Source organism: Bariatricus sp. TF06-38A (assembly GCF_027690675.1).
Lineage (GTDB): Bacteria > Bacillota > Clostridia > Lachnospirales > Lachnospiraceae > Allocoprococcus > Allocoprococcus comes.
In genome coordinates, this window is the sequence record NZ_JAQFCE010000024.1 from 1 (window position 1) to 52,646 (window position 52,646).

General features: G+C 38.2%; 62 protein-coding genes and 5 pseudogenes. 17 read left to right on the plus strand and 50 right to left on the minus strand.

What is annotated here, in order from left to right:
* Positions 1–115: 115 nt before the first annotated feature.
* The 12 genes and pseudogenes from PG418_RS14995 to PG418_RS15050 all read right to left on the minus strand — a co-directional run.
* Positions 116–1,309: an MFS transporter gene (locus PG418_RS14995; protein ID WP_342999229.1), complete on the minus strand. Its 1,194-nt coding sequence runs from the start codon at positions 1,307–1,309 to the stop codon at positions 116–118.
* A gap of 62 nt (positions 1,310–1,371) precedes the next feature.
* Positions 1,372–2,025: a TetR/AcrR family transcriptional regulator gene (locus PG418_RS15000; RefSeq protein WP_055158537.1), complete on the minus strand. Its 654-nt coding sequence runs from the start codon at positions 2,023–2,025 to the stop codon at positions 1,372–1,374.
* A 138-nt stretch (positions 2,026–2,163) separates the two neighbouring features.
* Positions 2,164–2,412: pseudogene (locus PG418_RS15005) on the minus strand (CHAP domain-containing protein); the annotation flags it as partial.
* A 14-nt stretch (positions 2,413–2,426) separates the two neighbouring features.
* Positions 2,427–2,975, minus strand: a pseudogene (locus tag PG418_RS15010) (zinc-ribbon domain-containing protein); the annotation flags it as partial.
* 154 nt (positions 2,976–3,129) lie between these two features.
* Positions 3,130–3,654, minus strand: coding sequence for a flavodoxin family protein (locus tag PG418_RS15015; protein ID WP_008119059.1), 525 nt, complete (start codon positions 3,652–3,654; stop codon positions 3,130–3,132).
* Between the two features lie 123 nt (positions 3,655–3,777).
* The gene (locus PG418_RS15020) at positions 3,778–3,921 is read right to left on the minus strand and encodes a hypothetical protein (protein WP_173690791.1); all 144 of its coding nucleotides are present in this window, start codon (positions 3,919–3,921) and stop codon (positions 3,778–3,780) included.
* A gap of 218 nt (positions 3,922–4,139) precedes the next feature.
* Positions 4,140–5,516: a sensor histidine kinase gene (locus tag PG418_RS15025; protein WP_498837630.1), complete on the minus strand. Its 1,377-nt coding sequence runs from the start codon at positions 5,514–5,516 to the stop codon at positions 4,140–4,142.
* The gene (locus PG418_RS15030) at positions 5,504–6,166 is read right to left on the minus strand and encodes a response regulator transcription factor (protein ID WP_008370149.1); all 663 of its coding nucleotides are present in this window, start codon (positions 6,164–6,166) and stop codon (positions 5,504–5,506) included. The genes PG418_RS15025 and PG418_RS15030 overlap by 13 nt, the downstream gene beginning before the upstream one ends.
* Before the next feature lie 14 nt (positions 6,167–6,180).
* The gene (locus tag PG418_RS15035) at positions 6,181–6,921 is read right to left on the minus strand and encodes a lantibiotic immunity ABC transporter MutG family permease subunit (protein WP_005330844.1); all 741 of its coding nucleotides are present in this window, start codon (positions 6,919–6,921) and stop codon (positions 6,181–6,183) included.
* 1 nt (position 6,922) lies between these two features.
* Positions 6,923–7,654, minus strand: a complete 732-nt coding sequence (locus PG418_RS15040; RefSeq protein ID WP_211134008.1) for a lantibiotic immunity ABC transporter MutE/EpiE family permease subunit — start codon at positions 7,652–7,654, stop codon at positions 6,923–6,925.
* A complete protein-coding gene (locus PG418_RS15045) occupies positions 7,647–8,360 on the minus strand; it encodes a lantibiotic protection ABC transporter ATP-binding protein (RefSeq protein ID WP_005609481.1) in 714 nt (237 codons plus the stop codon). The genes PG418_RS15040 and PG418_RS15045 overlap by 8 nt, the downstream gene beginning before the upstream one ends.
* Before the next feature lie 165 nt (positions 8,361–8,525).
* Positions 8,526–8,714, minus strand: a pseudogene (locus tag PG418_RS15050) (ParA family protein); the annotation flags it as partial.
* A 544-nt stretch (positions 8,715–9,258) separates the two neighbouring features.
* Between PG418_RS15050 and PG418_RS15055 the strand changes: the two are divergent.
* The 15 genes and pseudogenes from PG418_RS15055 to PG418_RS15125 form a co-directional block, all read left to right on the plus strand.
* Positions 9,259–9,390: pseudogene (locus PG418_RS15055) on the plus strand (class I SAM-dependent methyltransferase); the annotation flags it as partial.
* Positions 9,391–9,453: 63 nt separating this feature from the next.
* Positions 9,454–9,639, plus strand: a complete 186-nt coding sequence (locus PG418_RS15060) for a DUF6440 family protein (RefSeq protein ID WP_005342831.1) — start codon at positions 9,454–9,456, stop codon at positions 9,637–9,639.
* A gap of 24 nt (positions 9,640–9,663) precedes the next feature.
* On the plus strand, positions 9,664–10,059 hold the full coding sequence (locus tag PG418_RS15065; RefSeq protein WP_498837631.1) for a DUF6483 family protein: 396 nt from the start codon (positions 9,664–9,666) through the stop codon (positions 10,057–10,059).
* Between the two features lie 54 nt (positions 10,060–10,113).
* Positions 10,114–10,428 carry a DUF3784 domain-containing protein gene (locus PG418_RS15070; RefSeq protein WP_005342838.1) on the plus strand — a complete coding sequence of 105 codons (315 nt, stop codon included), beginning with the start codon at positions 10,114–10,116 and terminating at the stop codon, positions 10,426–10,428.
* A gap of 149 nt (positions 10,429–10,577) precedes the next feature.
* A pseudogene (locus PG418_RS15075) lies at positions 10,578–10,694 on the plus strand (helix-turn-helix transcriptional regulator); the annotation flags it as partial.
* Positions 10,695–10,904: 210 nt separating this feature from the next.
* Positions 10,905–11,276 carry a GntR family transcriptional regulator gene (locus tag PG418_RS15080; RefSeq protein WP_004611555.1) on the plus strand — a complete coding sequence of 124 codons (372 nt, stop codon included), beginning with the start codon at positions 10,905–10,907 and terminating at the stop codon, positions 11,274–11,276.
* A gap of 3 nt (positions 11,277–11,279) precedes the next feature.
* Entirely contained in the window at positions 11,280–12,131 is an 852-nt protein-coding gene (locus PG418_RS15085) for an ATP-binding cassette domain-containing protein (protein WP_004611556.1), read from the plus strand.
* Positions 12,128–12,784 carry an ABC-2 transporter permease gene (locus PG418_RS15090; protein ID WP_118427722.1) on the plus strand — a complete coding sequence of 219 codons (657 nt, stop codon included), beginning with the start codon at positions 12,128–12,130 and terminating at the stop codon, positions 12,782–12,784. Before PG418_RS15085 ends, PG418_RS15090 begins: the two co-directional genes overlap by 4 nt.
* Positions 12,785–13,023: 239 nt before the next feature.
* The gene (locus tag PG418_RS15095) at positions 13,024–13,245 is read left to right on the plus strand and encodes a hypothetical protein (protein WP_009320125.1); all 222 of its coding nucleotides are present in this window, start codon (positions 13,024–13,026) and stop codon (positions 13,243–13,245) included.
* Between the two features lie 22 nt (positions 13,246–13,267).
* Positions 13,268–13,453 carry a DUF4177 domain-containing protein gene (locus PG418_RS15100; RefSeq protein WP_044929481.1) on the plus strand — a complete coding sequence of 62 codons (186 nt, stop codon included), beginning with the start codon at positions 13,268–13,270 and terminating at the stop codon, positions 13,451–13,453.
* Between the two features lie 196 nt (positions 13,454–13,649).
* On the plus strand, positions 13,650–13,919 hold the full coding sequence (locus PG418_RS15105; protein ID WP_270636073.1) for a winged helix-turn-helix domain-containing protein: 270 nt from the start codon (positions 13,650–13,652) through the stop codon (positions 13,917–13,919).
* A gap of 362 nt (positions 13,920–14,281) precedes the next feature.
* Positions 14,282–15,496 (plus strand): XRE family transcriptional regulator, encoded by a 1,215-nt coding sequence (locus PG418_RS15110; RefSeq protein ID WP_009243662.1) that lies wholly within the window; start codon positions 14,282–14,284, stop codon positions 15,494–15,496.
* Between the two features lie 986 nt (positions 15,497–16,482).
* Positions 16,483–16,692, plus strand: coding sequence for a hypothetical protein (locus PG418_RS15115; RefSeq protein ID WP_002303258.1), 210 nt, complete (start codon positions 16,483–16,485; stop codon positions 16,690–16,692).
* A 111-nt stretch (positions 16,693–16,803) separates the two neighbouring features.
* A complete protein-coding gene (locus tag PG418_RS15120) occupies positions 16,804–18,417 on the plus strand; it encodes a recombinase family protein (RefSeq protein WP_009243663.1) in 1,614 nt (537 codons plus the stop codon).
* Between the two features lie 37 nt (positions 18,418–18,454).
* Entirely contained in the window at positions 18,455–18,853 is a 399-nt protein-coding gene (locus tag PG418_RS15125; RefSeq protein WP_498837632.1) for a helix-turn-helix domain-containing protein, read from the plus strand.
* Positions 18,854–18,939: 86 nt separating this feature from the next.
* Here the strand turns inward: PG418_RS15125 and PG418_RS15130 are convergent, their stop codons facing one another.
* From PG418_RS15130 to PG418_RS15240, 23 genes are all read right to left on the minus strand, one after another.
* Complete coding sequence (locus tag PG418_RS15130) at positions 18,940–19,113, minus strand: hypothetical protein (protein WP_023920558.1); 174 nt, start codon at positions 19,111–19,113, stop codon at positions 18,940–18,942.
* Entirely contained in the window at positions 19,110–20,498 is a 1,389-nt protein-coding gene (locus tag PG418_RS15135; protein ID WP_498837633.1) for a zinc-ribbon domain-containing protein, read from the minus strand. Before PG418_RS15135 ends, PG418_RS15130 begins: the two co-directional genes overlap by 4 nt.
* Before the next feature lie 137 nt (positions 20,499–20,635).
* Positions 20,636–20,806, minus strand: a complete 171-nt coding sequence (locus tag PG418_RS15140; RefSeq protein ID WP_154477473.1) for a hypothetical protein — start codon at positions 20,804–20,806, stop codon at positions 20,636–20,638.
* A gap of 276 nt (positions 20,807–21,082) precedes the next feature.
* Entirely contained in the window at positions 21,083–21,547 is a 465-nt protein-coding gene (locus tag PG418_RS15145) for a hypothetical protein (protein ID WP_055215903.1), read from the minus strand.
* Positions 21,548–21,875: 328 nt separating this feature from the next.
* Positions 21,876–23,105 (minus strand): site-specific integrase, encoded by a 1,230-nt coding sequence (locus PG418_RS15150; protein ID WP_173776408.1) that lies wholly within the window; start codon positions 23,103–23,105, stop codon positions 21,876–21,878.
* A gap of 9 nt (positions 23,106–23,114) precedes the next feature.
* Entirely contained in the window at positions 23,115–23,396 is a 282-nt protein-coding gene (locus PG418_RS15155) for an excisionase (RefSeq protein WP_023920548.1), read from the minus strand.
* Positions 23,362–23,589 carry an excisionase gene (locus PG418_RS15160; RefSeq protein ID WP_002594705.1) on the minus strand — a complete coding sequence of 76 codons (228 nt, stop codon included), beginning with the start codon at positions 23,587–23,589 and terminating at the stop codon, positions 23,362–23,364. The genes PG418_RS15155 and PG418_RS15160 overlap by 35 nt, the downstream gene beginning before the upstream one ends.
* A 99-nt stretch (positions 23,590–23,688) precedes the next feature.
* Positions 23,689–23,895 carry an excisionase gene (locus PG418_RS15165; protein ID WP_002594704.1) on the minus strand — a complete coding sequence of 69 codons (207 nt, stop codon included), beginning with the start codon at positions 23,893–23,895 and terminating at the stop codon, positions 23,689–23,691.
* The gene (locus PG418_RS15170) at positions 23,882–24,448 is read right to left on the minus strand and encodes a type II toxin-antitoxin system PemK/MazF family toxin (protein ID WP_015530049.1); all 567 of its coding nucleotides are present in this window, start codon (positions 24,446–24,448) and stop codon (positions 23,882–23,884) included. The genes PG418_RS15165 and PG418_RS15170 overlap by 14 nt, the downstream gene beginning before the upstream one ends.
* Positions 24,449–24,553: 105 nt before the next feature.
* On the minus strand, positions 24,554–25,141 hold the full coding sequence (locus tag PG418_RS15175) for a hypothetical protein (RefSeq protein WP_055291085.1): 588 nt from the start codon (positions 25,139–25,141) through the stop codon (positions 24,554–24,556).
* A gap of 310 nt (positions 25,142–25,451) precedes the next feature.
* Positions 25,452–25,700: a hypothetical protein gene (locus PG418_RS15180; protein ID WP_498837634.1), complete on the minus strand. Its 249-nt coding sequence runs from the start codon at positions 25,698–25,700 to the stop codon at positions 25,452–25,454.
* A complete protein-coding gene (locus PG418_RS15185) occupies positions 25,697–26,422 on the minus strand; it encodes an ImmA/IrrE family metallo-endopeptidase (RefSeq protein WP_055196061.1) in 726 nt (241 codons plus the stop codon). Before PG418_RS15185 ends, PG418_RS15180 begins: the two co-directional genes overlap by 4 nt.
* A 130-nt stretch (positions 26,423–26,552) precedes the next feature.
* Positions 26,553–27,128 carry a transcriptional repressor LexA gene (gene lexA / locus PG418_RS15190; RefSeq protein ID WP_242407313.1) on the minus strand — a complete coding sequence of 192 codons (576 nt, stop codon included), beginning with the start codon at positions 27,126–27,128 and terminating at the stop codon, positions 26,553–26,555.
* Between the two features lie 537 nt (positions 27,129–27,665).
* A complete protein-coding gene (locus PG418_RS15195) occupies positions 27,666–28,679 on the minus strand; it encodes a PDDEXK nuclease domain-containing protein (protein WP_118724673.1) in 1,014 nt (337 codons plus the stop codon).
* Positions 28,680–28,787: 108 nt separating this feature from the next.
* Positions 28,788–29,771 carry a helix-turn-helix transcriptional regulator gene (locus PG418_RS15200; protein ID WP_349126369.1) on the minus strand — a complete coding sequence of 328 codons (984 nt, stop codon included), beginning with the start codon at positions 29,769–29,771 and terminating at the stop codon, positions 28,788–28,790.
* 20 nt (positions 29,772–29,791) lie between these two features.
* On the minus strand, positions 29,792–30,220 hold the full coding sequence (locus tag PG418_RS15205; RefSeq protein ID WP_008118560.1) for a hypothetical protein: 429 nt from the start codon (positions 30,218–30,220) through the stop codon (positions 29,792–29,794).
* 47 nt (positions 30,221–30,267) lie between these two features.
* Positions 30,268–30,687 carry a nuclear transport factor 2 family protein gene (locus PG418_RS15210; RefSeq protein ID WP_003864537.1) on the minus strand — a complete coding sequence of 140 codons (420 nt, stop codon included), beginning with the start codon at positions 30,685–30,687 and terminating at the stop codon, positions 30,268–30,270.
* Between the two features lie 62 nt (positions 30,688–30,749).
* Positions 30,750–31,028 carry a hypothetical protein gene (locus PG418_RS15215; RefSeq protein ID WP_005342358.1) on the minus strand — a complete coding sequence of 93 codons (279 nt, stop codon included), beginning with the start codon at positions 31,026–31,028 and terminating at the stop codon, positions 30,750–30,752.
* A 37-nt stretch (positions 31,029–31,065) separates the two neighbouring features.
* A complete protein-coding gene (locus PG418_RS15220) occupies positions 31,066–31,536 on the minus strand; it encodes a hypothetical protein (RefSeq protein WP_015530037.1) in 471 nt (156 codons plus the stop codon).
* 26 nt (positions 31,537–31,562) lie between these two features.
* Positions 31,563–33,089, minus strand: coding sequence for a Y-family DNA polymerase (locus PG418_RS15225; RefSeq protein ID WP_498837644.1), 1,527 nt, complete (start codon positions 33,087–33,089; stop codon positions 31,563–31,565).
* A 53-nt stretch (positions 33,090–33,142) separates the two neighbouring features.
* Positions 33,143–34,078, minus strand: coding sequence for a restriction endonuclease (locus tag PG418_RS15230; RefSeq protein WP_015530035.1), 936 nt, complete (start codon positions 34,076–34,078; stop codon positions 33,143–33,145).
* Complete coding sequence (locus PG418_RS15235) at positions 34,079–37,219, minus strand: type I restriction endonuclease subunit R (protein ID WP_498837635.1); 3,141 nt, start codon at positions 37,217–37,219, stop codon at positions 34,079–34,081. It abuts the gene before it with no gap.
* Between the two features lie 19 nt (positions 37,220–37,238).
* Complete coding sequence (locus PG418_RS15240) at positions 37,239–38,132, minus strand: hypothetical protein (protein ID WP_498837636.1); 894 nt, start codon at positions 38,130–38,132, stop codon at positions 37,239–37,241.
* Between the two features lie 47 nt (positions 38,133–38,179).
* Here PG418_RS15240 and PG418_RS15245 point away from each other — a divergent pair, with 47 nt between their 5' ends.
* The gene (locus tag PG418_RS15245) at positions 38,180–38,842 is read left to right on the plus strand and encodes a restriction endonuclease subunit S (protein WP_498837637.1); all 663 of its coding nucleotides are present in this window, start codon (positions 38,180–38,182) and stop codon (positions 38,840–38,842) included.
* On the opposite strand, the gene PG418_RS15250 is transcribed toward PG418_RS15245, so the two are convergent.
* The 7 genes from PG418_RS15250 to PG418_RS15280 all read right to left on the minus strand — a co-directional run bounded on the left by PG418_RS15250 (position 38,831) and on the right by PG418_RS15280 (position 44,228).
* Complete coding sequence (locus PG418_RS15250) at positions 38,831–39,346, minus strand: restriction endonuclease subunit S (RefSeq protein WP_196376405.1); 516 nt, start codon at positions 39,344–39,346, stop codon at positions 38,831–38,833. The two genes, PG418_RS15245 and PG418_RS15250, sit on opposite strands and share 12 nt — an antisense overlap.
* A 12-nt stretch (positions 39,347–39,358) precedes the next feature.
* Positions 39,359–40,342 (minus strand): site-specific tyrosine recombinase/integron integrase, encoded by a 984-nt coding sequence (xerA, locus tag PG418_RS15255; RefSeq protein WP_196376406.1) that lies wholly within the window; start codon positions 40,340–40,342, stop codon positions 39,359–39,361.
* Positions 40,343–40,439: 97 nt separating this feature from the next.
* Positions 40,440–41,555, minus strand: a complete 1,116-nt coding sequence (locus tag PG418_RS15260) for a restriction endonuclease subunit S (RefSeq protein ID WP_498837638.1) — start codon at positions 41,553–41,555, stop codon at positions 40,440–40,442.
* Positions 41,539–43,110 carry a type I restriction-modification system subunit M gene (locus PG418_RS15265; protein WP_498837639.1) on the minus strand — a complete coding sequence of 524 codons (1,572 nt, stop codon included), beginning with the start codon at positions 43,108–43,110 and terminating at the stop codon, positions 41,539–41,541. The genes PG418_RS15260 and PG418_RS15265 overlap by 17 nt, the downstream gene beginning before the upstream one ends.
* Positions 43,111–43,129: 19 nt before the next feature.
* Positions 43,130–43,339, minus strand: coding sequence for a helix-turn-helix domain-containing protein (locus tag PG418_RS15270; protein WP_002594688.1), 210 nt, complete (start codon positions 43,337–43,339; stop codon positions 43,130–43,132).
* A gap of 184 nt (positions 43,340–43,523) precedes the next feature.
* Positions 43,524–43,739 carry a hypothetical protein gene (locus tag PG418_RS15275; protein WP_002594687.1) on the minus strand — a complete coding sequence of 72 codons (216 nt, stop codon included), beginning with the start codon at positions 43,737–43,739 and terminating at the stop codon, positions 43,524–43,526.
* Between the two features lie 153 nt (positions 43,740–43,892).
* Entirely contained in the window at positions 43,893–44,228 is a 336-nt protein-coding gene (locus PG418_RS15280; protein ID WP_002594686.1) for a helix-turn-helix domain-containing protein, read from the minus strand.
* 226 nt (positions 44,229–44,454) lie between these two features.
* On the opposite strand from PG418_RS15280, the gene PG418_RS15285 reads away from it, so the two are divergent.
* Positions 44,455–44,907: a hypothetical protein gene (locus PG418_RS15285; protein WP_002594685.1), complete on the plus strand. Its 453-nt coding sequence runs from the start codon at positions 44,455–44,457 to the stop codon at positions 44,905–44,907.
* A 64-nt stretch (positions 44,908–44,971) separates the two neighbouring features.
* Here PG418_RS15285 and PG418_RS15290 read toward each other — a convergent pair whose 3' ends face one another.
* From PG418_RS15290 to PG418_RS15325, 8 genes are all read right to left on the minus strand, one after another.
* A complete protein-coding gene (locus PG418_RS15290; RefSeq protein ID WP_498837640.1) occupies positions 44,972–46,675 on the minus strand; it encodes a lysozyme family protein in 1,704 nt (567 codons plus the stop codon).
* 39 nt (positions 46,676–46,714) lie between these two features.
* Positions 46,715–47,482, minus strand: a complete 768-nt coding sequence (gene srtB / locus PG418_RS15295) for a class B sortase (RefSeq protein ID WP_498837641.1) — start codon at positions 47,480–47,482, stop codon at positions 46,715–46,717.
* Between the two features lie 6 nt (positions 47,483–47,488).
* Positions 47,489–47,890 (minus strand): DUF6075 family protein, encoded by a 402-nt coding sequence (locus PG418_RS15300; RefSeq protein ID WP_002594682.1) that lies wholly within the window; start codon positions 47,888–47,890, stop codon positions 47,489–47,491.
* Positions 47,891–47,903: 13 nt separating this feature from the next.
* Positions 47,904–50,234 carry a VirB4-like conjugal transfer ATPase, CD1110 family gene (locus tag PG418_RS15305; RefSeq protein ID WP_498837642.1) on the minus strand — a complete coding sequence of 777 codons (2,331 nt, stop codon included), beginning with the start codon at positions 50,232–50,234 and terminating at the stop codon, positions 47,904–47,906.
* A complete protein-coding gene (locus PG418_RS15310) occupies positions 50,227–50,592 on the minus strand; it encodes a PrgI family protein (protein WP_023920514.1) in 366 nt (121 codons plus the stop codon). The genes PG418_RS15305 and PG418_RS15310 overlap by 8 nt, the downstream gene beginning before the upstream one ends.
* A gap of 135 nt (positions 50,593–50,727) precedes the next feature.
* Positions 50,728–51,564: a VirB6/TrbL-like conjugal transfer protein, CD1112 family gene (locus PG418_RS15315; RefSeq protein ID WP_002594677.1), complete on the minus strand. Its 837-nt coding sequence runs from the start codon at positions 51,562–51,564 to the stop codon at positions 50,728–50,730.
* Positions 51,565–51,637: 73 nt separating this feature from the next.
* Positions 51,638–52,000 carry a glutamyl-tRNA amidotransferase gene (locus tag PG418_RS15320; protein WP_270750861.1) on the minus strand — a complete coding sequence of 121 codons (363 nt, stop codon included), beginning with the start codon at positions 51,998–52,000 and terminating at the stop codon, positions 51,638–51,640.
* A gap of 19 nt (positions 52,001–52,019) precedes the next feature.
* Positions 52,020–52,646: type IV secretory system conjugative DNA transfer family protein (locus tag PG418_RS15325; RefSeq protein ID WP_498837643.1), on the minus strand; the 627-nt coding region annotated here is incomplete at its 5' end.

Consider the following 52,646-nt stretch of genomic DNA (forward strand, 5'->3'; position numbering starts at 1 on the left):
AAAGTCAATCTCAATTTAACCTCAACAAGGTTTGTTTTTTTCATCCATGCAAAATCTTCTTTGTACAACAGACTGTTAGATATAGCAAAAACGGCCTTTCAAAAACAGTTAACTTCTAAATCAACTGTTTTTTGTCTCTCTTTATTACATTTTTTCTATATAAAGAAATTCCCAGAATACTTACTGCTATCACAATAAGAAATTTTCCGAACCCTGATATTGTATATTCTAACCCTCTCCCATAAATAATCTGGCTTATCGGTTGAAACAGATTGGTTATCATCGATACAAATCCCATAATTCTTCCCATATATTCTTCTTTTGTTTTTCTCATAATATCAGATAAACATACTATTGAAAAAATATTAATATTAAACTGAATTATGCTACATAGCACTAAAATAGTAATAAATATTACATTCCTTGTTTGACACATCCACAAAATAATTCCCGTTATCATAACGCACCCGCCTATTCCAATAACAAGATTATTTGTTTTATTACTATCCCACTTTCTTCTTGTAAAAGAATAATAAAAAGTTGCACCGATTGCAACTATTCCCAGGCTTCCTTCTGCATATCCATAGACTGTTGTACTATACTGTAACGTATTTCTTATGATATATGGAAATGCAATTGTAAGCAGCCCTGTTATTTCACAGGAAATTACGCCTGCATACAACACTAATTTAAGAATTTCTTTTTCTTCCACAAACAAATACTTTATTCCCTGTTTTATTCCCAATATTGCACTATCCCTTATGCATTGTTCATTTTTCATTTTTATTAAACTTTCCAAAAAAGCGGTAATCCCAAAACCAATTATAGAAAAAATAATAATCTTATTTATGGAAAATGTATTATATATAACTCCACCTAGAATTGGTGCTAATATTGCTGAAATAGACGATATCTGTGCTATTTCTGTATTAGTTTTATTTAAATCATCTGTAATTAGTGGTACTGCCGTCTGAGTAGCTGGTGTTTCTAACGTCCCTAATATCCCTAATATAAATAAAATGATGCAAATTGCTATTACTTTATTAGATAAAAGGAAAAACAAGCTAAGTATTATGCCTGATGTAAAGTCTAACATAACTATTAATTTTTTCTTTTTCACATAATCACAGATCCAGCCAGCAATTGGACTAAAGAAAATTATTGGTAGCATAGAAAATGCTATGATATTCGAATATATAACTGATGAACCTGTATTATCTAAAATGTACATATATAACGCAAATTTTAGCATTTGATTAATTACCAGCGAGTTTGTCTGTCCTATTAAATATAAATAATATGTATTCATTTTTCTCCTTTACATACCGATGGTATGTTATGTTCAAAAAATAAAATGGGGAAATTCCCATTTTATTCACAATATTCCATAAAGACGTGTTTCAATTTCTCTTTTAATTCTTTATCTAAAAAATCTACTCCCATATTTTTTGTCCATTCTGAAATAAATTCTATTTTTCCTGTTAATTCTTTCTCTGTAATATCAGAAATCGCGAGTAACAAACCTATATTTATTTGTAATAATATTTGTTCCGAAATCTCCATCGGATATTTTGTATCTACAGATCCATCCTTAATACCCTTTTCTACTATTTTGCATAAATCAGGTGCCAAAATATTTTTATTAATTTCAATCATTTTTGCAATCATCTTAGGACTTTGAATCTTTTCACTTTGGCGCCAAATTTTCATACTTATTTTGTTATAATATTGCTGCTCTTGATCTTCTATTCCTAACAAAAAAGCCTTTTTTATCAACTCAATACCTGTTAATTCAGAATATACTAATACCTTTTTAAACGGATTATTCTCTACTAATAGTTTATCCTCTATAGCATCCAATATATCATCTTTTGATGAAAAGTGATGATACACCGCTCCCTTAGTTAATCCATCCAAATTATTTACAATATCCTGCAAAGATGTGTTTTCATATCCTTTTTCAAAAAATAACTTACTTGAAACTTCTAATATTTTTTCATATGTTTTTTCTGGATCTCTTCTCATATTTTCCATCCTTTCTTACATACCTTTGGTATGTTCATTATACTTGTTATATTTGAAAAAAGCAATCTCTTTAATGTACCCGATGGCTACTCAACTGAGCAGCCATCTTTTCGATTTTCCAGACACCGTCTGGAATTTTTAATATGCCGGAATACCGTATCCATAAATATTGCTACTTCCGACTGTGTACTGTCTTTGCTTGCAGGCATCGCTTGAGTTACCCTCTACGGTATAAACTGTGCCATTCTCGCATTTCTCTACGATACCAACGTGGTCTGTTGTACCGTCGCCCTCCCAATCGAAGAAGATAATATCTCCCGTCTTTGGTTCATAAGTGCGGCTTTGCCATTTCCCGTTTGACTTAAACCAGTTTGCACCGTCCACGCAAGGGTGTTCCATTCTCTGCCACAATCCTTACACTTCCACCAAGCCTTTCGATTGGCAAAGACCGTAACCTGAGTTGGAAGTAACGGATAATTTCTGTCCGACCACTCGGTAGCTATATCCGGCAGAAGCATTGCAAGGTCATTAAATCCTGCCAACACTTTATTATGAGAGCAATACGGGCAACCCGTTTTATTTATTGTCCTGCTCTTAACGGCAGCTTCCCACTCGTGTCCTTTCTCACATCTCCAAATCACTTTCTTATGAGAACCAATAGAAACTTCTGTCGGTTTTATCTTATTCTTTTCCGACCACTGCTTTTCCAGTAGCGGCTCTAATGTTGCCAAATCGTTAATCCCTGCAATCACTCTCGCACCGGAACATATCGGGCATTTCTCTCCATTGGAACGAGCCTTAACGCTTGTCTTCCATTCGTGACCACAAGCACCTTTCCACCATACTTTTTTATTTGAACCGAAAGTAATGTCATCAGGTGTAAGCGGTAAGTTCTTCTCCGACCACTCCGAAACAAGCTCCGGGTGTACTTCTGCTAAACTGTTACTCATATCAAAACCTCCACTTCCTCTGTGATTAGAGTATATGAAGTTTTAGCTTTATCTTGTAGTTTGCGAATATCTGTATAAATAGAAAAAGCCCTTTGAGAAAAGGATTTCTCCTCTCTCAAAGGGCAAGTTGGCAAACTGGAATTTGGAACGTGCTTTATAAATTTTTTCCGATCCCCTCAAGTTCGTTCATGGAATCCTTGTTTTTTTCAAGTTCATCTCTGGCTGTTGCGTAATATGATTTTTTGAAAAGCATATCCCATGAAAGATATTTTGCCATACAGTCAAACTGCTTATCAATCAGCTCATACTGGATACTGTCTACGGGAGAACCGCCTACAACAATCGTGCCAACTTTTTTATTTTTTAACTGCAATCCACGGCAGTAGCACTTATCAATGATAAGTTTCAATTGTGCTGACATTCCCCACCAATAAACTGGTGTAGCAAAAAGAATCATATCTGCGGCAGCAATTTTATCAATTGTAGGATTTGTATCATCCTTATCGACGCATCCCTTAGAGCATTGACAGACACCACATCCCTTGCATGGTGCAATGTTGAGTTTGTCAGGTTCAATGATTTCAATTTCATTCTTTTCTGATGCTCCTTTTATAAATGCATTGATTGCTGTCAGCGTGTTTCCTTTTCTGGCACTTCCATTAATGATTACAATTTTCATGCTTATATCCTCCAACTTCCGATTTTTATATTAAATCCATTTATCTGCTTATTTTTCTTCACATATTTTATCAATATCTCAAAAGCACTTAATAATAAATCCGCACCCGTTTCTTTCCCGTGATCAGTGTGTCCGTAACAACTGTACTGTGTGTTCTTCTTTTGCATTGACTGCCGACAGAATCCTGTCCCGGTACATGAGCCCTCTCTGGATACTGTAAAATCCAAATCTTCTGCGTATATCATCCACCGCTGAATCCATCTTCATCTGCTTTTCACGCTTCTCCACACTTGAGAACAACTATAATGATAGTTATGTAATAAAGAATAGTACGAGCATTTTTAATTTTATCAGCTATCATAATTCTGTATGCCTCCTTCTTCCATGAGATTACAGCAAACGTAGTAGTAATGTCTATCAAAAGGCTTTTACATATTAGATAAAAGCATGTAAAATTTCTTTTACATAGCTTAATTGCGGTGTATTTAGCTTGTTTCTTGACTACTCAGGAAAAATATTTCTACCCTCGCCCCACCTGTATTTTCAGAATTTGAAAGTTTAATACCTCCACCATATTTTTCAGCCACAGTTTTTGCAAAAAATAGTCCCATCCCATAATGGGCTTCGCCATTTCTACTTGTGTCATCCATAAAAAACTGCTCTGTGCCATGCAATAATGCTTCTTTTGTAAATCCTGATCCGCTATCCTCCACAATGAATGTCAGCCGGCCATCCTGCTCCTTTGCGTCAATATAAATGATTCCATTTTCTTTTGTATGCTCCACTGCATTCTGAATCATATTCATTACGGCCCGGAACATTGGATCATAAGCAATCGTTACCTTTTTATCACTTTGTCCCGCCTTCCAATCTATTTTCTGGTGATAGATTTCTACCAGTCCGAGTGCCTGTTCCTTTATATCTGTAAAAAAATCTTCTAACATCACCGTTGTATAGGTAACATCACTGCAATTCCATGATTTTGTGACATCTATCAACTGCTGGACATAACTTTGTATCTGTGTTGTACCGTTTAAAACATAGGTAATATTATTTTTCTGTTCCGTGGTCAGTTCAGTCTCTGAAAGTAGTTCTGCATTTCCCCTTACAATCGTAAGAGGTGTTTTAATATCATGCGCCAAAGCAGACATCTGCTGGTTCTTTTCCTGCTCTGTTTTCCATTGCTTTTCTAAGGATTCCCGCAATGCATCTCGCATATCATCGATTGCCGATAAACAATCATCAAACTCTTTGATACCGGAACCAGATGTCTCATACTCCAGGTTCTGATTCTTTATTTGATCGATGGCATCTAACACAGGCTGCATCTGCTTTTTGATTCTTTTTCCAAAACGTATGGACGGAATGATGATAATCGCTACCGCTCCAATCACTGACATAATACTCATCACATTCTGTGGTCCTATAAAATGCTCCCTCAAAAAAGCTGAATGATATTGAGGTGTCAGGCGATATTGCAATACAACATATTCATTTTCCCTTACAATTACTTTATAAAAATATTTCCCGGATGCGTTTCCGTACTTTGCAACATTCCATGCTATCTGTTCGTATTGTTCTGACAGATCTCCACCTATTTTCTCTCCATTCTCTGAAAAGATTACATAATCACAAAGTGCAGGAATCATCTCAGCAGTTACTTTATCCGCACGTAAAATCGTATCATATGCTTCATTAATCTTTTGCTCTGCATAATTCGCCGGATAGATACAGCCCACACTAATCAAAAGGTACAGCAGCAGCCAAGCAACAATCACCAAACCTACTAATGATCCAAGCATGACCAGTACATATCTCATAAAAATCCAGCTAAGTGCATTGCTTCTCTTTACTCTTCCCATTTATATCCAATCCCCCAGACTGTTTTTATCGGTGTATAATCATAATCCGCAAATTTTGCTCTTATATTTTTGATATGCGTGATAATGGTACTGTCATTACTCTCACTGTCAAAACCAAAGACCTCTTCTAAAATCTGTTCCTTCGAGAAAACCTGTCCTCTGTTTTTAGCCAGAAATTCACAGATTTCGTACTCCGCTTTCGTAAGAGGAAGTTCCTTATCATCAACCAATAGTTTCTTTTGAGATATTTGAATACAGACCCTCCCCAAAACCATCCGGACAGAATGTTCCCTGTGCTCTCTTCTAAGATGTGCATTGATCCTTGCCCGAAGTTCCATCACTCCAAATGGCTTTGAAATATAATCATCTGCTCCTAAAGAAAGTCCGTTTACCAGACTGTTTTCCTCCGTTTTTGCCGTAAGAAACAAAATCGGACAATCCACAAGTGCCCTGATTCTTTTGCATAATTCGAAGCCATCAATTCCAGGCATCATAATGTCCAGTAAAATCAGGTCATAACGATGTAATTCTTCCATATTAAGTTTCAGTGGATTACTTACTTTGGTAACCAGATGTCCATCCTTATTCAAAATGCTTTCTATCATTTCCAGAATTGCCGGTTCATCATCAACTGCCAGTATTTTTGCCATAGTTTCCCTCGATTCTATTCCGATATTCTATTTCCTTCCCAGTGGTTTACCCACCAAAAATAGTATACCATACTAATCCCTGTAAATATTAAGCAACCTGGTATGAATGACAACCATTCACCTACACTAGTTTCTCCCAATACAGATTGCAGATAAGTATATGGTACTCTACCCGTCCAGCAGACAAATACATATTTCCACACATAATCTCCAAGTCCGGTAAGCATCAATGCACTAATTAGTCCTGATATAATCCCTGCTCCAATGGATACCCCTTTTCCAAACTGAAAAGCCAGAATCAGCTGCCACAGATAAAGTGGAACACTGCTTCCCCACAGCAGCAATGCTGCAAATATACATCCTTTCATGATTTCGATATCGCTTGATGCGATTCTTCCAAATCCAATTCCGAATATGATTGCTGTCAATAGGATAGAGCACAGACACAAAACCAGTAGCATCAACAGTTTCGATAAAAATGCTGCAGGTTTATCCGGTAAAGACAACAGATTTTGAAAATCACCTGCATTTTGTTCCTGTTCCATCACACTTGCTGTAAAAATTCCAATAAGTACCGGAAGTCCTGCTCCTATTGCCTGATAAAATGCAATCACTTTCATATTTTCATTCCATGGTGAAAAAAAGTAATATATTAAAAATATAACGCTGGTTATAATCGGAATCAGTAAGTGTGCCAGAATCACAGATGTTCCTTTCATCTTTCGCAAGTCTGCATTAAGAGATCTTCCAATCATCTTATTTCACCTCTCTTCTCTCAAACCATTTCAAAAACAGAACCGTTACAAAAACAAACCAGATGATTGAGAGACACATTCCCGGAACAATGACTCCCTTATCCAAAAGAGGATTCCCTGCTTCTGCGGCAAGTCCATTTGGTAAAACATGAAGCAACGGGCACATCATCCGCATAGGGATTGCAGAAACAAGTACATACCAGATTCTGGTTTGTGATATTACCACACCGCTGACGGTAATAAATAGGCAGACGAACAGGTTTACAATCATTCCAAATCGTTCACTTAAAAATAAAGCTACCGGAATCTCCCATAACTCAGAAACCGTCAGAAACAATACTGCAATCAACGCTCCTCCAACTGGAACATGTGTCGTTAGAAGAAAGCCTCCAAGCGTTGCTCCTGCAAACACAATCACATTAGAAAACAAAATCATGTACCCAATATAAATAATTTTCCCCAGCAACAATTTTCTTCTGTCTGTGGGAATAGTCATTAAATGATAGTATTTTATCTTTTTCTCCTGCGCCACAGAAAGATAACAAAATAGAGCAATCATCCCCGGCAGCAAAAGTGTATACCACCAGTTCCAAACACTTTCTGCATAAGCATTTGTCATCCCAAGAGTAAATATAAATGCCATGACAAATGTAAGAAGAGGAAATCCCCAGATAAACTTTTTTCGCATGGTTCTTTTGGCTTTTTGATGTTCTGCTTTTATAATATTAACCATGGATTTCACCTGCTTTCTGGTTTTTTCTTACCACATTCATAAACAAATCTTCAAGATTATCTCCCTGCTTTAATGCTCCTTCGTATCCTAAGATTCCACCTGAAATAATCCCGACTTTATCTGCAAGTAACTGTACCTCTGAGAGAATATGACTGGAGAGAATTACAGTGATTCCCTGTTCCGGAAAAGACCGGATCAGCTCTCGTAATTCCTCGATGCCTATTGGATCTAATCCATTCGTAGGTTCATCCAATATCAAAAGTTCCGGTTCTCCAAGCAATGCCATTGCAATGCCTAGTCTTTGCTTCATCCCCAAAGAAAACTGTCCTGCTTTCTTCTTTCCGGTGTTTGTAAGTGATACAATCTGCAAGACCTCATCAATTCTGTTTTCATCTGTACCAAGCAATAATTGTCTTACCTTCAAATTCTCTCTGGCGGAAAGATTTTCATAAATAGGCGGATTTTCAATTAACGCTCCTATTTTTGATAAATCTTTCCTATCCAAAAGTTTTCCATCAAAGTAAATCTTTCCTGCAGTTGGTTTCATCATACCGGTCAGCATTTTCAATGTGGTAGATTTACCAGCGCCATTCGGTCCAAGCAGTCCATAAATCTGTCCCTTTTCGATATTAAGTGAAACATTATTTACCGCTTTCTGTTTTCTAAAATATTTACATAGATTTTGTGTCTGTAACATCATTTCCATCTTTACTATCCTTCCTTCTATATTTCATTTCTTACTGAAATATAACCTAACAGAAAAAAATAAAGATTTGATGAAGATTTATTCCCGTATGAAATAAACCATCAATTGAATATCATTATCAGAACTCGGCTTTCCACTGAAATCAGCAAAGCTGTTACAAATACGAAGCGTGATACCCAGACTGTCCGTATACTGCCACCCCAGACAAGTGGTTAAATCTCCCTGTGGGTCTGCATCAACAAGTAATACTTTCTTTCCCTGCATTGCAAGACCGATTCCGAGATTGACCGAAGTGGTGGTCTTTCCTACTCCGCCTTTCTGATTGCAGATGGCAATCGTTTTGCAGTTTGACACTTCTTGCGTCCTCCTTTCCTGAATATTCATAGCCATTGTAGAATGACTATGTACCTGACCATTTCATTTCCTAAACGGTCGTGGCAACATTTGTTCTCAACACCCCTTGCCGAGCGTATCGCTCATGGGAAGCCACTAAGGAACAGACTGCTGATCTGTATCATAGGATTCTAACCTCTGCCGGGTACTCCGCCAGCTCCTTAGAGAAGTATCATTATCTTTCTGACTGTCATCGCCATGTCAGGAGCAACCTGACACTCATACCGGGAGTTCTCGCTGTTCTGCATCCACAAAAGTTATGGCGTACCCGATAAGGTGGCTATCATCAGAATTAACGTCTTAGTGACCTGTATATTCAGTTTTAAATTTCAAAGGAAGGCGTTCCATTTTTGTTGATTGGAATTGCTCAGGCTTTTGACACCCTATTTTTTATAAATTTTTTTTATTATTTTTTTGAGAGAGATTTTAGAACAATAGATAAGTAGAAAAAGCTTCAAATCCCGTGTATAATTAAGAAATAAAGATAGAAACAAATTAGAATTTAAAGTTGATTGATGGTATGAAGATTTACACCTCTGATCAACTCATTGCTGCTTTGAAAGAAGCAGGTTTTACAGAGATAAAAACGTATTCAAATACAAAAAATCATTGGATAAGTATTGTTGCAACGAAATAGCCAATTTCTAGTTTGTATAACAGGAAAATTTAAATTTAACGCTTGAAAAAAGGAGAAATAAACATGGCAAAGAAAGAAGAAAGATTTGAAGTTACATTTAGAGACGGAAGTCAGCTTAAGGATGAAGGAGTTCGCCAAATCCTTGTAGATAAGGAGACTGGGGTTAACTATCTTTGTTGGAAATCTGGATATGGAGCGGCTATTACACCTCTTCTGGATTCAGAAGGAAAAGTCATAGTTACAAAGTAAAATCGGTAGTTATGGAGGTGAAAAATGTATTTCACAGACGAAAAAGACTATATTATGCGAATGATAAAAGAAATGGTAAGAGTATTATTTTCTTTAATGTTTGGGAAAAAGTATGTTTCTGTTGAACTTGAAAAAGAAAATAAATATGAAGTATCAGGGAAAAATTTGAAAAATTTTCTTGATATGATTGATTCTGGGGAAATTAACGAAGCAGAGAATATACTTTTAGATAGCATTGATTATACAGACAGAAATGAGGTAATGGCAACAGCTCTTTTCTACCAATACCTTAGTGAGAAGGATAGTGAGTTTTTGAAAAATAATAATTATACAAAAGAAGAAGTGATGTCTGGTTTTAAGCAATTACTTATGCAGTCAGGATATACTGATTTGCTATGTTTTGTCAAAGCTGAAGAGTAATGTAGAAAATTCAAAGAGATAAGAGTGATTGGCTGAAAGGAGAAATTGTATTATATGTTCTATATTGTTTTTGACTTTATGATGGCAGTGATTATGTTTTTGTTTGGAATGTGGTTTTATAAATCAGAAGGAAAAGCTACTAAATTCTTGTCGGGTTATAATATGAAATCAGCGGATGAACGAAAGAAATACGATGAGAATGCTATGTGTAAGGCATATGGAAAAAGAATGATGTTTATGTCAGTTCCTTTTATTATTGGAATAATCATAGATATCCAATATCAAGGAATAGGCTGTTGGATCGCATGGGGGATATGGCTTATTATGTTTGTTTTGTTGCTTATTGATAGACATAAAAGAGAACGTTAAATTCCCATTTATTGGGAAGTCGCAGAGAACGAAAAATCGAGATTTGTCTGTGAAAAGCCCGTGAATAAGCGGATGTTAATATGTATTGCTTGTGGCAACGGCTCTATTGAATATAGAATTGAGCTATCAAAAACAAGGAGGCAGAGATTATGCTAAATGAAAATATCAAAAGAATTAGAAAGTCAAAAGGGCTGTCGCAAGAAGAACTGGCAATTAAACTGAACGTAGTAAGACAGACAGTATCAAAATGGGAGAATGGAGTTTCCCCAACAAAAGGATATTAGAAACAATCCATGAAACACCTGCTTGCGTTAAAGGAATTACAATAGAATACTATATTTTTTAACATGCATTTCTATATTGATTTGCATGTTTTTAATTTCAAAAGAAAATTTAAAATAAACACTATATAACACTTGACAACAGTTTGTGACTGTTATATACTGTTATCAAGAAAAGAAGGAAGGATATAAAGAATGAAAATTATAATCAATACTTCCCTAATGGTTCCCATATATGAACAGATTGTTGACCAGATTAAAATGCTCATACGCAACGGGGAACTAAAGGAAAACGACAATCTTCCATCTGTCCGTACACTTTCTAAGGAACTAAAAATAAGTGCTTTAACTGTAAAAAAAGCTTACGACAATTTGGAAAGTGAGGGTTTTACGGTTACAGTACATGGAAAAGGCACTTATGTAGCGGCTACAAATACAGAACTGCTTTTGGAAGAACAGAAAAAAGAATTGGAAGCGGATTTGGAGCAGGCTATCCAAAAAGGCAGACGATGTGGTATTAGTGATGAAGATATAAAAAGTTTATTTGAGCTGATATTGGAGGGTTGATGTATGTTAAAAATTGAACACTTGAAAAAGCATTATGATAATTTTTCTCTTGATTGTTCATTAGAGCTTATGTCTGGATGTGTAACAGGCTTGATTGGACAAAACGGTGCTGGAAAAAGCACAACATTTAAGGCGATATTAGGTTTGATTTCAACTGACGGCGGAAATATTACCATACTTGGAAAGGACAGAAAAGACTTCACAGCAAAAGATAAAGAGGAATTGGGTGTAGTATTGTCGGATTCTGGTTTTAGTGGGTATCTGAAGATAAAAGATATTATCCCTATATTGCAGAATATGTACTCAAAATTCGACAAATCACTATTTATAGAACAGGTACAGAAATTTCAACTACCTATGAATAAACAGATAAAAGAATTTTCAACAGGAATGAAAGCAAAATTAAAAGTGCTGGTTGCAATTTCACACAATGCAAAACTGCTGATACTGGACGAACCGACAGCAGGTTTAGATGTAATCGCAAGAGACGAATTGCTTGAAATGTTAAGAGAATTTCTGGAAAAAGATGAAGAACGCTCCATTTTAATCAGCTCTCATATATCCAGTGATTTGGAGTCGCTATGTGATGACCTTTATATGATACATGACGGAAAAATTATTCTGCATGAAGATACGGACGTTCTTCTTAGTGACTATGCTTTATTAAAAGTAGACGCAGAACAATACAGCAAGCTGGATAAACAGTTTATATTGCGTTCCAAAAAAGAAACATATGGATATAGCTGTCTGACAAATCAGAAACAGTATTATATGGAGAATTATCCTAAAATTGCCATTGAAAAAGGTACAATAGATGAAGTCATTACCATGATGATAAGGGGGACAGAACAATGAAAGGCTTATTCGTAAAAGATTTGAAATTGATGATGTTACAGAAAGATTTTCTGTTGCTCATTTTGGCGATTGTAATCGGAATGATGATATTTACTGATGATGTGATATTCCCATTAGGTTTTCTGAGTTTCATTGTATCACTTTTTACAGTAAGCACAATCAGTTATGATGATTTTGATAATGGAAATGCGTTTCTGTTTACATTACCTATTACACGTAATCATTATGTGAGTGAAAAATACTTTCTTGGTCTATTATTGGGGTGTATGGCTTGGGTTTTGGCAACTGTTTTAGGAATAATTACAACTGTATTGAAAGATACATTACCTATTACAGACTTAGTACAGAGTTCATTGATGATTTTACCTATTATGATTGTCGTTCAAGCAATCATGCTTCCTTTTCAGCTAAAATTCGGTGGAGATAAAGGAAGAATTGCTATGATTGGTGCATTTGGCGGTCTGGCAGTAATCACTCTCGTTATCGTGAAAGGAGCAGAAGCCATTTTCAATATTGATTTAGTTAGTCTGTTAGATAATATGCCAACTGTAAGCATGGGAGTTCTTATCGCTATTGCAATTATTATCGCTTTGTTGATGTTATTGGTTTCAATGAAAATCAGTTTGTCAATTATGAACAAAAAAGAATTTTAAAAAGGAGCAATTATATGGACTTTACAATATTGGCTGTTGTACTACTGCTGTGCGGTGGTATTCCTTTAAGGAATAAGATATATAAGGAACGCAAAAAGAAAAAAGAGGATAAAAAGAAAGGTATATAAAGTGGGTGATTTCATGGATAGTATTTTATGTGTTCTTGCCTTGATTGTATTTGCATATTGGTTTTTTATCAAACGTAACAAAAAATAATTGCTGTTGTGAGGAGAATATAAATGAAAAATACTAAATCATGTCCTAAATGTGGCTCAACCGATATTGTTCGTATTCCAGATAACCCTAACCGCCATGCCAGCGGAAATAATATTTACACAAGCACTTATACGCTATTTGGGAAAATCCCTGTAATACGTTATGTTTGTTGTTCATGTGGATATGCAGAAAATTGGGTTGAAAACGAAGAAGAATTAGAAGAAATTAGAAAAACATTTAGATAATTGAAAGGCGGTATTGATGACTATGAAAGAATATAAGTATGTAGAAGTGAAATTTGAGGCAAAAGGTGTGCTATTCCATTCTGCTTCTGAACCAAAAGAAATAATCAACAAATATGCTAAAGAGGGATATTCCTATGTTGGTTTTATTCCTACTTTAATAGATGCACATGGCGGTTTTAGAAGAATTGATTTGATATTTGAAAAATAATCTTTAAAAGCGCAGGTGATACTATGGGAAGATATTAGTAGCAGAATTTTGGGATAATGAAGAACATTATTTCCAGCAAACAGTTGAATGGCTATCGAAAAAGATATGTACCACTCCTGCTTATATACAACAAGACAGGACAGATTTTATAATCAATCCTTTTACTCGTACTGTATCAAACAAAACAGGCAATATCATACAGCTTACAGCAAAAGAGTTTGATTTACTTTATTTTCTCATTTCTCATAAGGAGCAGGTTTTTACCAAAGAACAGATTTATGAAAATGTATGGGGATATGACTATCTGGAAGACCCTAATAATCTGACTTCATTCATACGAAAATTAAGAAAGAAGATTGAGCCGGAGCCGGACAGACCACGCTATATCGTCATTGTCAGAGGTGTTGGATATAAGTACACGGAAAATGAGGAAATGGTAGGCAAGACAGCAACACCGCCGGAGTGATCCAGACGTGGTGGCGGTCGTAAGACATCAAGCCATGCCAGTTTTGCTGGCAAACGGCTGGTTCACTCTGACGGTGGGGCGAGCGTCAGCGAGCCATAAAGCCCCCGTTATCTAACAAGGGGGGCACAAAAAACAAGAGTCAATATACATTAACAAGCGGAAAACGCTGTATTTACAAGGCGAAACTGCATTTTACATGGTGTGATATAAATTATGCCATTATCACTTGGGAAAATTGAACAAGACATAGGAAAGACAGTTGATTTCAAACGAGAAATTGATTGTCTTTTTCTTTTGCAGAAATTTAAGTATAGGCAATTATCAAATACGGTAGTTGCTTTTTTGATTGGAGGAATTTTAGAATGAATGATAAAAACTTTATTGAAGAACTAAGACAAAAGCGTGAGGAATACGGAGTAACACAAACAAGGCTTGCTGTTGCCTGTGGTATCAGCCGTGAATATTACAACCGCATTGAAAAAGGGAAACAGCCATTGAATGACGAATTAAGAGAAGTCATAGAAAAACAGATTGAGCGTTTCAATCCGCAAGAACCACTATTCTTATTGATTGATTACTTTCGTGTCCGCTTTCCTACTACGGACGCATTGGCGATTATCCGTGATGTATTACAACTGAAATCTGATTATATGCTTTATGAAGATTATGGAAAATACGGATATGAAAGCAAATATGTACTTGGCGACATCAATATCATGTGTTCCATGCAGGAGCATTTAGGTGTTTTATTGGAACTGAAAGGCAAAGGCTGTCGGCAAATGGAATGTTATCTGCTGGCACAGGAACGCTCATGGTATGACTTCATGCTGGATTGTATGACGGCTGGTGGTGTGATGAAACGGCTTGATTTGGCTATCAATGACCGAGCAGGAATATTGGATATTCCAAAGTTAAAGGAAAAATACAAGGCTGGCGAATGTGTTTCCTATTTTCGTATGCAGAAAGATTACAGCGGTACAGAAAAATGCGGTAGCGATTTACCAAAGAATACAGGAGAAACCTTATATCTCGGTTCAACAAGTAGCGAATTATATATGTGTGCTTATCAGAAAAATTATGAGCAGTATGTCAAGAATGGCACAGAAATTGAAGATACGGAGATTAAGAACCGTTTTGAAATACGCATGAAGAATGAACGAGCCTATTATGCGGTTGTAGATTTACTGACCTATCGGGACGCTGAACGCACCGCTTTTTCTATCATCAATCATTATGTCCGCTTTGTTGACAGAGAGGACGACAAGCCAAAAAGTCAATGGATAACAAATGATGATTGGGCATGGTTTGTAGGGGAAAACAGAGAGCCGATACGCTTAACCACAAAGCCAGAGCCTTACACTTTACAAAAAGCGTTGCATTGGCTACAAAGACAAGTTGCACCAACAATAAAAATGGTACAGGCATTAGACAGAGAAAATCATACAACGATACTGAAAGATATGATTGAGCAGGCAGAACTTAAAGACAAGCATAAACATTTATTACAATTAGAGAAATCAACCATAGAAGAACGTATAGATACCGCTGTTCCACAAGAGAATGACGGTATTTTTTAATGTAATTGAAAAATTTCAGATTTAGTCAGCAAAGAGCTGTTTTCATTCCCTATGTGAAGTGAAAGAAGAAAAATAAATTTTTTATTAAATCTGCAACAAAACGGCTACTTGCGTACAGATATGGTGCGAGAAAAGGAAATCTAAACTTTTTTTGAAAATAGGTCATTAAATCGGGGCTTGCTGTCCCTATATGAAGTGAAAGAAGAAAAAAGTTTTGAAAAAATGACGGAAATTCGTGATTAGTGGACAGTGTTCTATGAAAAGAAGAAAAGCATCATCATTTTGTATTCAAACAGGCATTAGCAGTTGAGTGTTGATGTGAAAAGAGGAAAATACTTTATTCTAAACTTAACAATTTAAGGTTTCCGTTCCCTATATGGTGCAAAGAAAATATTTCATTCTATTGTTGGCAGTAACGGTATGGTTTGGGTAGTTAGGGTGTGAAAAGAAAAATAATCTTTTTTCGTCATTAACTTAGCAAAATGACAATGTCTATCCCTATATGGTGCAAGAAAAGAAGTTAAAATTTTTCCATTTCAACTTAGCAAATGGACGTTTGCTGTACAGATAGTAGTGAAAAAGGAGAAAATCAACCGTTGATTGCCAAAATGAACCGTTCCATTTGTACTAATAACGGAAAAAGTTTTGGATTTTGGTTACGTTTCCCCTCTTTTCCAACGCGGTATATAGGAAAGATGATTTTCTTCTTTCTTGTTCTTTGACAACTGAATAAAGCAATTCAATACGTTTGACAGACAGCGAGCCGTTGAAACAAATACGCCACGACCTTTCCCCTGCAAGAGCGAGCGAAAACCTATTTGTGTTCTTATAAAAGATTTGTCCTCTTTTATCGCCATGACCTGTACTGTCAGATAATGATACTCCCGTACAGCCACAGCTTGAGCGTTCAGAGCGTCGCACGCAATGGGTACGGCTACATAAGAACTATGCAGAGGTGGAACTCCTGTGGGCTATGACAAAAGCCGTTGAATTGCTTAGAAAGATTTTACAGAAAGGGGGTATGTGTTATTGATAATGCTGTAAAAACAATTCAAAAGAAAAATGGCAAGTGTGGCATTGGCAACAGAGGAAAGACAAAGATTGTAGTAAAAGAGCATTTTTCCGAAAAGGGCAAAACAATGGAAGAACTTCTAACTGATGTCATGCTGGAAAAAGCAAAGCAGACAATCGCATAAAATCAGTGCAGTTGTAAGAAATAGATTGAATGACAAAAAGTACCCGTGTTATACTTTACTTGCAAGCAGGTATTGTAAACACGGGTTAGTTATAAAGGAGGATAACTGACAATGAAACAACAGATTTACAATACTGCACTTTATCTTAGGTTAAGCCGAGATGATGAATTACAGGGCGAAAGTTCCAGCATTACCACACAGAGAAGTATGTTGCGTTTATATGCAAAAGAACATCATTTGAATGTCATTGATGAATATATTGATGACGGCTGGTCGGGAACAAATTTTGACAGACCGAGTTTTCAAAGAATGATTGAGGATATAGAGGCAGGAAAAATCAACTGTGTTGTAACGAAAGACCTTTCCCGTCTTGGCAGAAATTATATTATGACAGGACAATATACAGAATTGTATTTCCCTAGTCATAATGTCCGCTACATAGCGATTGATGACGGTGTAGACAGCGAAAAAGGCGAAAGTGAGATTGCACCATTTAAGAACATCATCAATGAATGGGTGGCAAGAGATACAAGCCGTAAAGTCAAATCAGCATTTAAGACAAAGTTTGCGGAGGGGGCTCATTACAGTGCTTATGCTCCGTTAGGATATAAGAAACACCCTGACATCAAAGGAAAACTGTTGATTGATGATGAAACAAAATGGATTATTGAAAAAATCTTTTCCCTAGCCTATCAAGGTTACGGAAGTGCAAAAATCACAAAGCAGTTAAGAGCAGAAAAAGTTCCGACAGCGTCATGGCTAAATTTTACAAGATACGGTACTTTTGCACATATCTTTGAGGGAAAACCCGAAAGTAAGCGTTATGAGTGGACGATTGCTCATGTCAAGGCGATATTGAAAAGTGAGGTTTATATCGGAAACAGTGTTCACAATATGCAGTCTACGGTATCGTTCAAGAGTAAAAAGAAAGTGCGTAAACCCGAAAGTGAATGGTTTCGAGTAGAAAACACTCACGAGCCGATTATTGACAAGGAAGTGTTCTATCGTGTGCAGGAGCAGATAAAATCAAGACGCAGACAGACAAAGGAAAAGGCAACGCCGATTTTTGCAGGGCTTGTCAAGTGTGCGGATTGTGGCTGGTCTATGAGATTTGGAACGAATAAGGCAAATAAAACGCCTTACAGTTATTATGCTTGCAGTTACTACGGGCAGTTTGGCAAAGGTAATTGTTCTATGCACTACATTCGTTATGATGTGCTGTATCAAGCCGTATTGGAACGCTTGCAGTATTGGGCTAAGGCAGTACAGCAGGACGAAGAAAAGGTATTGAACAAGATACAGAAAGTCGGCAATGCAGAGCGAATACGGGAAAAGAAGAAAAAGGCAAGTACATTGAAGAAAGCCGAGAACAGACAAAATGAGATTGACCGTTTATTTGCGAAAATGTATGAAGATAGAGCCTGTGAGAAGATAACAGAGCGAAATTTTGTGATGTTGTCCAGCAAGTACCAAAAAGAACAGATAGAACTGGAACAGCAGATAACAAGCCTAAGAGAAGAACTAAGTAAAATGGAACAGGATATGATAGGTGCTGAAAAGTGGATTGAGTTAATCAAGGAATATTCCGTACCAAAGGAACTGACAGCACCATTATTAAATGCCATGATAGAAAAAATCCTCATACATGAAGCAACAACGAATGAGGATAACGAAAGAATACAGGAAATTGAGATATATTACCGATTTATCGGAAAAGTTGAGTAATCAACAAGAGTAATATTTTTAACTAAGGGAAACCGGTTTGTCAGTTCCAGATTCCAGTATGCTGATTATTTTGGCGAATGAACTGGATACTACTGTAAGTGAATTACTTGGAGAACCTGTAGCAGAACCGACTACCGATGATTTAAAGATTCTTTCTGAAAAATTAGAAGTTATTAATTTGCAGCTTGCAAAAAGAAGTATAACAAAGGTAAAAACGATTCGATGGATTCCTATTTCATTGTGTGCGGTTATAGTGGTAATATTTATCGCACTTGCATCTACGAATAGTTTTTATTTGAATTGGAATTACAATGATCCTGAGTTGGCAGTGGCAGGAACAATACTGCATGGGTTTGAATTCTTGTTTGTAAGACTCGCACCGATTGTTTTTTTGACTTCGGTGGTTGGAGTTGTGGTGACATATAAGAAAAGATAAATTCCAGTTTGTATGGATAATATTCCCATAAAAAAGACCGCTTGCACTTCGGTGTAGGCGGTCCTCTTATATTCTGGGCAATTTGATTAGATGAATAAATTATGCTTCTTCTTGGCTGCCAATACCTTGCAGAGAACATCATCCACTGCGTCAGTATATCTGCCTTGTTCGAGAAGCTCATTTTTCAGCCGGATAAGTGACTGAATAACTCTGCTCTGTTCTTCGGCTGTTAAGTAAATATGATATTTCTTTTCTCTCATTGGCTGTTCCTCCAGTTCTCAAATACGTTTCTGATAGTCCCGACATCTTCTTCCGTATCGGAAGTAATAAATATATGTACGCTTTGAAAGGCTGCTTTGATACGCTGAGCATAAGCGATTTCTGTTTCATTGGTTTTCATAGGCAACTTGATCCGTTTAATTCCTCTTTGCTGACAGAGATGTTCTTTTAAGATTTCCATATCTTCTGAACCGCTGTTCACTTCAATCGCCACCTGTTCAGATGGAATATAAGTATCAAGCGGTATCCCTAAAACTCTGTCTGAGCCGAGTTCGATTTTCAATCCTTTCATATGTGAATAATAACTGAGGGCAAAAGCCGGAAACACTGATAAATACTCCTGCTCACATATCCTGCAACCTTTTCCGAGAATTGTCCGTTCATTGATCTTCATACTCCATGAATGTCCGTGTCTGCATTTCCACCATGCTCGTTTAGCAGAAGTTCGTGATACTTCTATCGGCTGTATTCTGTTCTGTTCATAATCCCAGTCACTGAGTAGATTTTTATCCGTTGTCGCCAGATCATTGTATCCTGCAAGCACTTCTCTTTCGGCACATACCGGACAAACAGTTCCTTTTATTCGGGCATTGATGACTGACTTCCATTCATTGCCACATTTCTTACAATGCCACCACACATTTTTTCTCGACTTTGCATTGACCTCATCAGGCTGTAACGGATAATTCTTTTCTGACCATTCTTCAGCAATCTCCGGATGTGTTGTTTTCAAATCATTCCTGCCTTTTATAAAGGTATAGCCACTGCAACAAGGACACTTACTTCCACCTGATCGTGTGGAAATGAGCGTATTCCATTCATAACCACAGGTCCTGCACTTCCACCATGCTTTACGATTAGCAAATGCAGTAACTTCCGTTGGCTTCTTCTCATTTTTCTCTGACCATTCGTCTGCAACTTTTGGAACCACTGTCGCAAGGTCATTAAATCCAACAAGCACCTTATTATGGGAACAGTATGGACAACCAGAACCATTGATACTCCTGCTCTTAACCGATGCTGTCCATTCATGCCCCAGTCGGCACTTCCAGATGACATTCTTATGAGAACCTACGGTTACCTCTGTCGGTTTGATTTCATTCTTCTTGGACCACTCAGAAGCCAATCCCGGCTTCAATGTACTTAGATCGTTAATTCCTGCGACTGCTCTCGCCCCGGAGCAGATCGGGCATTTCTCGCCCTTTGACCTTGCCTTAACACTGGTCTGCCATTCATGCCCACAGCTGCCTTTCCACCAGACGACTTTGTTAGAGCCGAATGTAATACCATCTGGTGTCAGTGGCAGATTCTTCTTAGACCACTCAACTATCAATTCCGGATGCACTACTGATAAACTGTTATTCATATCAAAACCTCCACTTCCTCTGTGCTTAAAGTATAGGAAGTTTTTGCTTGATGTTGTAGTTTGCGAAACCCCTTTGAAAATAGAAAAAACCCTTTGAAAAAGGATTTTCCTCTCTCAAAGGGCAATACAGCTATCAATTACACACCATCATCTATATTCAATCGCTGCTTTATTTCTTTTAATAATTTTTCAGGTTCCTCCGTCCTCATTCTTTTGGCAAGCTCAATCATAATTTCCTGTTCTTCTTTGCTCATTTGTTCAAACATGTCCGCCATCTCTTTTTCTCTCGGTGTCAGCCGCATATACATTTCTTGTTCCTCCGATTTTAAGCTCATACAATATCGTATCGACAGAAACATCTTAACGGTTATCCATCTTCTGTGCAAACATCGGTATATGATGTAAAAAATGGGCAATTCCAATCGGAACTACCCATTTATTATTAAAAATATGCGATTTTTCTTGCTCTACACAAATTTCTGCATCAAATGATGTAAGTTTGATGTAAATCACTGTTTTATATGGTTTTGACCAAATGAAGTACATCCCGTCATTTTAGTGAAACGGTACATCCATACATCATCTTAATAGAGCTTTGCACCTGCTGGAATGTGGTTATCAACCATGATCAGATGCAGTTCTTCATCTTCTGAGTCTTTCAGATTATTTACTGCTGATAATAACATACCGCAAGACTCAATTCCCATCATCTTTCTTGGTGGAAGGTTTGTGATGGCGATCAGTGTTTTACCAACCAGTTCTTCCGGCTCGTAATAAGCGTGTATACCGCTTAAAATCGTACGATCTGTGCCTGTTCCATCATCAAGAGTGAACTGAAGGAGTTTCTTTGACTTTGGTACTGCAACACACTCTTTAACCTTTACAGCTCTGAAATCTGACTTGCTGAATGTATCAAAATCAACTTCTTCCTCAAATAAAGGCTCAATCTTTACATTAGAGAAATCAATTTTTTCCGGCTCTGCTTTCATTTCTTCGGCAGCCTGATTTTTTACATCATTTTTCTTATTTACATCACCGAGGGACTTCATTGTCGGGACCCTTTTTGTGGTTCTTTCATACTCGACCAAGCTGGTGTTAATACTATTAAATTCTCCATATTCCAATTATCCCCCATACTTCATATTTTTGCTCTACTTTGAGTCACTTTGCGGGCAAATGATGTAAAATATGATGTAAATGATGTAGGGCGATAGTAGTATATGCAAGAGCATATTCATATACAAGAAATTATAACTTCTCTTATTTACAATGTCAATCCACATCAAAGTAACGCTGCCTTATCTTTTCCTGCTTCAGAACAAGAAAAAAGAACACACAACACTCTGTATGTTCTCTTTCCGTATGTGAAATCCAATATTATACTTTGAAGTAGCTATCCAATCCTTTGAACTCTTCCGCTTTCATTTCTTTTGTAACATCAGCATAGATGTTCAGTGTAGTTGAAATATCTGAATGTCCGAGTGCATCTTGAATGACCTTTATATTTACTCCAGCTTCACACATTCTTGTTGTAAATGTATGTCTAAGCGAGTGACAGCTAAAATGAGGAAGTAATACATCAGGTTCATCACTGTGCAAAAACTGCTCATCATTGCAATCACGGATAATTCTTCGTATTGCTTTGTTGAGTGTGGCTTGGTGCTGTGCCTGACCAAAACGATTGATGAAAATAAAATCTGTATATCCGTCAATCGTGACCTCGCAATGAAGTCCTAAATCTTCCTGCTTCTGTTTCTCATGTTCAAATGCTTCTTTCACAAAACCGAGCATTGGAACCTGCCTCATACTCGCCGGAGTCTTCGTTGTATTTACATTGAAATAACAGCCACTTTTACTCCCCTCAGTTCTGTGGTCATAATATACAAGAGTATGATTAACATCAATCATTCCACTTTCCATATCAATATCACACCATCTCAATCCAGTTACTTCCCCCACACGAAGTCCAGTTCCTATCATTACTGCAAAGACCGGATACCAATGTTCATATACAGGGTGGGTTTTCATGAAATTCAGAAATAGCTCCTGCTCAAGTTTCGTCAACGCTCTACGCTTTTCCGACTGAAAACAATGTGCTTTTTTCAATTCTCTCAACACATTATCTGACGGGTTATTTCTGATGAAGTCATCATCGACAGCAATCTGTAAAACCTGATGAAGAACCGTATGTATATTATCAATCGTTGAAGGCTTCAAATTTCTTTCATCAACAAGATAATTGTAGTATTTCTTAATATCCGATTTCTTCAGCGTTGATATTCTTTTACTTCCAATCACTGGTCGCACAAAAGTATTGTACATATATTTGTAATTTTCAAAGGTATTATTCTTCAGCCCTCTTTTCATATTTGCCCAAAGGTCAAATAATTCATCAATGGTTGTGTATCGTGCTTCGGTCTTAATACCATCACATTTATCTTTCTGAATACGCTTTTCTTTTTCTCTCAGGTCATCTAAAGTTCTTGCGTAAACAAATCTTCTTTTCATCTGGCTGTCCTGCCAGCTAAATTGATAAGTACCGTCTTTTCTCTGAACCTCTCCGGTTTTCAGAACAACCCTTGATTTATCTTTTCTTTTTGTCGCCATTGTATCCTCCTAAATTCTAAACTGCTTATCTATATATTTGTCCAGTCGTTCCCTCACAATATGGATTTTATTGCCTATCCATATTGCAAAGGGACAACCTGCTTGATTAGACAACTCACGCAACTTCGTTCTTCCTATACCAGAATATGCTGCGGCTTCTTCGATTGTCAGCCACTTTCTTTCCCATATCGGTTCTTCAGCATTGCTTATGAGTTTTTCCTGATATGTTCTTACTTCGGCAAGTAAGCGTTCATCATCATTCAAGGAAAGTAAGTTTTTCAATGTATTCATCAAAAATCCTCCTCTTAATCATTCGACGATTTCCTATATGAAGAACAAATGGGCATTCTTCTTGGCTTGTTAGTTTTCTCAGTCTTTCTCTACCTATGCCAGAATATTCAACTGCTTCATCAATCGTCAAATTAGACTTATGCCATATCGGCACATCATATTTTTTTCGGATAATCTTTTCTGTATCTGCCATTACGGAAGCACCTCCTTGTTTTTTTCTGCCCTTATGATAATTTAAAATGAGCGATGAGCCTATCATGCGAACCGACCCATCGCACACTTTACAAATCAGCTATATCGAATACGCATTATCAAGATATTCGTCCAGTTTTCTTCTTTTAATCAGTCGCTTACTTCCATTCCAAAGAACAAAAGGGCAAAACTCCGAGTCGGACATTTCTCTTAATTTTCTTGAGCCAATACCACAATAAGCTGCGGCTTCTTCTACTGTAAGATTGGACTTCTTCCAGATAGGAATAATGATTTTATTTTCTGTCATTGCTCCCCCTCTTTTCTTTCTTGGATGAATATCTGTCGGTAACAACATAATCCCAACCATCCCCATCACACTTATCACATCTGTCTTTTCGCTTCGCAAATGGGTCAAGTCGCCTTACAATATAGTCCGGATTGTGGATGTAATCATTCAGGCACTTCGGGCATAGACAACGAATATTTTCTTTCCCCTCCGGCTTGTAAACCCAAAGTCCAAAAGTCTTTTTCAAAGTTGCGTTTATCTGCCTGAAAAGTTTATCGTCATCTACCGTACCTATGTATTCACGCAAATCCTCTCTATTGACTGTCCGTATCTGCTCCAGAAGAACCATTGACGGTTTCTTCAGTCCAAACTCCTCGCCGAGAATAATGTGTGATGGCAAATATCTTTTCTTGATTACACTTGTAACCGCTGCAACAATAATCGTTGGAGCATTCTGGTTATAATCGTCTGCCTGAACGACAAGCACCGGACGTTCTCCGCTTTGTACTGAACCACTGTTATCTCCAAAGTCATAGTAGAATAAATCCCCACGACAAATCATTTTTTCTTTCATATACATAACCTCACAAGAATCAAATTTTTAAAGTGTCATTCGTATCCGGAATGAAATAACCCCTTCACTCATTTGGACAAAGGGTGCTGAAATGCACACCCAAAATCAGAGATTTTCATAAAATTTGATAAAGTTTTTCTTTGCCGCTGCAATAGACTTATCTACGGAGCTGTAATATACACCCTCCTGCTTTGCAATCGCTCTGGAACTCAGACCGCAGCACACATTCTTCATAAGTCGTTCCCTTTGAAGTGGCTGCAACATTGAAAGTGCTATCCTTGCTTTCCTGATTTCACACTGACGCAATTCTTCTCTTTCCAGTTCAAGCCTTTCTTCCTCTGCTCTTTCAAATGGGTCGTCAAACATAATGGCAAGTTCTTTATGGAACTGTGAGGACATTTCATCGTCGTATCCATAGCAGTCAAGTGTACGACTGCTTCTCTTTGCATACTTGTCCTCATTTCGGTTTGCATCGTCAATTACCTCTCCCTGTGCAATGGAAAGATGTACAAACGGAGAATATCTTTCTATAACAAGGGGATACTTCTCCCAAAGCTCTTTTACCGATAATTCCGTAATAATCGCCCATCTTTCAGCTCCGGTATAACCGTTATATTCGTATTTAAGATTTATCAGTTTACAATCCTTTACAAATAATTCTTCTTGTTCTGTTAATGTAAGTTTGTTTTTCATTTCCGTAATCTCCTTTGAATTTTGAAAAATTGATAAGTTTCAAAATTCGGAGATTACGGGTACTCAGCTATCTGGCACTGCCATACGTTATAAAACATAAAAGTCCTTTCCCAAGTAAGGGAAAAGACCTAATACTGCACGAAGCATAATCGAATAAAACAGCAACAAAAAAACACCGTCGAATCTGGACAGCAAAGAATACTTCTATTCTTCACTTATCCGGCTTCGTACGGTGCTTGGTAGTTTAGCAAATAAATTGCTTATCTCCGCTTACTCGATTAGAAATCGTTTCAATATTTACTTGTAATCTTCATCGCCTGCAATTCCTGACATATCCGTTCCTACGGATTCTGCGGAAGTAAGCGAGATTTAAGATATGGACATTCTTGCATTTCTGACACTTCACACTCAAATGTCCGGTTGCGTCTGAAAAAACTCTTTGTATCCTGAACCCACAAGTCGGGCAGAGAATATCACGCTCTTTCAGACTTTCAGCTTCCACTCTTGACAGAAGCAATCTCTTTTGTATTTCAGGTGCTACCTGAGTCTGTAACCTCATTGAGAAACACCTCCCAGATTTAACTCATTGGAAATGTACTCAAGGATATTGTGATACTCAAATAGCCCCATATCTCTCAATCTGATAACCAAGGCTGTATAAGATACTCCGATATAAGCTGCCATTCTGCGGATAACTGCTTTATCCTTTGAAGTAATGGTATTATCGCCATAAACTCTTATCGGATTTGACTGATTATATTTCGCCAAGGCATTTTCAATAATTCTTCTCGGCATAAGAAGCGAAGCTCCCATTGTATCTGCCTGCCACTCAACAGACGCAAACATCTGAGCCAGTTCCTCTTTGGAATAACTACGCTCACTGTCATACTCTGCATGAAAGCGTCCTTCACTCGGCATTGCATACATCTTACTCAAGATATGATGTGACGCTTCGTGTGCCATTGTAAACCTGCGACGTCCCTGCTCCTTTTCGGCAAGAAGAAATTTATCAAGTACGATGGTATCTTTCGGGAAAACAAAGGGAATAATTTTTCCGTCCTGATGTATCAGCAGTGGTGTTGCTCCATCTGCCAGAAAACCAATCCTGCCTGCATCATCTTCTGCGAAAGAAGCGTATTCAATTCGTAACATAAGAAATTCTGTAATGAAATGTTCTATGTCGATGGATTGAATCACTCGATTGCTAAACTTATTAGCATAAGCTGTTATCAAGCCTTCGCTGATTTCTTCCAACTCGGCTCTTGACATATAAATACTCAAGTTGTGTCCACCTCCGACTCCACCTTGTCCGGCGGTGCAACTCCTCCGGCAAAGTTCTGTTGTATTTCCGCACTATCCAAATTGATTAGATAGCGAATTCCTTCAAGTGTTCTCATTCGTCTGTCCTCTGTTATAGTTCTTTGATGATGTGACAAGCCACACCCTGAATGCAGCACTCATCTACAATGATGTCTTTCATCTTCTTATTTTCCGGATGGAGAATGATTTTCTTATTCTCATCATCTCGGAAGTAGCGTTTCAATGTATTCTGATTATCCACAAGGGCAACTACTATATCGCCCTCGTTGGCTTCTACCTGCTTTTTGACAACCACAAGGTCGCCGTCATCAATCCCTGCTTCAATCATAGACTGACCACTCGCTCTTAATATGAAGAAATCTCCTTTGCCGAAAATAGCAGTAGGAAGTGATACATATTCCTCAATATTTTCTTCTTCATACTGAGGACTGCCACAGGGAATAGAACCTACAATCGGTGTCTGTGTCTGTTCGCCACTGTACTTACGGGTCACATTGGTACTAATCTCCTGCCCATCGTACTCAATCATATTCTTCTCAGCCATCTCTACTAAGTATTTATATGCTGTACCTCTGGCAATTCCAACTGCTTCAGCAATCTTTGTAGTTGATGGGGATTGTCTGTTTTGCAGGTAATAATCCTCGATATACTTTTTTATCTCACTCATAAGTTCAGGACTCTTGCTTCTCATACCTGCACCTCGCTTTCATTTCTATCGGAAGCAGTTTGCTTTCGATAGTTTTATTATACCTGATACGAAGAAATTTTCAAGTAGGTTTTTCGCAAAAGAAAAGAGGTGTCGCAATTTGCTAACACCTCTGCACCTTTTAACTCAATTTATTTCTTTTTAACTTAGTCAATGTTAAAAGTAAAGTTTTTGTTTTCATTGAAAATTACAGCCTATAAAGGCTTTTTTGTTCAATGAACTTTTATCCTGCAATTTGTGCAGACCGTCTGCACAATTAGATTGTTGCCTCACTGTGGCAACAATCTAAGCAATATATAAATCTTCAATAACAGCCGTATAGATTTTGGATTCACGGAGTCCAAAATCTCTAAGAACACTTTTACTATGTATTATCCTTCAGCCAATAACACTGATACAACATATCTGTCATTTTTATTCCATTGAAAATTTCCGCCCATAAAGGCTTTTTGTTCAATGCAATTTAAATTTGCAATTTGTGCAGACGGTCTGCACAAATTACTTTTTCATATCAATTCTACTTCTAATATCTTCTACGGCAGGTAATGCATTTTTCAAATCTAACGGTAAATCCGTGCATAAGTGATATTCACTGACACCAATCGGTTTTGACATATCTCTCAATGCATACTCTGCAATTGTTCTATTTTCATCTCTGCACAAAATAAGTCCCACTGATGGATTATCCTCTGGAGCTTTCACTAAATCGTCTAAAGCAGATAAATAAAAATTCATCTTTCCTGCCTGTTCTGGCTTAAACTCGCCAGTTTTAAGGTCTATTGCTACATAACATCTAAGCTTTGTGTTATAAAACAGAAGGTCTATATAAAAATCTTTTCCTCCAACTTCAAGATGATACTGCTGTCCCATAAAAGCAAAACCAGTGCCTAATTCCATCAGTAGAGAAGTAACATTTTTTACAAGTTCATTTTCTATATCTGTTTCCAACATTTCTTCCGTATAATTGATGAAATCAAACATATATGGGTCTTTCATTGTGCTTACTACCATATCCTTTTGTTCAGCCGGTAATCGTCTTTCAAAATTTGATATTTTGTTAGCAACCGCCTGTCGCTCATATAATTGACTCTTAACTTGGGAAGTCAAATCATCAACTGACCACTTATGTTCCAAAGTTTTTTCCAGATACCATATATATTCTTCTCGATTTGACACTTTACTCATCAATATCTGATGATGACTCCAAGTAATTCTTCCCAATCCGTACTCATCTACATCATCTTCCGTAAAAATCTGTGCAAATTTCTTCATATATTTTAAATTTCTGACAGAATAACCTTTTGCACTTGGAAATCTCATCTTCATATCCTTAGACAGATTTTCCACAAATTTATTTCCCCACTCAGAATTGCGGATAATAACATTTCCAATAAATATATTTGTTTTCATTATCTCACTATTTACACTGACAGAAGCTCTGCATTTAGCCTGATTGACATAATCATTTATTTCTTCTACTGCCTGCAAATATTGATTTGACGGTGTAAGCATATTGACTCCTTCCTAATTGTGCAGACCGTCTGCACAATTTAAAAACATATCATTTTCATATTCATAATAATTGATTTTTCACACAAATTCTAAATCATTTACGAATCACTACTCACTCTCTTGCATATCCTCATCGGCTTTTGCAATCATCTGTCTGTACTGTTCTTTCACACTTTCCGGTGCAAGTATCTGTACTTTTCCATTAAAGCCAAACACCCAACCGAAAAAGGTAGGGCTGGCTGATACTTCGGTCTGTACCCTGAAAGACGTCATATCATACGCAAGGGTTGTCACATCTTCTCCGAAACGGTCAACCATTGTTTTCATCAGACTGTTATCACACCGTAAATCCACAAGAACTTTCTCGCCTGAGAACATAAAGAAAACTTCCTTTGTGTAATTTTCAATATCAAAATCATCAGGCATAGGAATAATGTCCTTATCCAATATCTCAGGTTTTGAAGCAATACGGTCTACTCTGAAATTGATAACCTTACTTTTCTTCTCAGAATATCCGAGAACATAATAATAGTCCCCACACCAGAGAAGTTTATACGGACTGAGCTTATACACTTCGCCCTTGTTCTTCAGAACCTTTTTCTTTAATCCAGTATAATCATAATACTGAAAAGAAATCTGCTTGCCTGCATTGATGGCGTCGTTTATAGCGTCAATAATGTAATATATCTGCTCATTATCCGGCTTAATGCGATTGACCACATAGTTATTACGCTTCAGCTTTGCCACCTGCCCCGGACTGGTCATCGTATGTATCTTCTCAATCAGAGTTTCGCTTTTCTTCTTTGTAATGAACTTCGATGACTCCACTGCATCTATCAGCAGTTTCAGTTCCGGCAATTCAAACTTACGGCTGGCTACAAAATATTTGCTCTGAGTAGAATGGATAGTAACAATATCCATTCCAAACTCCTGAAGTGCAGCAATATCTTTTGTGACCGTCGTTCTATGTGCAGATATTCCGTATTCATCATTCAATATATTGATTAGCTGCGTCGTCGAAAGCGGATGTTCCTCGTCCGTTCGTTCCTCTAATATTTTCTTTAAGTATAATATTCTCGGCTTTGTTTCCATTGTTTGCCCTTTCCAAGCTATTACTCATATAGTCCTTTGAACATTTCTCCCTGTATCACGCTGATTTGTTCAGTCGGAATTACTGTTTCATCCTGCATAATCAGTTTGCGTTCAAATTCATCAATCTTTTTCACTATGCCGGAATGCGTGAGATATGCTCCTCCGGATTTTTTATCATCAGGCACGAAATAAGTTATTGATATTTCCTGTTCTGTGCCGATATTATCTCTAATCATATTTAATTGGTCATTTAATTTCATAATGACTTCATCGCTTAACTCTAACCGTTCATCTGTTAGCCTTGCAGTCTCTTTAATGGCTGCATCGTGTCCTGTAAGTGCCGCAAAAGGTGCAAACTGTGCTGCTCTGTCGTGAAGTGACATACGAGGATGGTTCTTCGATGTCGGATTCGGCAGATTGATTATATCGTCATAGGAATGTTCATCCATCTGTTACAGCACCTCCTTTGCTCGACAAACTTGAATTTATAGTCCTCTCAAAACCAATTTGCTTTTTCTTCTCGAAATACGGGAATATCACTATCTCGATATGGATTGTAATTATGAAGATTGCAACCAAACTCTTTTAATGATTTTATTTTGTTATCCTGTGTCCATACAATTAAAGATATTCCGTCAAATTCTTCAACATTTCCATTATTCATTTTGCTTTTAAAATACCACTCCACGATTGTTTGATTGCCTTGATGAAAAAATTGCTTAATCTCCCAGACAAGAACACTTCCGCGTGTATTCCATTCGTCAAACCAGTGCTTTACCGTTTTGCGGTTTTCATATTTAGGACTCCAACTCTCAGTATATACAACATCATCTGTAAAAATATTGTCAATTCCTAAATCTGCTTTCTTAATCCACATATCAAACCATAAGCGGATAATTTTTTCTCTCTCGTTCATAAAGTACCTCCATAACTTCCGATTTTCTCAATTCTCCAAACTTGAATTGACCGAGCTGATAGTTACCGTTTTCTAACACTCCATTCATCATCTTGAGCTTTTCTTTCAGCATAGTAACCGCAAGGCATATCCTTTAGAATACCAACAGAATTATCTAAGTCGAATACTGATTTTAAGGATACTAACTTTGCTTCGTCTGTTTCATGTGCTTTTCCACATAGAAATTGCCACATTCCATCATCTTCATCATGTGATACATACAAAATAGGTTCTCCATTCTCTAATATGTGGCAACAGGTTATTGTAGCTGTATTTGGTGCATCATAAAATGGGAATTTCATATTTAACACTCCTTTCAAACTTGAATTTTATAACTTATCAATCCCAATATAATATTATCATATGGTCTATCTTCTTGCGGTCAGTCAGCTCTATAATATGAGGATTATTCTCTTCCTGAGCTATAATCCATACTTTATAGTTTCCACATTCATCACTATCTCCAACAAAAGAAATATTACTTGGTTCAGCAACACCACTTTTTTCAATATATCTCTCTATTTGGGAAATAGGTAAAACTGTGTCAATCCAAAGAGCATCGGCGTATGTTGATTTTTCTCCTTTACTATTTGTGATTTCATAGCCATAAGTAGATACATAAATTACACTATCTGAGTCAGCAGACTTAATCTGTGCTACAAAGTTTTGTAAAGGATTAATATCTTCTTCGTCTAAACAAAAACTATTATAATCCTTACTTTTTTTATCAAAGTAATTATCAAATCCCATCAGAACATCATCATTCAAATCAAATTTTCTTGAATTAAAAACTATTTCTAATATGCCCATATTTTATTCCTCAAATTTCAGTTTATTTAAGCCTTATGACCGCCGATTTGCTCGTTTCGGTCTTTGGCGGTTGCACCTTCTTCAAGGTTCATTCCCTTCAACACAGCATTCTTGCCAAACTTCTTTTTGATACTCAGCATTGCTTCTTGCATACGCCTTTCCCGTTCTAATTTTTCTTCTTCCTCCGCCTGCTTCTTCCTCTGTGCTTCGTAATCGGTAAAGAGGTCGAGTTGCTGGTATTCATCTTCCTGCTTGACGGATTTTTCATCAACAAGTTTATTCGCTGTGATTGTTATTCTGCGTACAAGCAAATGCTCGTCAACTATCCTGTCATACAAGTCCATCACGGCGTTGGTAATCAATCGAGTAGAGGAAGTCTTTTTCTCAAGATTCGCTGTTCCGTGTGCGTGCTTTGGAACTTTGCGTCCATATCGGTCAATCGTAACCTCGCCTTTGTATTGATATTTTAGGTTCGGATTACTTAAATTCTCAATATCATAGCCGATTGTCAACACAAGCTGGTCAGTTACAAATCCTTTATCCACCAAATCAAGCACCATTTGGTCGGTCATTTCTTTTACAATCAACTTTGCCTTTTCGTAATCATACGGGCAGTGAAGTACCTGTCCTGAACATACACTATTGGTTTCCGGCTTATAGGCTTTGACCTGCTCCATCGTACAAGGTTCATATCCCCAAGCATGGTCAATTAGCAATTCCGCATTGATTCCAAACAGCTTGTAGAGCAGTTCTTCGTTATACAGTTCATTCGACTTTCCGATGGAACACCTTGCAATATCTCCCATAGTAAAAAGTCCATGTTCTTCCAGTTTCTTTGCATAGCCTTTACCAACTCTCCAGAAATCTGTAAGCGGTCTATGATTCCATAGCTGTCTGCGGTAAGACATTTCATCCAATTCGGCAATTCGCACACCGTCCTTGTCCGGCTCAATATGCTTTGCCACGATATCCATTGCAATCTTACACAAGTACATATTCGTGCCGATTCCGGCTGTTGCCGTAATTCCTGTTGTTTTCAAAACATCCTGTATCATCGTCATGGCAAGTTCCCTTGCAGTCATCTGATAGGTATTCAGATAATTGGTTGCATCTATGAATACTTCATCAATCGAGTACGGGAAAATATCTTCCGGAGCAATGTATTTCAAGTAAACACTGTAAATCTTGGTACTATATTCCAGATAGTATGCCATACGAGGTGGTGCAACGATATAATCAATCTCCAATGCCGGATTCGCATTTAATTCTGTACTGTCATCAGACGAACCAGTAAATGTACGATTTAGTGCTTTCCACCTTCGGGTATTATTAGCTTCTTTTACCTTTTGCACGACTTCAAACAAGCGTGGTCTGCCGGGTATCCCATAACTTTTTAATGACGGAGATACCGCAAGGCAGATGGTTTTCTCTGTCCTGCTCTTATCTGCAACCACAAGATTTGTTGTCAATGGGTCACGATTTCGTTCTTTACACTCCACAGAAGCATAGAATGATTTAAGGTCGATTGCGATATAGGTCTTTTGCTTTGCCATCATTCTATGCCCCCTTTTAAAAATCCTTTGAGTAAATTATGCTATCGTTAGTGTCAATCCTCGGTATAAAAACCATCCAATACATATGTTGTGACTGGTGTTATATACAATTCATATTTAATAACCAGTCTGATTAAATCATTTCCGTCAATCAGTGTTATCGGCGTACCTTCTCTCGCAGCCTCTCTTGCCTTATTGGTAAATCGGCTATTAGTAATAAATACTCCATAATCGGCTTGATATTTGTTCATCGCCCCAAGAAATTGATTGATATCCGGCTCACTCACTGGATTTGAATTAAATCTTTTACACTGAATAACCACTCTGGTTGTTCTAAAATCATCGGCATCTACGTGATATCCATAACCATCAATGCCACCATCATTTGACACCTGAACGCCTTTGTTGGTAAACTCCACTCCCATCTTTGTAAGAAGTGCTCGTGAAAATTGTTCAAACTTTGCTGGAGACATATTAGCGATTGCACTCTGAAGTTTTACCTTGAAATCATCTAACAATTCGTCATCTGTGGATTCATTCTCCTCGTCTTCAACCTCCAGTGTTTCTACTGGCTTGTTTTTCGATTTGTTCTTAGTCGAATGTTCCTCCCAATAGCTTCGAGCCTTATCCCTTACTTCTGTCTTAACATCAAAATCTGTTAAATCTACATTTGCTCCATCTTGAGTAAGTGTAATCTTTGGATTGAATTTCACATAAGATATGAGTCCGACATAACTAAGCTCTTTAATAGCAAAATTAAACTTAAAATCAAATTTTTTGTACTGATTTCCTGTTTTATTAGATGTATATAGTTTCTGTTCAAATTCAGCAATATGCTCATCTAACTCACTAATTCTGTCTCTAATTTCAGAACGCTCTAACTGTCCACCTGCTTCCTGAAGGACTTGAAGGATTGGTTTAATAAGGTATGATACTTGTTCTTCTGTATTTAAATCGTCATAAAACATATTTACATTTACACCTCTCATTTACTGTGCATACTTCTTGAAATTCTCTGCCTGCTCAAGAACTTCCTTGTAAACATCATCAATGGTTACTGGCGGATAGCCGAACTCATCAAGCAGCAATATCAAATCCACTTGCAAGTTTGCCTTAATATCATCACGGGCAGACCAATCGGTATAGCGTGACTTATCATCAACAATCAACTTTATCCTCTTGGATAGTTCAATCATTTTATCGTCCGGATATTCAAACTCAAACTTCTTGGAAACTGCTTTCAAAATATCATAGAAAGCTTTTTCTTCATAATCTATACCCATATTCTTGAAGGAGTTCTTTTCTGTTTTCAGTTCAGACAACAACTGTGCAAGCTGCTCCGCAACATCATCAAGGACTTCGTTGGCATACGCTTCATCACGACGACGGTTATTATACTCATCAACAACTTTCTTGAGTCTGTCTGCAAATTCCACACCCATAATCTTATTGACTTTCTTAAACTCGTCAATCGCCTGAGAAAGAAGTCTTTGAAGTATCTTGATTTTCGTATTCGGCAACTGAATAGCATTTATCTTATCCATATACTCATCGCTGAAAATGTCCACCGATATATGCTTTCCGGTTTCAAATAATTCCTCAATGCCATCAGACTGAATTGCACCCTCAAGCATTTTGCGGACACGAGCGTTCATCTGCTCAATATCCGGTGCATCGCCTTTTGTCAACTTGAAAAGGATAGAACGGACAGCACAATAAAAATGGATATAATCCTTATCTTCATCAGAGAATTTCTCACTTGAACTACAAAGATTAAATGCCTGCTTCATTCTCTTGACTGCTGCCATAAATCTTCTTTCCAGTTCTTCAGACAACTGCACATACTCAACTGCACGATTCAGGCAGGCAAGCTGTTCAGTAGGAGAACCGTTGAAGAAATCACTACTGTTAAAGTTGTGGAACATCTGACCAAGAACTTCTAACTGGTCTTTTACAATCGTGATAGACTGCTCCACACCTTCAAATTCTTCGCTCTCAAAATTCGTATATTTCTTGAGGGCAGTGTTCATGTTTTTTTTGATACCTATGTAGTCAACAATCAAGCCTTTATCCTTGCCCTCGCATACACGATTTACACGGGAAATCGTCTGAATAAGGGTATGCTGCTGAATAGGCTTATCAATGTAAATCGTATCAAGCTCCGGCACATCAAAACCAGTCAGCCACATATCTACAACAATGGCAATCTTAAAGTTTGACTTCGGATTTTTAAACTGACGGTCAAATTCTTTCCTATCCTCTTTTGTGCCAAGCATATCAAAGAGGTCTTTTTCATCATCTTTATTACGAGTCATAACCAACTTGATTTTTTCCATTGGCTTCAACTCTTTTTTATCTTTCTCACTCAGAACAACACCGTCATCACAAATCTTCTTTTCTGTCCATTCCGGTCTGAGTTCCTTTACTATCTTATAGAAATCGTATGCTATGTTTCGGTTGGAACATACAAACATTGCTTTGCCTGCTACGGTTGCACCTTCTGCCACACGGGTTTCATAATGCTTGATAAAGTCCTCCGCAACAGCACGAAGTCTGTCAGGGTCGCCAATAATAACTTCCATTTTGGCAACTGCTTTCTGGCTTTCTTCTACTTGATGTTCATTTGCCCCCTCAAGCTCACACTGTGCATAATATTCTTCAATCTGTCTTACCTTGTCCTGATTAAGCATAACTTTAGCTGCACGACCATCGTAAACAAGGTTAACTGTAATACCGTCCTTAACAGCTTCCGTCATTGTATATGCGTCTACAACACCGCCAAAGACTTCGATTGTTCCATCAACCGGAGTTCCAGTAAATCCTACATAAGTTGCATTTGGTAAAGAGTCGTGCAGATACTTGGCAAAGCCATAGGTTTTCTGAACGCCGGAATCTGTAATCTTAACCTTCTGGTCGAGATTGATTTGGCTTCTGTGTGCTTCATCAGAAATACAAATAACGTTCGTTCTGTCTGTAAGAAGCTGCAAATCCTCTGTAAATTTCTGAATGGTAGTCAGATAAACACCGCCACTCTCTCGTCCTTGAAGCTCCTCACGAAGTTTCTCACGGGATTCAATGCTTACAACAGTTTCATCTCCGATATATTTCTTTGAACCTACAAACTGTTTGGAAAGCTGGTCGTCAAGGTCTGTTCTGTCTGTAATAATGAGAATAGTCGGGGAAGAAAAGTATTTGCTTTTCATCAGCATACGGGTAAGGAAAAGCATTGTATAACTCTTGCCGCACCCTGTCGCTCCGAAGTATGTACCACCTTTACCATCTCCTTCAGGGCGAAGATGAGCCTTGATATTCTCATACAATTTATTTGCCGCAAAGAACTGTGGATAACGGCACACTATCTTCAAATCCTTATCTGAGTTATCCGGAAAATAAATAAAATCTTTGATAACTTCAAGTAAACGGTCTTTTCGGAAAAGTCCCTTTATCATTGTTACAAGAGAATTGATACCGTCCAGTTCTTTATCGTCTGAGTTTATCTTTCTCCACGCATAGAAGAAATCATACGGGCTGAAGAAAGAACCGTATTTATTGTTTGCTCCGTCACTGATAACAACAAACGCATTGTATTTGAAAATCTCCGGAATATCTCTACGGTAACGGATTGTAAGCTGCTTATATGCGTCCATTATAGTCGTATTTTCTTGTACCGCACTCTTAAATTCAAGAACAACAACAGGAATACCATTTACGAATACAATACCATCAGGAATACGCAACTGATTATTTACGCCTTCAATTTCAAACTGATTAACCACTTTGAAGATATTGTTTTCGGGAGTGTCGAAATCAATAAGTTCAATATAGAGGTCTTTCTGCGTTCTATCCTCACGGTTAAGAATAAAGCCATCGCAAAGCAACTTGAATACAGCTTTATTTGCTTCATAAATCGTACCGGAAATATTACGCAGCATTAGAATGACACTATCCACCTCACTCGGTGTGATACCGTCTTTCGCATAGCGATTATAAAGGTATTGCTTCAGGTCGTCCGTAAGCAGAACCTCCGTCCTTTCTCTGTGTATCTGGTCGCCGCTGACATAGGTGTATCCCTCGTCTTTGAACAACTCCATTATTGACATTTCCAATGCGTGTTCATTAAAATTTGCCATTGCGTTCACTCCTTTTGCGTTAGCATTTCTTTCTTTTTCTCTTATTTTCGTCAGCACTCACATAGTAAGTATTATAAAGCTGTTGTATTACCTCATAATACTTATCCTCAAATGTTTCAGCTTGTGCATCTGTATATTCCAATGGTTTTTGATTTATTTCTTCATCAGGTTTCCTATTTCTTATTACAATAGCAATATCTTCAATCAATTCCATTAACCACATACACACTTTTTCTTCTTCGCAATTTGCAAGATTTTGAGAATTCCATACATAATCCATTGGTGGAATAGGCACATCTTCATTAAATTCCATTTTCTTGTCAATATAGTAATAAAAATACTCATCTACATATTCTCCGACAGAGAGTTGATTTATATTGAAAGTTCTTCTGAATTTATTGTTCTTATTTATGGGTTCAAACACGCTTGGCGTACCATTCCACTGCAAATCACGGTATCTCTCATAGCTTCTATGAAAATACTTTGCTCCATCATACAGGTAATCTCTACCTAAATTATATTGCTCAATATCCTTCTCCAAATCCATTATACATTTCTGTACCCAACGAATTCCTTGTATTGAATTACTTTTATATCCTGCTTGATGCAATATTTCATTCTGAAGTTCTTCCGTACAACGGCAATATTCCGTATAAATCTTTCTGGAATGTCTTTCAAGTGGATGCACATTAGCAGCTACAACACACCACGGTAAATAATCTCTCTCAGGCTCATTATCAATTAAAAACAAACGTGCTTTCGTTTCTAATTCTTTCTGTTCCTTTTCATCTTGTAGCTTTTGAATTTCTTTTTCGTGTCGTGTTTGTAACCAATATATCAAAAACGAAACAGCTGTTGTTGCCACTAATGACAATATTCCAATGACTATTTGAATTATTTCTGCTGTTGTCATACATACCACCTCCGTTAAATGATAATTTACGTGCTTCCGCTTCAATAATGTTTTTTAATAAAATTCGATATGTTCAATGCTCTGAATGCTGTCAAGAAACTGAAATTGGTAGATATCCGATTGAGTGGACTCTTTCCACTCTCGGAGATGTTCTTGATACAATCATTGACCGTCGAGGTTTGACGCCTACCAAACTTGGTAGCGAGTGGAGTAATGAAGGAATTATTGCATTATCTGCTAAGTCAGTTAAAAATCACGAACTTGTGAATTTAGATATAGCTAATCATGTTGATAATGATTTATACAATCGCTGGATGCCGCAGAAATTACAATCTCAAGATATTCTTATGACCTCTGAAGCACCACTTGGAGAATTTTATTATCTTGCGGATTTTTCTACATATTGCTTAAGCCAACGATTATTTGCAATGAGAGCCAATAAAACAATTATTGAACCTACCGTGTTGTATTTTCAGTTGACAGATTCCATTGGAAAACATCAAATTGATATTCGCAAAACAGGAACAACAGTCACAGGTATTCGACAATCGGAATTGATACAAGTACCTATCATCGTTCCGCCAATGAATATTCAAAAAGAGTTTGCACGTTTTTGTAATCCTATAATGATTACTATCGAAAAAAATGCTGATGAAATCAGACAGCTTTTCAAGTTGCAAGAAATGCTTTTATCACGGTTAAGCCGCTAAATTATCATTTATCCTCTGCTTCAATGCAATTCTGTCTGTAACAATCTTATATGCATTCACAATCTTTTGCTGTTTTTCGATAGACGGTACTGGCAATTTCATTTTTGCAAATTCTTCCCACGGCATACTACCACGCACACCACCAACCGCAATAAAGGCAGCTTCTCTATCAAATTCTGGTCTTTTGAACCACATTTCCAAATAATCTGGCAGAATAATATTCTTATCTTTTACTCTAAAAATAGGATATGCAGGCGACATTATTGCTTCTTCATATTCCTCTAATCTTGCAACCGGTATTTTTCCATCACGACTGACCTGCATTAAACTTACTGCAAAGTCATTTTTACGGATTATCTTATACTTTGAAAGGTCTGTTCCATTTGTATTTGCAACAGATTTAATGAAACATTTATCAATACTTACACCTATCAGTTCTGAAACCGTTCCATCACTATTTCTTTCATCTACCCTTGTTACAAGTTCCTCAATGGTTTTATACATATCTTTTCCGCCTTATCCTATATATTTTCTGTGAGCAATTTTCACATTGCTCTGCTTAACCATTGCATATTGCAATGTCGTATCTATTCTTCTATGCCCCAAGAGCTGCTGAAGCTGCTCTATTGGCATTCCTTTGTCTATCGCCATTGTCGCAAGCGTTCGCCTGAATTTATGAGGGTGTACCTTATTCAGTCCCAAGCGCTTTCCAAGCTGTCGTAATCGCACTTCAATACCACCGATATTCATTCGATTATACGGCGATTGTAATGATACAAAAAGTGCCGGATTATCGTCCTTTCGGCTATTTAAGTAATTCTGCAAATGTATTTTTGTTCTTGCATCAAAATATACTATTCGTTCCTTATCACCTTTGCCGAAAACAACACATTCTCTTTCGTTAAAATCTATATCCTCACGATTTAGCAACACCATTTCTCCGACACGCATACCCGTTGAAGCAAGCATATCAATCATTGCCAAGTCCCTAAGTTCCGAGCAATTATCCCTCATCAATTCAAGTGCTTCATCTGAATAAGTTTCCTTGATGTTCGTTCCGGTCTTAACCTTATGTATTCGCCTGACTGGACTTTTCAAAATATAATCCTCGTCCTCAAGCCAAGAGAAAAAACTGGAAAGTATTCGTCTTATATTATCTATCGTAACTTTACTGGATTTTTTCTTAGCCTGATACTCGGTCAAATAACAACGAATATCATCGGTTACAATGTATTTAATTCCTTTTCCAATGCCATCAAGCATTGACTGTATCGTTGCATTATAGTATTTCAAGGTTTTCTCAGAACAGCCTTCAATACGCTTTGCCGATAAGAAAGACTCTACTAAATTCTGTTCTGAAAGTTCCTTATCTTTTTCCGTCTTTGTTACCTCATAATCAAAAAGTGTATGTTGTAATACCTCTTGCAATCTTTCTGTCTGTGCGTTATTCAAGTAAGGTAACATTCCTTGAATAACATCTGTGATTAGGTTCTGTTTCATAGTCAATTCTCCTTTTGTTTTTTAAGAGAACGACTACCAGTGGCAGTCCCTTGTTTTAACTCCCGCCACTGATGGGAGTTCTATTGTAAATGATAATTTAGCGGCTTAACTGGGTTACCAACAAGTCCTTTGTTTCATTAAGCCTATCTATTTCCTGCAAATTATGAAGTATTGCTGAAAATATTATATTTAGCTTATGTTCAAGTTGCTGCAATGTATTATCTGAAGGTGTTGGAATCTCATAATTTTCAAAAGATGTTTTGTTAATGTTTATCATTGTTGAGCTTCCCTCGCCTAATGTTCTTAATTCTACGGTATGAGCTTTTATCGAAAAATATAAGAAACACGGATATTTTGAAATTATCGCATTTATCTGTTGGTTTGTTTGTGCAATATATGATGTTAATGCCACCTCACCAGCATTTGCACCAATGCAAGCAACAACAACCGTATTTTCAGGAATATATTTATTTTTCTGACTATCAGCTCCCGCTTTTGAAAGTGAACATTCAGAACTGGTAATATATACATTTCCGTGCATATCCGGTGTTTTTATAAACGGAATATCATTACCATAATATTCAGCAACTGATGTTGGTGGTGTTTTTCCAGTAATAACCGTTCCAAAGTTATGGATTGGTTGTAAATCTGTAAAATCTGGTGCTGATGATGAAAATATAGCATTTGCTTGTGCTTCTAAATTATCATTTATCTTCTGTTTTAAAGCAATTCTCTCCGTAATAGCCTTATAACTGTTCACTATTTCAAACTGTTTTTCAATAGGCGGAATAGGCAATTCCAATCTACAAATATCGTCCCAAGTAATCCCACCACGAACACTTCCGTCAGTATGCAGCCAACAAATACGGTCAAATTCCGGTCTGCGAAACCACATCATCAGGTAATCTTCATTCAAAATGCTATTATCTATTACCTCAAACATAAAATATGCCGGAGAAACAATAGCAGGTTCTTCCTCATCATACAATGCAACCGGAAGTCGTTCATCACGACCAACGTGCATTGGATTACACGCAAACTTTCCTTTTGTTATCAGTTTGTATTTACTCAAATCCGTACCAATGACATTTGCAACCGATGGCATAAAGAACTTGTCTATGTTAATTCCCAAAACTCTGTCCGTTATGCTTTCTCTGTTCCGAGCATCAATCAGTCGGATATGGTTTCCTAAAATATCATAATTTGATTTCATATCCCAACTCCTTAAATACAGCAAGCAAATCTGCTTTGGATTTTTCCTCTTGAACTAGAAGTTCCTTGAGTTCTCCCTGCAATGATTTCATTTTGGTATCAAAGTCGATGTTCTCATCACGGTTGACAAACTCAATATATCTGCTCGGTACAAGAGTAAATCCTTTTTCCTTTACTTCATCAAAAGAAGCAGAATAGCAAAATTCCGGTACATTCTCATAAGTTTCCTCATAGCCTTCCTGCTGCCAGTTATGATATACACTTGTAACTTTGGCTCTATCTTCCTCTGTCAATTCAATGTACTTCTTCTCATAAGGACTGCCCATCTGTCGTAAATCCATAAAGAGTATTTCATCTTCTCGATTACGATAGCGTTTTAGCTTTCCATTCTGTTCAACAACACGAGCCTTTTTATTCTTATTGAGTACCCAAAGGGTAACGCTGATGTCTGTGGTATAGAAAAGGTTTCTCGGAAGAATAATGATTGCTTCTACCAAATGATTTTCTATAAGCTGCTGTCTGATTTTCAGCTCTGTACCATCATCAGATAATGCACCATTGGCAAGCAGGAAACCTGCCACACCGTTTTGAGAGAGTTTGGAAACAATATTCAGTATCCAACCATAGTTTGCATTACTTGTCGGCGGAACTTCATAGCCGTTCCAACGAGGGTCATCTACAAGCTCATTTTCGGCTCTCCACTGCTTCTGATTGAAAGGTGGATTTGCCATAATGAAATCTGCTTTAAGGTCTTTGTGTTGGTCGTTGGTAAATGTATTGGCTGCCATCTCTCCAAGATTTGCAGAAATACCACGGATAGCCAAATTCATTTTTGCCAGTTTGAAAGTGGTATTTGTGTATTCCTGACCGTAAATAGACACTTTCTTTTTATTACCGCTATGTGCTTCTACGAACTTGATGGACTGCACAAACATACCGCCCGAACCGCAACAAGGGTCATAAAGTATTCCATCGTAAGGCTCAAGCATTTCGGCAATCAGGTTTACAATACACTTTGGTGTGTAGAACTCTCCTTTACCTTTTCCTTCTGCAAGAGCGAACTTACTAAGGAAATACTCATATACACGACCTATAATGTCGTTCTCTTTATCATCTGTATTGATACGATTGATTTCATCAAGCAAAGAAGCCAACTTTGCCGTATCAATATGTAAGCGGGAGTAATAGTTATCCGGCAAAGCACCTTTCAGTGCCGGGTTGTTCTTTTCAATCGTATAAAGTGCTGTATCTATCTTCAGGGCAATATCGTCCTGCTTTGCATTTTCAATAATGTACTTCCAACGGCTTTCTTCAGGAAGATAGAATACATTTTCCTGAGTATAGAACGGTTTCATATTCGCATACTTTTCGCCGTGTGTAGCAATAATCTTATTACGGCATTCTTCAAACTTGTCACTGGCAAATTTAAGGAAGAATAAACTCAGAACAACGTGCTTATACTCCGCAGGCTCAACAGAACCTCTCAGTTTATCAGCACTTTTCCAAAGTGCTTCTTCCATTGATATTTCTTTCTTTGGTTTAGCAGCCCTTGCCATCTATAATTACCTCCGTGTTTTAATCTTCGTCTAAAATAACCTCGCATATATCTCCAATGTCACAATGAAACACCTGACATATTTTCATCAGCACTTCAAGAGATACCGGCTCATTCTTATTTATCTTCGTTGCAGCGTATGATGTAATTTCCGCTGCACGCATTAAATCTTGTCTTTTCATCTGATTATCAATCATAAGTTTTTGAAGTTTGTTATAACATATTCTCATCTGTAACACCCCTTCATCTTATAATTTTCTTCGTTACAGTTAGTCATCTAACATTATATATTAAATTTTCAGACATTTCAAGATTTCGGGCAGAAATGTAACCTTTCAGACACTAAGGTGTCACTTTTTGCTAACACCTAATACTACACTTTTGAGGACACAAAAAAAGAGATGCCGAAGCACCTCAATTATACATTCTATTATTAACATTCAATGCAATCATTGCTATGACCTTTTCTATCGGCGGCTCTTTTCCGTCCGGAGCAACTGCTTTCCAAAAAGCGATTGCTTCCGGTTCAGCACTTTTCATTGCTTCCCGAATGGCAAACTGCATTTCCTCTTTTACTGCTTTTTCGGTTGTTCCATTTTCTTTCGCTATTTGTCTGAAAATGTCATTCACTTCTACTTCCTCCTATGTCTATTAGTATGTGTCTATCACTGACAGTTGTTGTTATAGCATATTCTCTCTGTCGAAGTCCCGAAAAATTTGTCGATAGCAGAAATTTTTTATACAAAAAAAGAAAGCTCGTCGATTAGGACGAACTTCTGTGTTTTATGGAAGTATTTGCTTTGACTGCTTCACAAGTGTATCTATGACTTCATAAATTCTGTTTCTATCTTCAGGAGCAAGTTTTTCAAGCTTCTCATTCAACATTGAGTTCTTGACTGTATATCCCGTTTCGAGGACATCAGTAAGAACCATATCCGATGATACTCCTAAAGCATTTACTATCTTTATGAAAGTTTCGAGTGACGGAATTTTCTCTCCACGCTCAACCATACCAATATAATTTGTTGTCAAATCTGTTTTCTCAGCCAAATCTTCTTGGCGTAATTTCCTCGCAAGTCGGAACTTTCTTATATTCTTGCCGATTGTATCGAGCTTCATCACATCACCTCCCTTAGTGTGTTTCCATAACTAATAGTATAGGTTAAGTCGATTTCAAATCACACGCACCCAAAGGAAGTCAAACCTACTATTAGTGATGATTCCCAACTATTTTTATGTTATACTATAAAAGTAGTAATTCACGATTGTTAATGGCGAAAGACAAATCACAACCCAAGAGCCAAGTTAAACAATCTCCATAGAATAAACTTAGGGGTAAAAAGGAATGGACGAACAAAAGATAATATTCAGTAATCGGTTTGAAAAAGAGAAATTTGAGGATTACAAAACAGATTTTGGAACTGGCAACACAATCACTCCTGACTTTACGGAAGCTGATGATTTTTTGAAATTCATACAGAAGAACCGCAGAAGTGTTCCAAGTAAAGAACGAATTGCTGATAAGGACAAATTCATAAAGACCGTTTACGAGTTATCCAACAGCTTTGAAATTGACGCTGACCTGATAGAATTTGCCGAGGGATATATCGCCAACATCTATGTAGATTATGCCTGCTACACTGGATATATCAAGAAGCTGTTAGCAATTCTTTTTATCCTTGCCGATGATATTTCCTTTTTAGGCGGCAGTAAAGAAAATGCCGATATGCTTTTCAGCTTCACTTATCATACACACCATATTTTCCTGAATAACAGAGAAACAACCGATTTCTCATAATGTACCTGATGGCTACTCAACTGAGCAGCCATCTTTTCGATTTTCCAGACACCGTCTGGAATTTTTAATACGCCGGAATACCGTATCCATAGATATTGCTACTTCCGACTGCGTACTGTCTTTGCTTGCAGGCGTCGCCTGAGTTACCCTCTACGGTATAAACTGTGCCGTTCTCACACTTCTCTACGATACCAACGTGGTCTGTTGTACCGTCGCCTTCCCAATCGAAGAAGATAATATCTCCTGCCTTTGGTTCATAAGTGCGGTCTTGCCATTTTCCATTTGACTTAAACCAGTTTGCACCGTCCACACAACCTGCAAATTTCGGAACAAGTCCACTTTCAATATATCCGCATTGGTCAGCACACCAAGATACGAAGCAGGCACACCATTCCACTCGGCTGTTAAAGCCATACCAGCTCCAGTAAGGTTGTCCGCCCTGATTGCCTACCTGCGTCAAGGCAACCTCAACAATCGCCTGATTACCTCCGGCAGTAAAGGCTCGCCCATACGGATAGTACCTCAGAACGTGAGCGACATACTGCGTATCTCCATAACTGCTCCACCCAAGTCTGGAAGCCTGCATTGTCGAAAATTCTACTGCATTGGCATAGGAATATCCACCATAATTGGTTTTTGCCCAAGAAATATACCCATTACCAAAGTTGTAGCCTTGCAGGGCAAGTTTGATATGCTCCATATCTATCGGGCTTTCCACCTCTGCCGAGGTAAGAGCCGCTTTCAATTCCTGAACACCACATTGGATAGAATATTCAGGGTCTTTAATTCCATTAGGTTCGTGCGGATACTTCGTATTGAAACTTCCTTCTGCTGCCTGCATAGGGTCAAGTCCTCTGCCGCCGCTTTCCTGCATCATAACCGCCTTGATAAGTTCTACATACTCAGGAATGCCGTACTCTTTGGCATACTTCTGTATGATGGGTTCATAGGCTTCTACCTCTGCACTTACCGGAGTATAGGAGTTACTGTCACTTCCTCCACCGAACATTGCTACGGCAGCACCGAACAACACGACAATCATAATAATCAACACCGCTATCCAACCTCCTGCGGCGATTGCTGCTACAAGTGCTTTTGTCCCTGCAATAATCGCTTTGACTGTCGCAACAGTAGCTTTCGCTGTCGCTTTGACGGTATCTGCTGTGGCTTTCGCCGCTTTCTTTGCCGTCTGAGCCGCTTTCTGTGTTGCTTTGGCTGTTATTTTTGCTGTTTTCTGTGCTATAATGGCAGCTTCTTTTGTGGTCTTAATAGAAGTCTTTGCCGTTTGTTCTGCGGTCTTGACCGACCTCTGAACAGTATTGGTTGCACCTTTCGATACGGTCTTGACTGTCGTATTTCCTGCCGACCTTGCAGACTGTTTAATTGTTTTCTCTGTACGCTCCAGAGTTCGGATGCTCTGTTTTCCGACAGGATTGACCGATTGTTTTTGAAGCTGCTTCTCTGCACGCTTGGTCTTGAAATTCTCAATTCCCGTTTTGGCTTTCTGATAATTCTGTCTTGTTTCACGCACACCCCATCTGCCGACTTTATCCGCACGGTATGCTGTTTCGTGAACAGTCCTATCCGTTGCCGCTTCGATTTTATCGGAAGCATATTCCTCTGCGGAATTTTCCGAAGCATTGGTGGAATGTTCTGCCTTATCTTTCGTCATCACATAGGCTTTCTTCATTCGCTCCGTGGCAACTGCTGCCTTATTTATGGTCTTGATTGTACCTTTGCTTGTATCTCTTGTTTTTATATCAGCCATCGGTTTCCTCCTTTCTCGAAAAATAATAGAGAGTGGGGTTTAATCCACTCTCTTAGCGACAACAACAAGCCTGCCATTGTTTCTTGAACATTCACAAGTAGAAAGAGAAATCAGCTTGTCGCCATATTCTGCCGATACTCCGGTATCATACAAAGAAAGTTCCTTGCACTTAGCAACATACGCATCAAACTCTGCCGGATTTTCTGCATCCGTAAACTCATAATACTTAAAGCTGTCGGAGCTATTTGTATAAACAACCGTCTTAAAGACTGCAATCACTTCATACTGGTGTCTGTCCGTCAGTGTATCAAAAGTAATAGCCTTATGTTCTTCCCAAAAGCTCTTGTTTCTGTACTTCATCAGTCCCGTAAACATAGAACCGTCATTCATGTGGTGTCCGTAAATAATGATGTTGTCTGAAGGTTTCTGCACATCGCAATTTTCCTGCACATATGGACAGCCATAAGCGGAATAGGTCTTATCAAACTTGTGCTTCAGGTAGAAGTTTGGCTCATTTACAGACTGCACGACCGGATAGTTGATATTGGTATCCTCAACCTTTATCCAACCCACCATATCCTCATTCTGCCGATAGAGTTCAAGATATTCCGCAAGATAGTCCTTATCTTCCGAAAACGTCACGCCCTCATTTTCCTTTGGCGGCTCGTCCTCCACAATCTCCGCAAGGTTATCATAGACTTCATTCTGCTTGGCAGAGTCAATGTGATTACGGATAATAAAGAAGGTGCTTACAGACAACACTACCGTAAACACCATCGCAATAATAATATAGATTTTTCTGCTCATTTTCTCTTACCTTTCCATATCATTTCTCTTAGGTGGAGTCAAATCTCTGCAATACTCCGGATACCTCAACTTGATACCCTCCATAAAATACGGAGCATATCCGCAACAGAACAGTTCCTCCGGTGTATAGAGATTTTCCCTGCCTTCTTCCGTAAATCCATTCCAGAGATTAAAGGCAAGGTGGCAGACCTTGACTGTGCCACTTGTCTGCCAACCGCCGTGCATACCTTCCGGTATGATGCAATCCCTCTTAAAATCAAACATCTTTCCGATGTTCATTCTTGTTTCTTCTGAAATACCCATCACATAGAAAAATGCTCTGTGATAGCAGTCGTTGACTTTGCACTTATCCAGATTTTCCAATACAAAATCTCTGTGTGCAGCATTGCGAAATTGAATCTTAGACATTGTAAATCCCTCCTTACGCTTCGCCCGGCTTGGTCGTCATCAGTTTATAAAGTTTCGTGTTCTTAGGGAATTTGTTTGCAAACGGTACAAGCGAGCTTCCCACCTTGATAAGTCCGTGTCCTGCTTCCACGTTCGTGATATAGGACATCTGGAGGTCGGAAATATTCAGAAGTTTTGCAAGCTCAAGCCTGTCTGTGGAAGCCTGATTCAGCATAATGATGAACTCTGAGTTTGCAAGCATTGTTCTCGCTGTGTGGCTCTGCAAAAGGTCATCGACATTCTGAGTGATTCCACTTGCGTATGCCCCATATTTTCTCACACGCTTCCACAAGGTAAAGAGGAAGTTTGCAGAGTATTCGTGCTGGAACAGAAGATAAATCTCATCAATGAAGATAAAGGTATTCTTACCCTTTGCACGGTTCTGTGTGATACGGTTCAGGATAGAGTCGAGGACGACAAGCATACCAATCGGCATAAGCTGTTTACCCAAGTCAAGAATGTCATAGCAGATAAGGCGATTATTAGTATCCACATTCGTCTGCTTTGCAAAGGTATTCAGAGAACCGTGTGTGAAAAGTTCAATGGCAAGTGCCAGTTCCTTTGCTTCCGGTTCGTCCTGCTGCAAAAGTTCTGCCCTGAAATCCTGCAAGGTCGGTATATGTCCCTGATAGTCATTCTGCTGATAACTGCGATACACGCTTGCCGTGCAACGGTCAATGATAGACTTCTGCTTCGCTCCGAGATTTGTTCCTCCGATAAGCTGTTCACAAAGGGACATAATAAACTCGGATTTCAAAATGACAGGGTTTGCACCGTCGCCGTAATCCTTATTCATATCCATTGCATTGATGTGATTGTCGGAAGTAGCAGAAATATTGATTACCTCTCCGCCCATTGCATTGACAAGCTGTGAATACTCTCGCTCAGGGTCGATGATGATAATATCCGCATCTGAAGAAAGCACCTGATTGATGATTTCTCCCTTTGCCGCAAATGACTTACCGCCACCAGATACACCGAGAATAAAGGAGTTACCATTCAAAAGCTGCTTGCGGTCTGCGATAATCATATTTTTGCTGATAACATTCTGACCGTAATAGATACCGTTCTCGTGGAAAATATCCTGCACCCTGAATGGGATAAATACCGAAAGGCTCTCTGTTGTAAGTGTTCTGAACGCATCAATCTTTCTTGTTCCAAACGGCATTACCGTATTGAGTCCATCTATCTGCTGAAATCTCAGTGTTGCAAACTGGCAAAGATGTTTTCTTGCTGTGGTAAGCAACGCTTCCGTATCATTCTCAAGCTGTTCCTTACTGTCTGCCGTAATAACCATTGTGATAACAGCGAACATCATTCTCTGGTCACGGGTCGTAAGGTCATCGAGGAACTCTTTCATTTCTTTCTTCTGCTGCTCCATATCATACGGAACGGTGGCAGAGAAGTTATTATTGGCATTCTGCCTACGCTGCCAGTTTGTAATATTGGTTTCCACACCAAGCAGACGGTTTTCTGCTTCCTTTACTGCTTCATCAGTCGGAACAGGAACAATATCAATAGACATCATCAGATTTCTGTTCATATCCGTAAGTTCCGCTACCATACTGTCTTTGATATAGGACGCATATTCACGAAGAAAAAGGACTCTTCCATAACGGTTTCCCATCTTGAAATAGTCCTTTTCAAATTCCATTGTGTCGGGGCAGATATAATCCTTAAAATCGTGTCCCTTTTTTCTTGTTTCCTTAATATCAAAGTGGAAAGAGCTTTCTTCTCCCACACGATAGAAGTCGTGGAAAATACGAAGTCTTTCGTCTGTTTCCAGTTCCACACATTTACTTCCGAGCCTGCCGAAATGAGCAATCAAATCTGCACCGACACGGGCAAAATAAGTTCTTGCATCCTCCACACTCTTTTTGTTGATGGAAATGGTAATATACTTATCCTGAACAATGGAGTTTGCACCCGTTGCCTTATCAAGAAGCATTTTGTTATATTCCTCTCGATACTCGTCCAGATTATCTCCGGTTGTCGGAATAAGGATTGTCTGCTCAAAATCCAGTCTGTTGAGCCGACGGTTATTGATTGTGATTTTTGTCGTCGCACCACTGTCAAGAGAGTTCAAAAGTTCGGAATATTCAAGGAACATCGCTTCCTTATCCTCACGGCTCGCCACTGCATAGTTAATATCTGTAAAGCGGTAGGTCTTTGAATATTTATCCTTTCCCACTTTGAAAATGCCATCATCAAAGATAGCTGCTACGGGAATCACATCCTGCACCCCTTTCGGTACAACAAATTTTTCTTTATCCTGCTTAAACAGGTTCGTAAGAGTCTTAATCATTTGACTTCAATACCTCCTTCTGTTTCTGTTCAATGCTTGGCTTCATCAGTTCGTAATACACATTGGTAGAATGAAACACCAGCTTCTTCGGCATTAAAAACTCTGACTTTATCCACGCATAAATTGCTTTCTCTGCGGTCATACCGTTATACTTCACAAATCCAAGTGCCGCAAACGGGGCAGCACCCAAAATGCACACCCACGATACGGTTTCCGTGCCAACATACGGTCTGAGCAAGAAATACAGTCCTACCGCAACGCCACAAGCAAGAACAGAAAAAATGAACTGTCTGAGCGACAGTCCAAAAAACATTGACTCTGTATAATTTCTGATTTCTCGGTTAATTTTTACTTCCATATCTGTTTCCTTTCCTGCGGTTTCGGTCTTTCTCCCTCACGCATTTATCATTCAGGCAAAAGACTTTGCCTTTCCGTTTACCGCCATAGTAAACACATTTCTTACAATCTCTTTGGTTCATCTCAAAATCTCTCCTTAAAGTCCCATCATCTCTCGGATAATACGGTCAGACATTTTCACTGCACCGACAAGAACAAGCATATTAAATACCAGTTCCCCGATATATGCCCACACCTGCGTAACTGCTGCTGCATCAGGATTAACCACTGGCGGCGATGAAGCAAATACGGAGAAAATGATACAAGCAAGTACAATAACTGCCCCTTCAAGCAGAACTGCACAGTAGCTCTTGATAAAACTCTTGCCTACATTCTGTGTCGGTTCTCCTGCAAATGTGGAAAGCGGTATCGGTGCAAGTGCTGTGTACATATACAACTTGAAAAATCTTCCGTACACCGTCATTATCAGAATGAACGAAAGCACTGTGATAAATAATCCTCCGATAAGCGTTACCGCCCACAAGGGAATACTCTCGAAAAATCCGCAGTCCTCTATGGTCGTTACCATCTCTGCGGGTAAAGTCGTCTGTTCCGGAGTTCCAAATCCGGCAGCATTCATAATAGTTGAAATCGTACCCTGCACGATATTAAATAGTGCAAGCATAAGTTCCATTCCGTATGTGATAACACCTTTCGCCAATGCAAAACGGACAAAGAGTTTTAAAGCGTGTTCCGGTTTCTTCACATCTGTAAAGCTGCCGCAGGTCTTTACCATACCTATCACGAAAAACAATACGAGCAAGGCAAGCCCGATAGCCTGAACTGCACCATTGATGTCAACGATAACCTTCCAGATATTCCCGCCCTTAAAGTTCTGCGGTGTAGTTGTGATAAGTGTCCATATTTCCGACAGTTTTTCATTCCAAGTTTCAAGGGCATTTTCAAGATTTTGAACTACCCAGTTATCACTCATTCAAAGCACCTCCTTACAATTAAGGGGTGTACCTTAACTTGGCACACCCCTCGATAACTGTGTAACTCTTATCTTAGCCTGTGATAAGAGTAAGGATTTCTTTCGCAAAAGTGATAATGACACCGCCTGCAAGAGTCAGGAATCCATTAGCTCTCTGAGAAGGGTCGTGAGATTTGAGCGAAAGACCGACCTGCACGATACCAAAGCCAAGCAAAATCATACCGATGGCACGGATAAGTCCGAAGATAAAGTCAGACAGATTGTTGACTACGGTAAGCGGGTCATTCGCTGCAAATGCAGTCGTTGTCATTCCAAGTGCCAACGCACCGACAATGACCATTGTGCAATAAGCACGGAAGCCTTTCCTAACCTTTCCGGTCATAGGCAGTTTCTTTGTTTCCTGAGTGTCAGTTGCTTTTTTCTTAAAAATAGTCATAGTTGAATACCTCCAAAATTTAATTTGTTTGATTGTTTATGAACAGAGCTTCCATCTCCTCATCGGAAAGAAGTTCCCAGTTCGTTTCTTCCATTTCCTTTTCAGGAAGTGTTGCAGGGTCAATGTCCCAAATAGCAATCGAAGCAATATCTTTTGTGACTTCTCCGTGCTTATAAGGACTTGCCTTTCCATCTGTGGTAAGTGCCACATTCGGGTGTTTCATAATGTCATATTTGAAATCCATAATGGGTCTTTCCCCACGGATAAATAAAATAGCGTACTGATTATCGAGCATACGCACCTCATCAGGGGTAAGTAACTCTCTGCCGCTAATCTGATAGTTGGTGGAATAATTACCGCTTCTTCCGGTACTCTTTCCGAACGTGTTGGTATCAATGGTTTCCTTGCCCAACAGCTCCGACACATATTTATGGGTTGACTGCTCATTTCCACCAAGGTAAAGAAATTCATCGCAGTTACCCACAATGCTCTCCCACTGTTTTTCAAACAAGGCTTTAAGCTGTGCCAAGTTCTGTAAGATGATGCTTACCGATACCCCACGGGAACGCATAACCGACAGTATCTTGTCGAAGTCGTCCGGCAGTGAAAATAGCGATAGGTAAGCCTCTGGCGTTTCCACCTCGGG

Bases quoted from the DNA above. Each gene is read 5' to 3' on its own strand.
- PG418_RS14995 (WP_342999229.1), bottom strand. From the start codon at position 1,309: ATGAATACATATTATTTATATTTAATAGGACAGACAAACTCGCTGGTA.
- PG418_RS15000 (WP_055158537.1), bottom strand. From the start codon at position 2,025: ATGAGAAGAGATCCAGAAAAAACATATGAAAAAATATTAGAAGTTTCA.
- PG418_RS15015 (WP_008119059.1), bottom strand. From the start codon at position 3,654: ATGAAAATTGTAATCATTAATGGAAGTGCCAGAAAAGGAAACACGCTG.
- PG418_RS15020 (WP_173690791.1), bottom strand. From the start codon at position 3,921: ATGAAGATGGATTCAGCGGTGGATGATATACGCAGAAGATTTGGATTT.
- PG418_RS15025 (WP_498837630.1), bottom strand. From the start codon at position 5,516: ATGGGAAGAGTAAAGAGAAGCAATGCACTTAGCTGGATTTTTATGAGA.
- PG418_RS15030 (WP_008370149.1), bottom strand. From the start codon at position 6,166: ATGGCAAAAATACTGGCAGTTGATGATGAACCGGCAATTCTGGAAATG.
- PG418_RS15035 (WP_005330844.1), bottom strand. From the start codon at position 6,921: ATGATTGGAAGATCTCTTAATGCAGACTTGCGAAAGATGAAAGGAACA.
- PG418_RS15040 (WP_211134008.1), bottom strand. From the start codon at position 7,654: ATGGTTAATATTATAAAAGCAGAACATCAAAAAGCCAAAAGAACCATG.
- PG418_RS15045 (WP_005609481.1), bottom strand. From the start codon at position 8,360: ATGGAAATGATGTTACAGACACAAAATCTATGTAAATATTTTAGAAAA.
- PG418_RS15060 (WP_005342831.1), top strand. From the start codon at position 9,454: ATGGCAAAGAAAGAAGAAAGATTTGAAGTTACATTTAGAGACGGAAGT.
- PG418_RS15065 (WP_498837631.1), top strand. From the start codon at position 9,664: ATGTATTTCACAGACGAAAAAGACTATATTATGCGAATGATAAAAGAA.
- PG418_RS15070 (WP_005342838.1), top strand. From the start codon at position 10,114: ATGTTCTATATTGTTTTTGACTTTATGATGGCAGTGATTATGTTTTTG.
- PG418_RS15080 (WP_004611555.1), top strand. From the start codon at position 10,905: ATGAAAATTATAATCAATACTTCCCTAATGGTTCCCATATATGAACAG.
- PG418_RS15085 (WP_004611556.1), top strand. From the start codon at position 11,280: ATGTTAAAAATTGAACACTTGAAAAAGCATTATGATAATTTTTCTCTT.
- PG418_RS15090 (WP_118427722.1), top strand. From the start codon at position 12,128: ATGAAAGGCTTATTCGTAAAAGATTTGAAATTGATGATGTTACAGAAA.
- PG418_RS15095 (WP_009320125.1), top strand. From the start codon at position 13,024: ATGAAAAATACTAAATCATGTCCTAAATGTGGCTCAACCGATATTGTT.
- PG418_RS15100 (WP_044929481.1), top strand. From the start codon at position 13,268: ATGAAAGAATATAAGTATGTAGAAGTGAAATTTGAGGCAAAAGGTGTG.
- PG418_RS15110 (WP_009243662.1), top strand. From the start codon at position 14,282: ATGAATGATAAAAACTTTATTGAAGAACTAAGACAAAAGCGTGAGGAA.
- PG418_RS15120 (WP_009243663.1), top strand. From the start codon at position 16,804: ATGAAACAACAGATTTACAATACTGCACTTTATCTTAGGTTAAGCCGA.
- PG418_RS15130 (WP_023920558.1), bottom strand. From the start codon at position 19,113: ATGAGAGAAAAGAAATATCATATTTACTTAACAGCCGAAGAACAGAGC.
- PG418_RS15135 (WP_498837633.1), bottom strand. From the start codon at position 20,498: ATGAATAACAGTTTATCAGTAGTGCATCCGGAATTGATAGTTGAGTGG.
- PG418_RS15140 (WP_154477473.1), bottom strand. From the start codon at position 20,806: ATGTATATGCGGCTGACACCGAGAGAAAAAGAGATGGCGGACATGTTT.
- PG418_RS15145 (WP_055215903.1), bottom strand. From the start codon at position 21,547: ATGAAGTCCCTCGGTGATGTAAATAAGAAAAATGATGTAAAAAATCAG.
- PG418_RS15150 (WP_173776408.1), bottom strand. From the start codon at position 23,105: ATGGCGACAAAAAGAAAAGATAAATCAAGGGTTGTTCTGAAAACCGGA.
- PG418_RS15155 (WP_023920548.1), bottom strand. From the start codon at position 23,396: ATGAATACATTGAAAAACTTACTTTCCTTGAATGATGATGAACGCTTA.
- PG418_RS15160 (WP_002594705.1), bottom strand. From the start codon at position 23,589: ATGGCAGATACAGAAAAGATTATCCGAAAAAAATATGATGTGCCGATA.
- PG418_RS15165 (WP_002594704.1), bottom strand. From the start codon at position 23,895: ATGACAGAAAATAAAATCATTATTCCTATCTGGAAGAAGTCCAATCTT.
- PG418_RS15170 (WP_015530049.1), bottom strand. From the start codon at position 24,448: ATGAAAGAAAAAATGATTTGTCGTGGGGATTTATTCTACTATGACTTT.
- PG418_RS15175 (WP_055291085.1), bottom strand. From the start codon at position 25,141: ATGAAAAACAAACTTACATTAACAGAACAAGAAGAATTATTTGTAAAG.
- PG418_RS15180 (WP_498837634.1), bottom strand. From the start codon at position 25,700: ATGAGGTTACAGACTCAGGTAGCACCTGAAATACAAAAGAGATTGCTT.
- lexA (WP_242407313.1), bottom strand. From the start codon at position 27,128: ATGAGTGAGATAAAAAAGTATATCGAGGATTATTACCTGCAAAACAGA.
- PG418_RS15195 (WP_118724673.1), bottom strand. From the start codon at position 28,679: ATGCTTACACCGTCAAATCAATATTTGCAGGCAGTAGAAGAAATAAAT.
- PG418_RS15200 (WP_349126369.1), bottom strand. From the start codon at position 29,771: ATGGAAACAAAGCCGAGAATATTATACTTAAAGAAAATATTAGAGGAA.
- PG418_RS15205 (WP_008118560.1), bottom strand. From the start codon at position 30,220: ATGGATGAACATTCCTATGACGATATAATCAATCTGCCGAATCCGACA.
- PG418_RS15210 (WP_003864537.1), bottom strand. From the start codon at position 30,687: ATGAACGAGAGAGAAAAAATTATCCGCTTATGGTTTGATATGTGGATT.
- PG418_RS15215 (WP_005342358.1), bottom strand. From the start codon at position 31,028: ATGAAATTCCCATTTTATGATGCACCAAATACAGCTACAATAACCTGT.
- PG418_RS15220 (WP_015530037.1), bottom strand. From the start codon at position 31,536: ATGGGCATATTAGAAATAGTTTTTAATTCAAGAAAATTTGATTTGAAT.
- PG418_RS15225 (WP_498837644.1), bottom strand. From the start codon at position 33,089: ATGGCAAAGCAAAAGACCTATATCGCAATCGACCTTAAATCATTCTAT.
- PG418_RS15230 (WP_015530035.1), bottom strand. From the start codon at position 34,078: ATGAGAGGTGTAAATGTAAATATGTTTTATGACGATTTAAATACAGAA.
- PG418_RS15235 (WP_498837635.1), bottom strand. From the start codon at position 37,219: ATGGCAAATTTTAATGAACACGCATTGGAAATGTCAATAATGGAGTTG.
- PG418_RS15240 (WP_498837636.1), bottom strand. From the start codon at position 38,132: ATGACAACAGCAGAAATAATTCAAATAGTCATTGGAATATTGTCATTA.
- PG418_RS15245 (WP_498837637.1), top strand. From the start codon at position 38,180: ATGTTTTTTAATAAAATTCGATATGTTCAATGCTCTGAATGCTGTCAA.
- PG418_RS15250 (WP_196376405.1), bottom strand. From the start codon at position 39,346: ATGTATAAAACCATTGAGGAACTTGTAACAAGGGTAGATGAAAGAAAT.
- xerA (WP_196376406.1), bottom strand. From the start codon at position 40,342: ATGAAACAGAACCTAATCACAGATGTTATTCAAGGAATGTTACCTTAC.
- PG418_RS15260 (WP_498837638.1), bottom strand. From the start codon at position 41,555: ATGAAATCAAATTATGATATTTTAGGAAACCATATCCGACTGATTGAT.
- PG418_RS15265 (WP_498837639.1), bottom strand. From the start codon at position 43,110: ATGGCAAGGGCTGCTAAACCAAAGAAAGAAATATCAATGGAAGAAGCA.
- PG418_RS15270 (WP_002594688.1), bottom strand. From the start codon at position 43,339: ATGAGAATATGTTATAACAAACTTCAAAAACTTATGATTGATAATCAG.
- PG418_RS15280 (WP_002594686.1), bottom strand. From the start codon at position 44,228: ATGAAGCTCGATACAATCGGCAAGAATATAAGAAAGTTCCGACTTGCG.
- PG418_RS15285 (WP_002594685.1), top strand. From the start codon at position 44,455: ATGGACGAACAAAAGATAATATTCAGTAATCGGTTTGAAAAAGAGAAA.
- PG418_RS15290 (WP_498837640.1), bottom strand. From the start codon at position 46,675: ATGGCTGATATAAAAACAAGAGATACAAGCAAAGGTACAATCAAGACC.
- srtB (WP_498837641.1), bottom strand. From the start codon at position 47,482: ATGAGCAGAAAAATCTATATTATTATTGCGATGGTGTTTACGGTAGTG.
- PG418_RS15300 (WP_002594682.1), bottom strand. From the start codon at position 47,890: ATGTCTAAGATTCAATTTCGCAATGCTGCACACAGAGATTTTGTATTG.
- PG418_RS15305 (WP_498837642.1), bottom strand. From the start codon at position 50,234: ATGATTAAGACTCTTACGAACCTGTTTAAGCAGGATAAAGAAAAATTT.
- PG418_RS15310 (WP_023920514.1), bottom strand. From the start codon at position 50,592: ATGGAAGTAAAAATTAACCGAGAAATCAGAAATTATACAGAGTCAATG.
- PG418_RS15315 (WP_002594677.1), bottom strand. From the start codon at position 51,564: ATGAGTGATAACTGGGTAGTTCAAAATCTTGAAAATGCCCTTGAAACT.
- PG418_RS15320 (WP_270750861.1), bottom strand. From the start codon at position 52,000: ATGACTATTTTTAAGAAAAAAGCAACTGACACTCAGGAAACAAAGAAA.